Source organism: Acinetobacter sp. IK40 (assembly GCF_035615075.1).
GTDB classification, from domain to species: domain Bacteria; phylum Pseudomonadota; class Gammaproteobacteria; order Pseudomonadales; family Moraxellaceae; genus Acinetobacter; species Acinetobacter courvalinii.
Genome location: NZ_JANBOE010000005.1, coordinates 287,708 through 345,228, shown reverse-complemented (window position 1 = coordinate 345,228; position 57,521 = coordinate 287,708). Strand labels below are relative to the sequence as shown.

The window sequence follows — 57,521 nt, the reverse complement described above, 5'->3', positions numbered from 1 at the left end:
AGTTTGCTGGCGACAATAGCAAGAGTGAACCACCTGATCCCTTCCCGAACTCAGAAGTGAAACCTCTTAGCGCTGATGGTAGTGTGGCACTTGCCATGTGAGAGTAAGTCATCGCCAGCTTTTAAATTAGAAACACCCCCTAACTAACGTTAGGGGGTGTTTTTTATTGGGAAATGAAAATAAATTAAACGAAAATAGATTAATATCAATAAAATTATCTAAAAACTTTAGTTTATGACAAATGTATATATTATTGGCTCTGGTAAATTAGCGAATGAATTGCTCAAAGCGTTAAATTTTGAGAAAAATTATCGGGTTTTACCGTGGGCTGACCGAAATCCAGAGGACACAGTCGCTATTGTAGTGCACGCTGGTTCTGGAAGAGAATTAAATGAGGCAATTTCTTATTGTCGACAGACAAATTCCAGTCTTATTGAATTATCAACAGATGTTGACTATCAGCAAGATTATTTGATTCCAGTTGTTTTATGCCCAAATACCAATATATTAATGCTTAAATTTATGAATATGCTCGAAAAAAGCGGGCAAAATTTTAGCCAATATCAAATAAATATTACTGAATTACATCAAGCAAATAAAACATCTCTACCAGGTACAGCAGTGGCTCTGGCCAACTCCCTGAATATTCCGAGTAATCGTATTGAATCAGTGCGTGAAATACAAAAACAGCAATCTGAATTTGGAATTCCTGAACAAAATTTAGCTCGGCATGCTTATCACCGTATTGAGATTTCTGATAACAATGCCTGTTCAATTACGTTAGAAACTAGAGTGTTAGGTGACTCTCCATATGTCGGAGGAGTTAAAGATATTATTATGGCTGTTGGTGAGCGTTCTTTAGAAAAACGGATATATCATGTGATGGAATTTATTGATAATCACTGGATTTAAGCTATTAAAAATAAACATTTTAAAAACGCGACAAGATATGCCGTCAAGAGTTGAAAAAAGGGTGTTATTACACTCGGATATCCAGCATGCTACAGAAAATAGATTTTTAATAGCCTCATGCAAGAAAGACCTTATATCAGAGCCGTAAAGCTGAAAGCTCCAGAAAGTTTAGACTGGGCCAGTTACCCCTATGTCATTCCAGCAGTCAATGATTTGGAAAATATTGAGTTTCATCCCGACGTTACATTTTTTGTTGGGGAAAATGGTTCGGGAAAGTCTACGATTCTCGAAGCATTGGCACTGGCATTAGGTTTTTCGGAAGAGGGAGGGACACGCAATGTGCAACTGAATACGGCGACCAGCAGCTCTGTTTTATATCAATCTCTGCGCACAATAAAAAGTTTTAAGAAGCCTCAGGATTATTACTTCTTAAGGGCTGAAAGTTTTTATAACGTGGCGACTTATATGAAAGAACTGGATTATCTGGCAGGTTACGGTGGAGACATACACGCACGCTCTCATGGAGAGGGGTTTTTAAAGTTATTAACCATGAAGTTAAAAGGGCGAGGCTTATATCTTTTGGATGAGCCGGAAGCCGCTTTATCACCGACCATGCTAATGACCACATTATCGGTGTTAGATCGTTTATGTCAGGCACAATCCCAATTTATTATTGCAACCCATTCACCTATTCTTCTGGCGTATCCAAATGCAAAAATTTACCAGTTTTCGGAATCGGGTATCAAACAAATAAGCTATGAAGAAACGGAACATTTTCGGGTAACAAAGGATTTTTTGAATAATTATCAAAAGAGAATAACGCAAATTTTGGAGCAGTAGTTGAGAGTTATCTTATTTAACTTTTTGAAAAATATTTATTTTCTATAATTTATATGTTTTCTACTTTCCTCCTCGCGCCACAAGCCTATAATGATTGAGAATCATTCCAAATCTAATAAGGAAATAACATGTCAACTGATCAGCAATTTCCAGCACCAGCCAACCTAGGGATCGCAGTGTATTCAAACAATGCCGAAGCCATTGGCAACACACCTTTAGTGCGTATTAACCGTCTGATTAAAACGGGTGCAACGGTTTTAGCAAAAGTTGAAAGCCGTAACCCTGCATTTTCAGTGAAGTGTCGTATTGGTGCCGCTTTGATTGCAGATGCAGAAAAACGTGGTGTACTGAAAGCTGGCATGCATATTGTTGAACCGACCAGTGGTAATACAGGGATTGCTTTAGCCTTTGTTGCAGCGGCAAAAGGTTATCCAATTACCTTAACCATGCCTGCAAGTATGAGCCTGGAACGCCGAAAGGTTTTAAAAGCTTTAGGTGCAAATCTGGTTTTAACTGAGCCTGCTAAAGGAATGAAAGGTGCAGTAGATGAAGCTGTGCGTTTAGCTACGGAAAATCCAGAACTATATTTCTTGCCGCAACAATTTGAAAATCCAGCCAATCCTCAAATTCATGTCGATACCACCGGTCCTGAAATCTGGCAGGCAACCAATGGACAAGTTGATATTCTCGTGGCGGGTGTCGGCACAGGCGGAACCATTACCGGAATTTCTCGTTATTTTGAGCACGTTCAGAATAAGCCGTTGTATTCAGTTGCAGTTGAACCGGCTGAATCTCCAATCATCACTCAAACCAAAAATGGCGAAAGCATTACCCCGGCACCGCATAAAATTCAAGGAATTGGAGCCAACTTCATTCCGAAGAACTTAGATCTGGATTTGGTAGATGAAGTTGTAGCTGTAAATAGTGCGGATGCCATTGAGTGGGCAAGAAAGTGTGCAACTCAAGAAGGGATTCTGGTCGGTATCTCCAGTGGTGCAGCATTGGCGGCGGCAGCCCAAATTGCCGAACGTCCTGAAAATGCAGGCAAAACTATAGTGGTGATCTTACCGGATAGCGGTGAACGTTACCTATCTTCAGTCTTGTTTGAAGGTCTGTTTGACGAAGCCTAAATCTATTGTTCAAGGTATAAAAAACCATGCCTAAGCGCATGGTTTTTTCATTTTTGCTGTATTTTTTATAAGGCTTTTTTCAAGGTTTTTTCATGGCGTTTCACTGAGCGGGCGTACTTTTTACCTTTATGCCGTGTCCAGAAGCTACGTTGATAGCCTGTTGGGCCAACATTGTAATAGGCCACGGCTTTGGACCAGCTACCAGCAGATCGATAGTAGGTCGAGAGAACATGCGCGCCACAGTTAATGTTGACATTTTCATCATAAAGATTGCCTGGGCAAGCCTGATTCCAATGACTGGAAATGATTTGGGTTAAACCAATGGCCCCCGTTGGTGAGCGGGCAGCGCTATTATAATTGGATTCCTGGCGAATCAGCGCGGCCAGTAAAGTCGGCGATACATCATAACGCTCAGCACTTTGAATGATCATCGGTGATAAACGATTTGCCGTGCTGGGTGAAACAGAATAAGCGTTTTGTAAGCCTGAGGAGAGTTGATTTGAGCGATTTGCAAATGATCCGCTTAAGCTACTACACGCGGAAAGACTCACTGCCATAATGACAAGGCTGAGCTTTAAAAAAAGTGAACCGAGCGCGTGAGAAGCCATACCTTGATCAGTTGATGTAGAGACGATTTGCAAAACCAAGACCCGAGACAGAATAAAATTATTAGGATGGTATGCACTCGGTTTAGGGGAGTCAATAGCAGTTGTTTTACCGTATTCATTCTTTTAAACGGGACATAAAAAAGCCCCGACATCCTGTCGAGGCTTTTCATATTGGGTTTCTTGCCATCAACTCCTGTCAATGACCACATCCTGTGCTGTTATTGTTCTGAATGAGACGTCCTGTCCCTGTATGAGTCCTATATTAATGAATGCAAGATGATGACGACATTCGCCAATAACGCCAACCGGTGTAGGTTTTTACCGACAAGGTTTATAAAGCTTCTTTCAAGGACTGTTCATGTCGTTTGACTGAGCTGGCATAACGTTCAGCTTGTTGGCGCATATACGGGCTTCTGCGATAGCCTGTTGGACCCACATTGTAATAACCCAAGGCTTTTGCCCAGTCTCCAGTGGACTGATAGTAGTTCGCTAGAATATAGGCACCACAATTAATATTGACATGTTCATCATACAGATCACCTGGACAAAACTGTTGCCAGAATTTTGGCCGGACCTGTGTTAAGCCCACTGCATCCGCAGAAGAGCGGGCAAACGTGCGATAACTGGATTCCTGACGAATTAGTGCAGCGAGTAAATGCGGGGAAATGTTATGTCGTTCAGCAGTTTTGAGAATGATTGGAGCAACGCGATTAGCTGTGCTCGGCGCAACGGAGTAGGCGTTCTGGATTCCTGTTGCAAATTGTTGAGATTGACGTACAGAGGGACCTTGAGTACTGGTACAGGCAGCGGTTAAATAGCTAATGAAAAGGACGACACTCAATTTGGCAAAAGTGATTGGGAACCGAGAAAAGCAAAATTTGTTGTAAATTATCATCGTAAAACAAGACTGACCATCATATATAAAACATGCGGATAGTAGGTAGCAAGCCACAGGGAGTCAATGCAGAATCGTAAGTTAAATCGTTTACTTTTTTGTATTCAAACAAACTCAAGGATCATAAAAAAGCCCCGACATCCTATCGAGGCTTTTCATATTTGGTTTCTTGCCGCCAACTCCTGTCAACGACCACATCCTGTGTTCTTGTTATTCTGAATGAGACATCCTGTCTCTCTATGCTTCATATCTTAGTGAATCTATCTCTCTAGGGATATTCGCCCATGACCACAGTTACTGTAGGCTTTTGCTTACAAAGTCCTAATTAGCGTTTCTTTAGAATCCAACCAACCAACCTTTGTGCAATCGGTGCACAGACCAATACGCTAGGAAAGGCAAACATCCACGCCACGATCCATGCTGACATCCACATAGCAAAGAAATGATCGATAAAACCGACTGCCTTTAATGTGGTGATGCCAGAAATTAAAAAAGACATCATGCAGGACAGAACCAATGGAAATAAAAGACTTGCTGCTTTCACGTGATCATCACTCCTTGATATGCACTTAAGCTGAATGCAAAATTTTGTCCAAATAGCTGAGCAGTTTTGATATCACCAAAATCAAAGGCATCTGCTGTACTGGCATGTTCAGCTTGTGCCATAAGCCCAGTCCATGAGCCGAGACGATTGGCTGCTTGCGTATACGGAACCCCTTGATGTTGCTCAGGTAAAATAGGGTTACCGACCCATATCATACCGTGTTGCATCGAAAAGGTGAAAAGTGAAATCAGTGTAGATTGCTTATCCCCTGCGGGCAGTGAGGAAACGGTAAATCCTGCGGCTAATTTTCCTTTAAATGCTTGTTTTTTCCATAACGGCCCTGTGGCATCCATCAATTGTTTGAATGTGCCGGATATACCACCCAAATAGGTGGGAGAGCCCCAAATCAGTCCGTCATAATGACAGAGTAATTCGGGTTGAGACATTAACTGCTCAGCGCTGAATAAAACAGTTTTAATCTGTCCAACTTGCGCTATACCGCGTTGAATCTGTTGGGCAATAAACTGGGTATGGCCCTGACGGCTATGATAAATAATGGCAATCGACTTCATGGTTGATCCCTCAGTGAAATAATGCAAGCAATAGCGCGCTGAGATATAAACCGCAGCCGAAAATAGCGTGGTTGATCAGGCTGCGTAGACAGTTGCGCAGAGGCTGTGCTGTTTTAGTTGAAGCAACGCCTGCCCCCATAGCCGGTTGCATAATCAAGAAGGGAATGAGCACTGTAATCACGCCGAAAATAAAAGCAGAGCTAAATTGTGGTTGCAATAACCATGCTTCTCCAACAATCAGCACAAAGCTGAAGGCAAACAGCATGCCGACACTGTAATGTGCCAGCCAACCCAAGGCATATTCCTGTCGGATGGCAGGACTTTGTGCAATCGATGCATGGATGAACTTGCCTCGAAATATCCAGCCCAACCAACGGCCCAACAAAGCAAAATTTAAGCTTGGGCGGTTGAGTGTTTTTAACAGCAATAGCCACATATCCATCATGATTGTGGCACCGACACCTAAACACAGGATTTGAAATAACAGTTCTGCAGTTTCCATTTTTCACCTTGATCTTTGTTGCGTAAAAAGCGATAAAGATAGTGTGCAAGTTCAAGTCAACTTGAAGTCAAGGGGTATTTATGGATATTGGAGAAGTTGCGAAGCGGGCCCATGTGAGCACCTCAACCTTACGCTTTTATGAAGAAAAAGGTTTAATCAAATCAATAGGCCGTCATGGATTACGCCGACAATATGGTAAGCAGGTTCTGGATCAATTGGCATTGATTGCTTTGGGGCGGGCGGCAGGTTTTTCCCTCAATGAAATTGCACAGATGTTTGGCGAAAATGGTCAGCCTGAACTGGATCGAGCCATGCTCAATGAAAAAGCTGAACAATTGCAACAAATGATCCAGCGTCTGGATTTTATCAGCCAGGGACTGAGACATGCTGCGGTATGTCCCGCAGAAAATCATATGCAATGTCCAACCTTTCAAAACTTTTTAAAAGCCGCGATTGCGGGTGCATATCGACCGATCAAACTTGAGTAAGACTGGATAGGCGATCATTAGCGTAATTTATAAAACAAAATGTCGGGTTACATTGTCATCTTTTCGCCATAAAGAGTTCATGCGATTGCAGTAAAAATGTCATCAAAGCTTGCTTAAATTGGCGTAATTTTTGACCAAGCGTATAAAACCATGAATAAGAAAACTTTATTGGCCGTATTGTGCAGTACAGCTTTAGGACTCAGTGCCTGTAACGATGATAATAAACAAGATCAGACCACACCCACAGAGAAAGTTACCGAGCCTACTTTAGTCTCTTTTGCCAAACTTGATGTTGCAACTTATGCGGCTGGCCCCGACTCGGGTAAAGCCGTGAGTGGTGCCAATGGAATTTATCCGCCATTTAAAGGGCAGCCAGTACAAGGCTTTTCTGCCGCTTTGAAAAATGCGGATGGTAGTTATATGGCCATGGCCGATAACGGTTTTGGCACACAGGACAATTCAGCCGATTTCTTGTTACGTATTTATAAAATCAAAGCAGACTTTAAAAGCAAAGCTAAAGGCACAGGGCAAGTGGCTGTGCAAAGTTTTGTCCAGCTACGTGATCCCAATAAACTGATTCCTTTTGAGATTGTGAATGGCAATACCGCAGAGCGTTTGTTGACTGGGGCGGATTTTGATCCTGAATCGATGCAACGTGCTGCGGATGGAAGCTACTGGATTGGCGACGAGTTTGGTCCTTATCTGTTGCACTTCTCGGCAGAAGGTGTGTTGCTCGATGCGCCGATTGGATTGCCAAATCCATTGAATCCGACACAAGAATTACGTTCGCCACAAAATCAACTGAATAAAGCCAATATCAATTATGTTGAGCCTCTGGTGGGGCGCAGTAGTGGCTTCGAGGGCATGGCAATTTCACCAGATGGCAAGTATTTATATCCATTACTGGAAAAACCTTTACTGAATGATGCAACTGGCCGACTACTGATTTCCCAGTTTGACCTTCAGAAAAAAGCCTATACCGGTATTTATTATTGGTTTGAGCTGAACAGCAAAGCCACCAATATTGGCGATTTCCAATTGTTTAATGACAAAGAAGGCATCATTATCGAGCGGGATGTGAGCCAGAATAATCTAGGTGGATATAAAAAACTGATCCGGATTAAGTTCAATGAGCCTAAACAAGCAGTAGTGCGTGAGGATCTGGTTGACTTGATGAAGATTGCCAATCCAGATGCTCTATACGGCACTGTGCGGGCCGGAGATATTGGAACAGGTAAGGTTTTTGCATTTCCATTTGAGACCATTGAAGATGTCATCATTGAAAATGGCACGACTTTGACGGTATTGAATGACAATAATTTCCCGGGTTCATCGGGACGCAATGCCAAACTTGCCGACGACAATGAAATTATTCAGATTCGTCTGCCTAAAGCATTATTTTAAACATTCGGTCAAAATCGCCGAAATGATCATTCCGCATTTCGGCTGAAGGCGTATACTGATTGGGCATAAGGAGTCCTCATGTCTGAATCAGTGTTGCGCCCAACCCATATCGAGTATGGTTCAAAATCGTTTACTGCGATTTTATGGTCCTTGTTCTTTGCCGGTTTTGCATCATTTTCATCGTTGTACTGTGTTCAACCGATGATGCCGATTTTTGCAGAATTCTTTCATGTGACGCCTACCCACAGCAGTTTCCCGCTGTCTTTTTCAACCATTGCGCTTGCGATTGGCCTGCTATTCACCGGTTTTATTTCTGATCGTTTTGGGCGTAAGCCGATCATGGTATTTGCCTTATTTTTGGTCTCGATTTTATTGCTGCTGAGTGCGTCGTTTCCCGTTTGGGAAATTTTCCTGACCACCCGTGTTTTTATTGGTCTAGCGGTTAGTGGCGTAGCTGCAGTAGCGATGACGTATATTGGTGAAGAAATTGCGCAAAAAGATATTGGCTTTGCGATGGGGCTATATATTTCAGGTACGGCCATTGGCGGCATGGGGGGACGGTTGATTGCAGGAGTACTGGTTGACTTTATCTCATGGCAAGCAGCAACTTATGCAATTGGTTTTATCAATTTCATTATCGCCTGTCTATTTTATCTGTTACTTCCCAAATCACAGCATTTCAAGCCCTTTCCATTCCGTTTTTCCCGTTTTAAGGCGGCGTTTGAGCAGAATTTAAAAGATCCGAAATTACGGATTCTGTTTGCCCAAGGATTTATCTTGATGGGCTGTCTGGTCACTGTATTTAACTATATTAGTTATCACTTGCTGGAAGCTCCCTTTCATTTATCACAAACCTGGATTGGCCTGATTTCGATCGCTTATCTGGCCGGGATTTATAGCTCACCTAAAGCTGCCAAATGGGGCTTTAAATATGGGCGCGATAAGGTGTTGCCCGTGCTATTACTTACCATGATGCTGGGTCTGTTAATTACTTTAATTCCATCTTTATGGACGATTCTGCTCGGGCTGATTATTTTTACTTTTTCATTTTTTGCCGCGCATTCGACTGCCAGTAGCTGGGTTTCTGTGCAGGCCGTGCAATACCGTGCAGTCGCATCTTCACTGTATTTGCTCTGCTATTACATCGGTTCAAGTTTATTGGGCAGTAGCGGTGGTCTGGTCTGGGAAAACTTTGGCTGGATGGGCATCACTTTGATGGTTGTGGTGTTTTTAATCTTTGGTCTTTTTCTGGCATTAAGATTGAAGTCTAGGGCTGTTTCAGAATAGAAAGAGAGGTCCTAAATTTTATCATTGATCCAGATTTTTTAAATCTGATTGTGATGTGTGAACAAAAGTTGATACCTCCTTTATTGAAAGTATTGATAAGGTAAAGTAGAAAATAATGCATAAAATATGAACATAACCGTTGTTTAATTGTAAAATATAAAGATAATGATTCTCATTTTAGGTGGAGAATCTTATGTATCGTTCTATCTCTCAATATCGAATTTTTCCAAAAAGTGCAATTTATCTGGCACTTTATACGTGTTGGGTTGGAACAGCCTATGCTGCCATGGAGGCAACAGCACCCACAAATATTTTGCCTACAATTGTAGTTACAGCAGATGATTCATTGGAGAATAATTACACCAAGAAAAATGCCAGTACTTCGACCAAACTCAATTTAAGCGTTAAGGAAACCCCTCAGTCGGTTTCGGTGATTACACAAAAACAAATGGAAGATATGGGGGCAACGAATCTAGGGGAAGCTTTATTAAATACTACAGGGATTATTCTAACGGGGGACAATACTGAACGAACCAACTTCTCGATACGTGGGTTCAACATGGGGGATGGCTGGAACTCTAATTTGATGCAGTATGATGGTGTTGCCGTCAATGCAACCAATGTCGCTTCGTCAAAACCCGATATGGCTATGTTGGAAAGTGTTGAGGTTTTACGGGGGGCGGCTGGTTTGTTGCAAGGTTCAGGAGAACCAGCAGGTACGGTGAATCTGATTCGTAAAAAGCCAACGGCTGATTTACATGCTAGCGGTGCAGTGAGTTATGGGTCATGGAATACAGTCCGTGGGGAAGTCGATGTTTCCAACCGTTTAAATGAATCAGGAACAATTAGAGGGCGACTGGTTTTAGCTTATCAAGATGGTGATTCATGGATGAAAGCCGTTACGCGCGATAGTAATTTACTTTACGGGATTATCAGTGCAGATCTGACAAAAAATACTTTACTTAATTTTGGCTATTCCCAACAGAAAGAACATGCGGTGCCAGTGAACAGTTTGCCTCGTTATTCAGATGGATCTGATATTGGACTGGATCGAGATAACTGTGGTTGTGATTATCGAGACTTTTGGGATAAGAAAAATAGCCAAGCCTTTATTGATTTGACCCACCAGTTCGAAAATGGATGGATGGTGAAGGGGAGTTATTTAAGAGCTGATATTGATATGGACATGGCCTTTACCAGCCTTGCCTTTGCTAGTACAGGTGCGATTGATAAGAGTAATCCGAAGGCGACGATCAACAAATATGGCTATCGTTATAATCAGCAACTTGATGTATTTGATTTCTTTACTAAAGGTGCATTTAACTTGTTAGGCCGTGAACATGAGTTAGTTGCGGGGATTAATCATCAGAAAAGTGATATACCTGGACAATGGACTAGCTGGGATACCCTGATGGCAGATGGTTCATTGTGGGATCGCCAAGCCAGTACCAAACCTGTTGGTGTTGAGCAAATGCAAGTGAATGTGTTTGACTTTGATCCTTATGGTCTACCTTATGCCGCGCCACGTTACGATCAAGATGGCGGCCGTTCGTACGTACATACTGAGCAAACAGGCCTTTATCTGACGACACGTTGGAACTTGGCTGATTCACTCAAGTTGATTACGGGTGTCCGAGAAAGTAATTTTAAATATGATTCAGAATACCAAAGTAATGTAACGGGTAAATTTGTCGACAGTCGTGCCGTTCATTATAAAAAAGATAATATTTGGACACCTTATGTGGGTCTAACTTATGATTTTAATGATACGTATACGGGTTATGCGAGTTTCACAGATACCTTTGTCGTGCAAAATGTCAAAGATCGTAATGAAAAATTGCTTGATCCAGTTCAGGGTAATGTCTACGAAATCGGGGTGAAAGGAAGCTTTAATGACGATAAACTGATCGCATCAATTGCAGCTTTTAGAACAAATCAAATTAATCGAGCTATTCAGGATCAGAGTAGTAAAGGGCAGTGTGCCTTTAATGGTGGAGAAGGATATTGTAATGTTTCTGCTGGAGAGGTAGTCAGTGAAGGGATTGAAACCGAATTACGTGGAGAAGTATTACCAAATTTAAATCTTTCAGCAGGTTATACCTACAATACAACAGAATATAAAAAAGATATCGCCAAGCAGGGCCAAACTTTCAATGAAACTACACCTGAACATATTGCTCGGTTATTTGCGACGTATAAGTTACCCAACAACTTAACTGTGGGTGGTGGGGTAAATTATCAAAGTGAATGGTTAGTCGGACGTTATGGCTCTAAACCTGCAAAACAGGAAGGCTATGCACTGGTTAATTTGATGGCAAGCTATCCATTGAGTGAAAATATTACGATTGCTGTTAATGCCAATAATGTCTTGGATAAAAAATATTATTCATATTTAACAACAGACTCGAATCGTTATGGTGAGCCACGGAACATGAAATTAACCCTCCGCGCTAAGTTTTAAAATACAATCGCATGGATGATTGTGATTTTGCAGTCATTCATGCAAAGATAATATAAATAAAAGAATGAACAAGGGTGCCTATGCGATTAAGGACACTGCTCTATACAATTATTTTACTGACTGCATTGTTGATCAGTTTTTTTATAGGTACTTTAACCGCAGGCATAAACCATTGGTTTCAACCTTTAGTTAACATGGAAATTTCTAATTACAGTGGGCAAACCATCAGCACGCTCAAGCTCTCTGTAAAAACAGCCGCTGTTCAGCATGAAATCTTTTTTCAGCCACTTGAAAATAACAAAACAATTGAAACGCAGTTTTTCATACAGGGTGAAGGTGGATATCAATTGGAAGTAACACTTGAAAATGGTCAAACTGTTACTGGAGGCAGTGGCTATATTGAGCCAGGTTATAAGGTCAAAGAGATGATTCGATCTAATGAAATAAGCAGTAAGGTCTCTTATTAAACAAAAGTTCTAGTTTCGTCTCTAATATTGTTGTTTTGATTAAACTTTATACAAATAATTTGTTATCCCCTTGTTCCTGAATGTTTTATAAACAGGGAAAATGAATGAAATTCATGTTAAAATGATCGGCTTTCATCTTTAGATGTCTCTCCTCCATCTGCTAGCCGAGATTCGCAAGCCATGTCTACTGCCTATACCACGCAGACCGCGCCAAAAGCGCTGTTTGATTACGACAAATATTGGGCGTCGTGTTTTGAACCCGCACCATTTTTGCCGATGTCACGAGAAGAAATGGATCTGCTCGGCTGGGATGCATGTGACTTTATCTTGGTGTGTGGGGATGCCTATATTGACCATCCTTCATTTGTATCGGGTGTGATCGGGCGTGTGCTAGAAGCACAGGGCTTCCGTGTCGGCATCATTGCCCAGCCAGACTGGACCAATGTCGAAAGTTTTCGTGTTTTAGGCAAACCGACCATTGCATGGGGCGTAACCGCAGGGAACATGGATTCGATGATCAACCGTTATACGGCAGATCGAAAAATCCGTTCGGATGATGCCTATTCACCAAATAATGAAGCAAATAAACGTCCAGACCGTGCAGCAACTGTCTATTGCCAGCGTTGTCGTGAAGCCTTCCCGGATGTACCTGTTCTACTCGGCGGGATTGAAGGTAGTCTACGCCGTATTGCGCATTATGATTACTGGTCAGATAAAGTCCGTCGTTCAATCTTGATGGATTCGAAGGCTGATTTATTGATGTACGGCAATGGCGAGCGCGCCATTATCGACGTGATGCATCGCTTGGCCAAAGGTGAAAAAGTTCACGAGATTACCGATGTTCGCGGTACCGCATTTATTATCAATAAACATAATAAAAAATCGAAAGCACAATTTGTCGAAATTGCCAGTAACGATGTCGATACTGTTGGCCGTGTCGATCCGATTATCAATCCTTATGTGATGACTGAAGATATTGATGGTTGTGAAGTTGAAAAAGAGAAAGGCAATTCACTGGCACAATATCAAAACTTCCAGAAAGAAATTGTGGCTAACCCGATTGTCCGTGAAGGCGACAATCTGGATCCGGATACCCAGATCGTACAGCTGAAAGCTGCACCTTCAAAAGCAATTAAACATAAATTACCGCCACGTGAGCTGGCCGTGATCCGTTTGCCTTCTTTTGAAGAAGTGGCCAATGATCAGGTACTCTATGCCCATGCCAACCGTATTTTGCATCTGGAAACCAATCCGGGTAATGCGCGTGCTTTGGTACAGCGTCATGGTGAGCGTGATGTCTGGATCAATCCACCACCAATTCCGTTGACCACTGAGGAAATGGATTACGTGTTTGATTTGCCTTATGCACGGTTACCGCACCCAGCCTATGGCAATGCGCGTTTTCCTGCATTTGACATGATCAAATTCTCCGTGAATATCATGCGTGGCTGTTTTGGTGGCTGTACTTTCTGTTCGATTACTGAACATGAAGGCCGGATTATTCAGAACCGTTCGGAAGATTCAATTCTGCGTGAAATTGAAAAAATCCGTGATACCGCACCTAATTTTACGGGCATTATTTCGGACCTCGGCGGTCCAACCGCAAATATGTACCGTTTGCACTGTAATGATCCTGAGATTGAAAAGAATTGCCGTAAACCATCATGTGTTTATCCAGGTGTGTGTCAAAACCTGCATACCGATCATGCGCCTCTGGTTCAGTTATACCGTAAGGCCCGTGAAATCAAGGGTGTGAAGAAGATCCTGATTGGTTCAGGTTTACGTTATGACCTGGCTGTATTGAATCCTGAATATGTGAAAGAGCTGGTTCAGCACCATGTCGGCGGTTATCTGAAAATTGCGCCTGAGCATACCGAAAATGGTCCATTATCGAAGATGATGAAACCGGGCATCGGGACTTATGACCGCTTTAAGCAGATGTTTGAGCGTTTCAGTAAGGAAGCAGGTAAGGAACAATATTTAATTCCGTACTTTATTGCTGCGCATCCGGGTACCACCGATTATGACATGATGAATCTGGCGATCTGGTTAAAGAAAAACGGTTTCCGTGCCGATCAGGTCCAGACTTTCTATCCATCACCAATGGCAACTGCGACCACGATGTATTATTCAGGCAAGAACCCGTTGTCTAAAGTGGCGCGTTATACGGAGAGTGTGGACATTGTCAAAGGCGAAAAACGTCGTCGCTTGCATAAAGCTTTCTTGCGTTACCATGATCCAAACAACTGGCCGTTATTACGTGAAGCCTTGAAGGACATGGGCCGTTCTGACCTGATTGGTAATTCAAAACAGCATTTGATTCCGACCTATCAGCCACAAGGAACCGCTGAAGGAGAATATAAGTCTGCACGTAAGAAGAATTCGAGTGTTGCGGGAGATTCGGCAAAACGTGGTCAAACTTCAAACCGTTCTTCATCTGGACAAAAACGGCCGCAGAAAGGCCAGGTATTAACCCAGCACAATGGTTTACCTCCACGTGAAACAGGTGAAAAGAGACCATTCTCTGGCAAGCCAAAATCCAAAGCAAAAGCCCATCGTTAATTTGATGGAAAAAAGGCATGATATTTCATGCCTTTTTTATTTTCATCGCAGGCAAAGATTTATGTTTTGATCACAAAACCATCAGAATTGGAAACATAAACTGACAATAACGACTTGAATAATGCCAGCGTAATGATTATAAATAAAGAGTAGAGGGCAGTTACGACTTTGGTCGTCTGGAAAAACACGATTAAAAAACTTAAGTTTGCACTGCAAAATGAATTTGCTATCGCTGTTATTGATTAAAAAAATTGGCTTAAAGCCAAAAATGATTATAAAAAATCTAAAGGGATTGATGGGTAATGTATTATTTCATAACAATAGTTGGATTGCTGTTGATTACAGCGTTAGCACTTCGCCGCCTTCAACAAAACAGGCGTCAAGACAGTCCATTAAAACGCCGCGGTATTTTGAATATTGCCGAGCAGATCACCTTAATGCGTTTGCAAGCCGTTTTGCCACGTCATACCGTATTGGCACATGTATCTTTTGACGCCTTACTCACCACTAAATTTGCACATACGCGCCGTAAATATCAAGGTTTGGTGGCTGACTTTGTGGTGCTCGACCAGCAACATCAGGTACTGGCGATTATTGAGATTGCAGATGAATCCTATGTTAATCGCCTGCATCAGAAACATTATCAGGACAGTTTGCTCGAGTTGGCCGGCTATCGTGTATTGCGCTATAGCAGCATTCCGACCGAACAGGAGTTAAGAGAAGATCTGATGCCTGATCTGTTTGAACCGATGACCATTCCAACCACGGTCGTCACATCAGCTCCGCTGCCAAAAATGGAGCGGATGATGAAATATAATGAATTCGCCGTAAAATCGTATTAATCATGGCGAACTGCAGTCACTGTCATTTCAACCAGAACATCAGGTGCATAGAGTTTAGATTCGACACAGGTACGTGCTGGGGGATGTCCCTCAGCAATCCATGCATCCCATACCGCATTCATGGCGGCATAATCTCGTTCGATATCTTTTAGAAAAATGGTAATTGATAAGATATGGGTCTTGTCTGTACCTGCATCTGCCAGAAAACGATCAATATTGTCTAAAGTTTGCTGTGTTTGTGCACTTACATCAACACTGGTGTCATCTGCCAGTTGGCCTGCGAGATGAACAAGATTTCCTGAAATTGCGACCTCGCAAAAACGTGAAGTGACATGAAGTCGTTGCACAGACATAGTGATTCCTTAATGAATGGGATACTGTCTGGATTGTACTTGATGCAATTGAATCGCAGTGTAATTTTGTATAAATCAGGCGGAAAAAGTTTCTATTTCCATTAAATCATCAGGGAATGAAGGAGGAAATGAAAAGCGAAAGATGAAGTATTTTGATTGGAAAAAGAAGCAACTCAACAACATCGGAAGTGCCCTGTAATCTTCGGATTTGATCGTCACACCAATCACAGGAGCAGATGCTAAAAGCGAGGTTTTCTTTAGCAAAGCGCATAACATGGATAATGTTACGGCGTTGTTTAGAGTACTGAATATTGCATAAAAAGCAAACATAAATTTGAACAATAATCATGCTTCTGTTTAAAAAAACAGCACTACCATAAAGAAAGCTGGGATTCGTCCTGTGCCGTCTGTAGCTGGTAAACCCCGACCCCGACCAGACGGAACTGAAACGCTGGATCGATATGCATTTCATTAAGCAACTGGAAAACCACTTGTGCTAAGTCCTGTTGGGATTGCAGGGCCTGCTTAAAACTTTTACTGTGCTGCAACACCTGAAAATTCTTGAGTTTAAGTTTTACACTGACCCCGCGTGCGCTCAGTTGTTTTTTATTCAGACTGCGCCATACCTGCTCGGCGAGCGGCTGCCAGGCATGCTGACATTGTTCGAGGGTATAGTCGTCGTCAAAGGTAATCTCTTTGGAAATCTGCTGGCGTTCGCGTTCTGCTTTTACAGGGCGGTGGTCAACTCCCTGAGCATATAAATACAGCTGTTTGCCGTATTTACCAAAATGATGAATCAGGACATTCTCTTCGATTTTTTGCAGATCACCCAGGGTATGCAAATTCAGCTGGCTTAATCGTTCCTGAGTGACCTTACCGACTCCCGGGATTTTGCTTAGCGCTAAATCCTGAATAAATTTCAATACTTGATGCGGTTTAATCACAAATAAGCCATTGGGTTTGTTCCAGTCCGAGGCGATTTTTGCCAGAAACTTGTTTGGTGCCACACCGGCAGAAGCTGTCAGTCCCGTAGTTGCAAAAATATCGGCACGGATTTGCGCCGCCACTTCAGTCGCACTCGGAATATTCTTCAAATTTTCAGTCACATCCAGATAGGCCTCATCTAAGGATAGAGGTTCAATCAAAGCTGTATATTGCTGAAAAATATGATGAATCTGCACTGAAACTTCACGGTATTTTTCAAAGTTGGGTTCAATCACCACCACCTGTGGGCAGAGTTTTTTGGCTTGTCCCATCGACATGGCTGAACGCAGTCCAAAGACACGGGCTGGATAGGAGGCAGCAGCAATGACTGCACGCGGATGGTGTGAAGACACCACGACGGGTAAATCTTTGAGATCTGGACGTTCTCTCAGTTCGACTGAGGCATAAAAGGCATCCATGTCGATATGAATGATTTTTCGTATTTCATTTGGCATCTTGAATGCCTTGCTGTTTCAGGAAAATCCGCCATTGTTTAGGTGATTCGGCATAGACATTTAAATCCACTGCTTTGGGAATACCTGCAATTTTTCCCTGACTGCTATGTTGCCAAAAAGTCCATTGGCGACCATCTTTCAGTTCAGGTTTGCCTTCATAATCTCTGACCCAAAGCGGTGTTTCGGTGAAACTTCCCATCAACACAATATGATAAAAGCTTTTCGAGATATAAAAGATCGGCTGTTTGCCATAATGTTTGTGCAGTTGGTCATGCATGACCTGAATTTCTTTCAGTAACTGCTCTTTGGTATAGGTATTGATACAGTTACTGTCATATTCCAGATCAATGGCAGGTGGCAGGGCATCCGCTTTCTTCGGTACGGTCGCAATAAAGTTTTCAGCCTGGACCTTACCGTCACGACATAAGCGATAAAAATGATAGGCGCCGACATGTAAGCCCTGTTCGCGAGCCTTGAGCCAGTTTTGTTGGAAATTACGGTCACGGAAATCGCCGCCTTCGGTGGCTTTGAGATAGACGAATTGATACTGCATCGGAGAGATTTTTTTCCAGTTGATCTCCCCTTGATGATGGGAAACATCAAAACCACGAATGGCATAGTCTTGCGCAGCAGCTTTCTGTTGATAGAACAGACCGAAATAACTCACCACACCCAGCATGGCTGCTAATCCGATACTGGCATAGGTCGGATAATGTTGAGAGAAGGACGATGCTGCGGGTTTCTTTGCCATAGTATCAGTGATTATGCGAGGTCGAGATGAGTGCCAGATTTGCAGTATTGATCATGTAGCAATTGTACCCGTTTCGCCTTGGCATTGACCATCTGACTACCAAATTGTTCCACAAATCTACAGGAAGCATAAGGTTCGGCACGCTGTTGATAATCGTGAATCCAGTTATTTCTACTGGCGACATATTGCTGATCCACGGGCCAAACACCGAAGCCTAAGCGCTGCATGCCAATGCGCCATGGTTTTGGACTGATGCGAGCCCGAAAGCAGTGCTGGTTTTTACACATCCGGACATAGTGAGGATCTGCTTGAATTGACTCAAACAGTAACTCGGCTTCTTTTCCATTGGCGTCAAAGGTTCGATGCATTGCCAAGATCCGGTGACCTTTTGGCGTACGGTAGACACGCAAATGCCAGTCTGGATGCTGCTGAGAAAAGTTGCGGATCGAGGCAAGTGAGCGCTGTTCAGGTGTCGTGGTAAAACATTGTTGTAGTCTAGATAAACTCTCGGCAAAAACACGGATCAATAGAAATGACATCATCAGGCCAATAATCAGAATCAGCCAGGACATGAAATAAGCAGCGACTGCGATTGAAAGTAACAGCAGCAAGAAAAAAGTAGCAATATGCACGGTCAATTGAGCGGATTCTGTAAAGTCGATATCGGCAAATAGCACATCAGGCGTGTTGAGGCACAAGGCGCCGTAGGCATTGCGCGTGATCACCACATCATCATGCTGGGCAATAATTTCTTCGCGGATGGGCAGACCTTCGGCACCGTTATATGAGGATTTATGATCCATTCGATGAATGTTTTCACCGGCTTTAATCTTCTCAATCGCTTGTGCAATACGGTGCTCTGCATGCACTTGGGCCGCCTCTGGGCTCTGATCTGACCAGCCAAAACGTTTAAGCGTGTAATGACGACCTGCAATGCGGGTTTTTACTTTGGCTTCAGCCCAGTACCGGGGAATAAGCATTGAATATTTTCCTTATTATTTTGATATGGTTGCCACAGCAATATCTTTAATCGGTGGTTTCTTTGGGGATCTGCCAGAAGACCATCGCCGTAATGATGTTGATACAACCGAGGGTAATAAGGGTGGCATGGAATGCGGTGCTAATCGAAGCAGATGAGAAATATTGACCAAATACATTGATCAAGGTACCTGCCAGTGCCACGCCCATACTCATGGACAGCATCATAATCATCGATAAGAAACTATTGCCGCTGCTGGCATCCTGCTGAGGTAAGTCTTTCAAGGTCAGGGTATTCATACCGACAAACTGCAATGAATTGAGGGTACCAAAGATAAACAAATGCAGGATTTTCAGCCACAGCGGTGTCGCTGCCGTCATCAGGGAAAAACTGGCAATACACAGCCCGACCAACACGGTATTGGTTAGTAAGAAACGGCGATAACCGACCCGTTGAATCAGTGGGCGTACAATTGGCTTGGAAAATAATGAGCCGAGTACCATCGGGATCATCATCAAACCGGTAATGAACGGTTCGAAACCAAATGCCACCTGTAGCATGAGCGGTAAAATAAATGGAATCGCATTACTGCCCAAACGGGCAAAGAAATTGCCTAAAACCCCGACCGAGAAAATTTTGTAGCCAAATAAGCGCCCATGAAACAGGGCATTCTGATGAGTATGGGCATGGTAAGCATAGCCTGCCGCAGCGACCAGTCCAGCCGCCAATAGCGCTAAACTGACCAGCCGAGAATATTGCGGTGTCGCGATATTTTCGATGCCCAAAGATAAGCCGACCATCGCTACAATTAATAAGATAAAGCCACTTAAATCAAAGGATTTGACCGTAGGTTCTTTGCGATTTGGCATGATTTTGCAGGTCATGATCATCCCGAGAATACCCATTGGAATATTGATCAGGAAAATCCAGTGCCAGGTGGTGACTTCCACCAGCCAGCCGCCTAAGGTAGGGCCCATTAATGGACCCACCAGTCCGGCCAGACTCATCAGGCTCATGGCGGAAAGAAATTGTGAACGTGGAATAATTTTGAGTAGGGCCAGACGACCTACCGGCATCAGCAATGCGCCACCAACACCCTGAATCACCCGGAAAAACAACAGTTGTTCCAGATTCTGGGATAAGCCGCAGCCGAGCGAAGCCAGACTAAAAATGATCATGGAGCTCAGATAAATATTGCGGATACCAAAGCGATCTGCCAGCCAGCCACTTAAAGGAATACATGCCGCAACCGACAATACATAGGCCACAATCACGCCGTGCATTTGCAAGGGGTTTTCATTGAGTTGTACAGCCATGGCTGGAATCGCGGTATTGACGATGGTGGTGTCCAGTGCCTGCATAAAAAAGCCAATGGAAACCAGAAGGACCAATAATCGGAATTCGGGTTGTACTGCCTGATGGGTTGTGCTGGTCATGAGCCTTGATGAGTAAAAATTCAGCTTTAGTTTAATGCAAATAGGCGTGAAATAAAGACAAAAATTGTCAAATAGCGGTCATGGAACTGACATTAAAATGTCATCGAATTTGCACTACTGGCGGCTAGATTAGCCATACAAAATAAATTGTATGGAACTTGGTCATGAAATTTAAAATTTCAGTGTTATTGACAGCGTTACTGTCGGTGGGGTTAGTGGCGTGTAATGATGATAACGACAACTTGGCGTCAACACCAGAAATCGTTGAACCGACACCAGAAACAATTAAGCTGAGCTTGTTGGGGCGCTACGAAACCAATATTTTTGCCCAAAGTGCGGCTGAAATTCCAGCCTATGATGCTGCAACCAAACGTCTATTTGTTGTCAACGCACAAAAAGGTCTGGTTGATGTACTAGATGCATCTAAACCTGAAAAACCAATACATATTGCCGAGCTATCTGCACGCACTTATCTGGCCAATTCGGAAGTGAATAGTGTTGCGGTGAAAAATGGCATTGTTGCACTTGCGGTTCAGGCTGAGCAGAAAACGGATACGGGAATCGTGGTATTTTTTAATGCCAAAGATTTAAGCTTTATCAGCAAAGTCAGTGTGGGGGCTTTACCCGATATGCTGACCTTTAGCCCTGATGGTAAAACCGTTTTGGTGGCTAACGAAGGTGAGCCGAATGATGATTATTCAGTTGATCCAGAGGGTTCTGTCAGCATTATCGATATTAGTAATATCAAGCAACCCAAAGCCAGTGTAGCAGACTTCAAAGCATGGAACACACAAAAGGCTGATCTATTGGCGAAAGGAGTACGGATCTTTGGGCCAAATGCGAGTGTCGCTCAAGACTTGGAGCCTGAATATATTACGGTTTCGGCGGACAGCAAAACTGCATGGGTCACCTTACAAGAAAATAATGCCATTGCACGTATTGATATTGCCCAGCAGAAAGTCACCGATATTTATCCATTGGGCTACAAAGACCACAGTGTTGTAGGCAATGAGCTGGATGTCAGTGATAAGGACAAGAAAATTGATATCAAAACATGGGCGGGCTTAGTGGGGATGTATCAGCCTGACTCGATTGCCAACTATCAAGCCAATGGTCAAACCTATTTAGTGACAGCCAATGAAGGCGATAGCCGTGAATGGTTAAAAGATTCCAAAGCCTACTATGCCGGCGATACCGGTCAAGGTTTTGTTGAAAATATTCGGATGAAGCATTTATTTAACAGTAAGGGCTTTAATACAGGAGGAGACTATCCTGCACACCTGCAAAAGCTGGCAGTCGGCGTGAAAGGCGCCAAGCTCAATCCAGTTACTTTTGCCTATTGCGGTGCAACAGAAACAGGTGCAGGCGGATGCCGTGAGGATGCGCAATTAGGTCGCCTTAATATTGCCTGGAATATGGGGTACCAGACCAATGCGGATGGTTCTCCGAAACTGGATGCCAATGGTTTGCTGACTTATGACAAGCTGTATGCCTATGGCGCACGTTCATTCAGTATCTGGAATACCCAAGGGCAACTGGTCTGGGATTCGGGTAGCGAGTTTGAAAAGAAAACGGCTGAGTTATTCCCTGATTATTTTAATAGTGACCATGAAGCAATTGCTTTTGATGATCGTAGTGATAATAAAGGGCCTGAACCAGAAGGGATTACTGTCGGTAGCATTGGTCAAAAAACCTTTGCCTTTATTGGTTTAGAGCGAATGAGTGGCATTATGGTCTATGACATTAGTACCCCGAATAAACCGAAATTTATTGAATATTTTACCACACGTAACTTTACTGAAACTGAGACTGCAAAACAGGGCGATTTAGGGCCAGAAGGTCTGATCTTTATTGCGGCAAAAGATTCACCTAATGGCAAGCCATTGCTGGTAGTGGGCAATGAAGTGAGTGGTTCCACCGCAGTCTATCAAGTCAATATGAACTAAACTCTAACCATAAAAAAGCGGATCCAATCGATCCGCTTTTTTATATTGCAATCTTATACTTCAATATGGCTAGGCGCATTCAGGTTCTTGATCGCGCTTGAGATTTGTTCAAGCGTTTCACAAATAACAACTTTGGCGCGATGTTGGGGCGGTAAAAAACCTTCTTCAACGGCATGATCCAGTTGCGCAATCAGTGCATCATAAAAATGGTTAACGTTATAGATAATCATGGGTTTCTGGTGCTGGTTGAGTTGCCCCCAGGTTGCAATTTCCAGAATTTCTTCAAAGGTACCTAAACCACCCGGCAAGGCAATAAAGGCACTGGCCCGTTCAGCCATCAGTGCCTTACGTTCATGCATGGACTGGACAATATGCAGCTCGGTCAGACGGTGATGGGCAATTTCATAATCCAGCATGAATTCTGGGATCACGCCGACCACTTCACCGCTATGATCAAGTACGGTATCGGCGACTTGGCCCATCAAGCCAATGCTGGCACCGCCATAGACAATACCAAGACCCTGAGCGGCAATATGCTGGGCCAGTTCGATGGCTTTATCACGGTAAATCGGTTTATTGCCGGTACGTGAACCGCAATAAAGGGCAATGAGAGATTGGGTGGTTTTTATGGGAGTAGGGGTAATGCTTTTCTTTTCAGTCATTATTAGAACACTATTCATTCGTTTATTTTCACCTTATCATTTTCGTTGTGCTTGTCTAGGCTAATCGAGCTTTATGACAGTTTTATGCACATTTTACATACAAAGCGGTTTTGTAACGCTTAGAAAGAATTTGCAAACAACATCAACATAAAAAAGATGAATTTCAGTGAAATCTTGCCTATACTGAAAATCCTTTTATTAATTTATGTCCCTCTATGAGTAGTGGTTGTTGTCGCTCCGCATTGTTCCTATTTCCTACAAAAAATGTTTTGGCTCATCGTGCCGGCCTTTTAAAAATTCAACTTCATAACAATATTGCTGATTTTGCAGAGGAGTCACGTCAATGATTCTGGAATGGATGTCTGACCCCGCTGCATGGGTTGGTTTAGCAACATTGGTGGTGCTGGAAATTGTACTAGGTATTGATAACCTTGTTTTTATTGCAATTTTGGCAGAAAAATTACCGCCTGAACAACGTAATGCTGCTCGTAGAATCGGTTTGATTCTCGCCCTGTTAATGCGTCTGGTGTTGTTGGCCTCGATCGCCTGGGTGGTGACCTTAACCGAACCGCTATTCCATATTTTCGATCATCCGTTCTCCGGTCGTGACCTGATTTTACTGTTTGGTGGTGTGTTCTTATTATTTAAAGGCACCATGGAACTACATGAACGGATTGAAGGTAAGCAAGCGCTGAAAGAAGAAAATCCTGTACATGCGGCCTTCTGGATGGTCGTAGTTCAGATCGTGGTGCTTGATGCGGTATTCTCGCTGGATAGTGTGATCACGGCTGTGGGTATGGTGAAAGAACTGTCGATCATGATGATTGCCGTGACCATTGCGATCGGTATCATGTTGCTGGCTTCACGTCCATTGATGGACTTTGTCAACAAGCATCCAACCGTAGTAATCCTGTGCCTTGGCTTCCTGATGATGATTGGTTTCTCGCTGGTGGTTGAAGGCTTTGGCTTCCATATTCCAAAAGGTTACTTATACGCAGCGATTGGCTTCTCGGTATTGGTCGAAATGGTCAATCAAACCATGCGCCGTAATCAGGAAAAACTGGTTACCACCACCGATTTACGCTATCGCACTGCTTCTGCCGTCTTGCGTATGCTCGGCAATAAAGGCAATGGTAATGAAAGCCAGAACAACGAAGCTGAAGATGTATTGGCGACACAAGCTTATGCCAAAGAAGTCTTTGATGAAGACAATGGCGTGTATCACAGCGTCTTGGTACAAGGTGTGCTTGGTTTATCTGAGCGTCCAGTCAAGTCGGTGATGACACCACGTCCAGAGCTGGAATGGTTAGATCTGGATGATGATCCTGCCGAGTTGAAACAACGTTTGATGGCCATGACCCATTCACGTTTGATCGTGGCACGCGGAGAGCTGGACAATATCGAAGGTATTGTTTTAACGCACAAAGTGTTGAACGAATATATCGAAACCGGTGCGATTGATTTCAGTAAACATTTACGTGAACCGGTGATTGTGCATGAAAATGCGCAGGTATTGATGGTCATGGAACAGTTACGTCAGGCACCGTTACAAATGGCGATTGTCCTGAACGAATATGGTTCCATCGAAGGAATTGCAACGCCGATTGATGTATTAGAGGCGATTGCAGGTGAATTCCCTGATGAAGATGAGCTGGAAGCAGCGGCAGAAAGTCTTGATGATGGTTCGATGTTGCTGGAAGGTTCAACCGATATTCGTCATGTGTCTTTGTTATTGGGCAAAGATTTAGTCGATGAGAGCGAAGAATATTCAACTTTATCAGGCTATATCCTGTTCCATCTCGGTCGTTTACCTGAAAATGGGGATACGGTTGAGGTTGATGGCTATCGCTTTGAAGTGGTCACCATGGATGGCCACAAAATTGAAAAAGTACGTATTATTGCCAAAGAGAAGCCAGAGCAAGATTAAGCACAGCTTATGAGCCTTCCGCAAGGTTCATCGGTTGAGCAAACAAATAATTAAGTTTTAGCAAATAGCCTTGAGTTTAACTGTTGTGCTGCAATAGTTGTACTCAGGGCTTTTTATTGATGCAATTGAAAATTCTTTAAGTCATTTTTTATTAACATTTAATGCCAATTTATATTGGTTTTTTGTGCAGATATTGAGCTCATTTTTGTTGGGATAAAGACTGTAACCTGCGCAGCCAAACATTCTTCAATAGAAATCACAAAAAACTATGATTAGATGCGTTGCGGAGGAAGTGAAGGAGTCTACTAGACGTAGTTTCTGAAGTTGGGCAATACTCTAATACCTGACTTATTCTATAAGATTACCTAAATAGTCAATGAGTTATGTAAAGCGCTCAGTTTGACGGAGGGAAGATGTGCTCACGTCCTTAGCTCACGACTGAGAAGATTTTAAATGAGACTTTTGTAGTCCCATAGCCTGATGAGGTCGTGATATGAACACATTAAATCCCCAAATGAGCTTGCTCACTGTAGATGTCCTAATCATTGGTTCTGGAACGGGTATGGCCGCGGCATTGGCAGCGCATGAGCAAGGCCTGTCTGTGCTGGTGGTAGAGAAGACAGATCTTGTCGGTGGATCTACAGCCCGATCTGGCGGAGCCTTCTGGATTCCCGGTAACCCGGTCTTGACACGTGCGGGTGCGAATTTAACCCGAGCTCAGACAGAGACTTATCTGGAATCTGTCGTTGGAGACAGTGCTCCACGCGATCGTTATTTGTCTTTTCTTGATCATGGGCCTGCGGCAGTCGCGATGCTGGAACGGACGACAGCCCTACAATTTTTCTGGAATAAGGGCTATGCCGATTATTTCTCGGATTTGCCTGGAGGCAGTGATGAGGGAAGTACCTGTGAAGCCAAACCGTTTAATATTAAGCGTCTCGGCAGCGACCAGGCCCGATTTCGTCGTGCTGATATTGAAGCACCTCTCCCTATGCCAGTTACCAGTCTGGATTATAAATGGATGAATCTTATGATGAAAACTCCATTTAAAAGCTGGCCGATCATTCTTAAACGCCTGCTTCAGGGTATCGGTGGACTATTACTGGGTAAACGTTATGTAGCTGGCGGGCAAGCAATCACTGCAGGGATGTTCGATGGACTGATTCGGGCTGGTGTTCCCGTTTGGACCAACAGTGAGGTCATTGAATTATATGCTACGGGAGAGCGGGTCACGAGTGCGGTTGTGCAGCAACTAGACCAACAGATTAAAGTCACGGCGCGTTGCGGCATTATTCTGGCAGCAGGCGGATTTGATCATAATATGCCAATGCGTGCTGAATACCAGTCGCCTTCATTGGTTGAGGATCTGAGTTTAGGTTCAGCGGGTAATGTGGGTGATGGTCTGAAGCTGGGACAAAGCATGGGAGCAGATTTGCGTTGCATGCATGAAGCGTGGTGGTTTCCTGCGGTAAGACCGATTCAGGGCTATCCTCCGATTTTGCTGGCAGAACGTTTCCTCCCTGGTTCCTTGATTGTTAATCAGCACGGGCAACGTTTTGTTAACGAGGCTCTGAGTTATATGGCTTTTGGTCAGACGGTATTAAGGCTGGAACGCGAGGGCAAAGCAGTAGGACAGATGTGGTTGGTCTTTGATCAGGAATATCGGAATAGCTATTTATTGGCAGGTTCGATTTTTCCACGCCAGCCAATTCCTCAACAATGGTATGATGCTGGTATCGCAGTCAAGGCCGAGTCTCCTGAACAACTTGCCAAAGCTGCTGGCTTATCACCCGCAGTATTTATGGAACAACTGGAACGTTATAATTCAATTGGCCGTACGGGAATTGATACAGAGTTTAAACGTGGGGGAAATGCCAATGACCGTTATTATGGCGATCCAACAGTTAAACCAAATCCAAATCTGCGACCATTGTCAGGTACTTTATATGCGATCCAGCTGGTACTGTCCGACTTGGGAACATGTGGCGGTCTGGCTGCAGATGAGAAAGCGCGAGTGTTACGTAATGATGGTACGCCTGTACCAGGCCTTTATGCGATTGGTAATAATGCTGGCAATGCCTTCGGGCAAGCTTATCCTGGGGCTGGAGGAACAATTGGTCAAGGGATTACTTTTGGTTATATTGCTGTGCAAGAGATCATAGCTGAAAGTGCTGATCTGGAAGAAGGAGTCTAGCTGTAAGAAAACCGTATTAGTTGAATACTGTTACCAGTTGAAAGCCACCGCTGAGCAGAAGAGGAAGGAGGTTGCCATTCAATTTCACCACTCCCTTTCCTCTTTTAGGGTCAAGCACCAAGCAGTCTAAAAACAAGATATACTATGGCCGATTTTGAGTAGACACAGGCCTGAGTGTAAGAAGAATGATCTCATCACAAGACTGCCCTTGCGGACATGGACCTTATGCTGAATGCTGTCAGCCTTTACATTTGAAACAGCAGTCTGCACTCAATGCCGAACAGTTAATGCGCTCGCGCTATAGCGCTTTTGCTTTGCAACAGATTGATTATATTCTGGAAACTACGGCTTTAGGGCAACAATCCGCTTTGGACCGTGCCGCAATTGCTGACTGGAGTAAGTCCAATCAGTGGTTAAAACTGGAACTGATCGAGTACCAGCCCAAGCTGGATAAAACCCATGCGCTGGTTGAGTTTAAGGCACATTATCATGATGGTAAACAAGCCCATGTTCATCATGAAGTTTCACATTTTGTCTTGCATCAACAGCATTGGTATTTCCTAGATCCGACGCTGGATATGCAAATCACCATGAAACAGCCCTGCATTTGTGGCTCGGGGAAAAAATTTAAGCAATGTTGTGCACAATTCATCTAAGTTTGTCTTAGAATAGCGCACACTTTTACGCCTGATTTAGGGATGTAGGCAGATGTTACTCACCGTAATTTATATTATTGCCATTACTGCGGAAGCGATGACTGGGGCATTGTCAGCAGGTCGACGTAGTATGGACTGGTTTGGTGTGGTGCTGATTGCCTGTGTCACGGCCTTAGGTGGCGGTTCGGTGCGTGATGTACTGCTCGGACATTATCCTTTAACCTGGGTCAAGCATCCTGAATATTTAGTGCTGACCTGTGCTGCGGCCTTTGTCACCATCATTATTGCCAAATGGATGCGTCATCTGCGCAATATCTTCCTGGTGCTGGATGCGCTTGGTCTTATTGGCTTTACCATCATTGGCTGCCAGATTGCCTTATCGATGGGACACGGTTTTGTGGTGTCTGCGGTGGCAGGGGTATTAACCGGAGTGTCGGGTGGTATTCTGCGCGATATTCTATGTAATGACGTGCCTTTAGTATTCCGTCGTGAGCTCTATGCCAGTATTTCCTTTGTCGCGGTGATTTGTTATTGGGTCTGTCTGGAAGTCGGTTTACCGCATGATCTGACGGTAATTTTCACTTTGGTATTTGGCTTTACCTTACGTTTGATCGCAATTTATTTTGGTCTGGAAATGCCGAAATTTATTTATCAGGAAGATGATGCCGACTCGGCTTCGTCAACGGATGAGCATTGAGATTAAAATGGATAGAGAGAAAATTGAGCAGATCAGAAAAGAACTCTCTATCCCACTTACACACGCGATCAAACTTTTAAAAGAAAACCAAAATGATGTGTCTGCCGCAATAATTAATTTCCATCAAGATAATATTGAAAAAGTGATTCAAGCCACTGAATGTCAAATCTCGGTCGCTCAAGATACCTATCAATGTTGTAATTTCGATGTTGAAAAGGCGATTAAAAAAATCCAGTCACAAGTCATACTTCTTACAACACGTGAAAATCAACAAAAAATTAAGAATGAAATAGGCTTTATTCTTTGGGCTGAATCTAAAGGTCATAAAACGAGTTCAAATGATATTTTCATTCCAATGTATGATTTTGATTATGTTTTAGATGCTTTTAAAATTACTTGCTCTGTAGACCAACTAGACAATTCTCTTTCAAAAACCAGTTTTGATGTAGGTGGATACAACTACTTAGATCATCATACTTGTACGGCTATCTTAAATGCGATGCTAAAAATACCAACAAATAATTTAGTCGTAGAAAATTTTATAAAAGCTTTAATCAGTTGGTGGCGTGACCAATTAAGCATTGCTGAATATATCGTCGTTTATGGCAATTTATGATACATACTAGCTAATTGATATTTATTATTCGCTCTTTTTTTATGAGAGTTTAGATGTTAAAAAAAATTGCTATCAGTGCCTATAGCCAGCATTCGGTCGAAATTGATGGTTATGTACCCTTTGATATTCATTTCAATGAAAAATCTCCAGATTTGTATTGGAGAGGTGGCAATGGTCGCACGTCTTTAGTGGAAATAGGTCTATTAAAGACAGGTGAATTATCAACAATTACATTAGTTAGCTTTAGCTGCCATAAGCTGATTCAAACAGAGAATAATTTCTCTTCTAGTGATTCAACACAAGTATATTTACCAATTTTTGATGTGTCATCTTGGTCAAATGATTCGAATGATTTTGCTAGCAGATTTAAGGATGCATTTGATACAGAGTTCCAATTATTCATGGGCAAAAATTATATTGAACTCGTATTTTTACCTTTAGAAAATACAATTGAATTTGTGCGTGATTGTAATTTCAATTTTGGTTTTAACGTTAATAACGAATTGACCTCTTTGCACATCTTGAATATTGATGAAGTTAAAATGAAATTATTCAGAGAAAGTCTCTGATTTGATAGTAAAAAAGTTGATTCAGTACCTTATTCAATTACAAATTCTCCGAACAAGACACCATTTGACGTTTAAACAACAACAAGGGCTTGTCACAACGCCTGCATCCACATAGCATACAAAACATTGACGATAACAATGATTTTGGATGACTTGCTGAAATGACCAGCCTTGCACATCATGCAACAGAAAACCGTTCCGTAGCCGAATTTACTGAGCAGGCTTACCTGAACTATGCCATGTACGTGATTATGGATCGTGCATTGCCGCATATCAGTGATGGTTTAAAACCTGTACAACGCCGTATTGTCTATGCGATGAGTGAGCTTGGCCTGAAATCGACAGGCAAGCCGAAAAAATCGGCTCGTACCGTTGGTGACGTACTGGGTAAATACCATCCACATGGTGACTCAGCCTGTTATGAAGCGATGGTGTTAATGGCACAGCCATTTAGCTATCGCTATCCACTGGTTGAAGGTCAGGGTAACTGGGGTTCGCCGGACGATCCAAAATCATTTGCTGCGATGCGTTATACCGAAGCCAAACTTTCTGCCTATAGCGAGCTATTACTCAGCGAATTGGGGCAGGGTACCAGTGAATGGCAGGACAACTTTGATGGTTCGATGAAAGAGCCGATCACGTTGCCAGCACGAGTCCCGAACATCCTGTTAAATGGTACCACGGGTATTGCGGTGGGGATGGCAACGGATATTCCGCCACACAACTTGCGTGAAGTGGTCAAGGGCACCATCGCACTGATTCGTAATCCTGAAACTTCAGATAGCAAACTGGCAGAATATATTCCGGCCCCAGATTTACCGACCAAGGCTGAAATCATTACCCCGCCAGAAGAATTACTCAAAATTCAGACCACAGGTCGTGGTAGTTATCGTATGCGTGCCGTGTATACGGTCGACAAAAATGAGATTGTGATTACTGAACTGCCTTATCAGGTTTCGGGTTCCAAAGTGATTACCCAGATCGCAGACCAGATGATTGCCAAGAAGTTGCCATTGGTCAGTGATGTACGTGATGAGTCGGATCATGCCAATCCCACCCGCTTGGTGATTGTATTGCGCTCGAACCGTGTCGATGCCGAAACGGTGATGAGTCACTTATTTGCCACCACAGATCTGGAATCCAGCTATCGTGTCAACCTGAACATGATTGGTGCGGATGGTCGTCCACAGGTGAAATCGATTCGTCGTATTTTATTGGAATGGATCGAGATTCGTAAGCAAACCGTGACTCGCCGTTTGCAATACCATTTAACCAAAATTGAAAAGCGTTTACATATCTTGGCTGGTCTTTTAATTGCCTACTTGGATATTGATACCGTGATTCGGATTATTCGTGAAGAAGATCAGCCAAAACCGGTACTAATGCAGCATTTTGGTATTGACGAGATTCAGGCGGAAGCAATCCTCGAACTCAAACTTCGTCATTTGGCCAAGCTTGAAGAAATGGAAATTCGCCGTGAACAGGAAGAACTGGAAGCGAAAGCTGCGATTATTCGTGAGCAACTTGCCAATCCGGAATCATTAAAAAACCTGATTATTAACGAATTAAAAGAAGACGCGAAAAAGTTTGGTGATGATCGTCGTTCACCGATTGTGGCGCGTGCGGATGCAGTACAAATTAAAGAACAGGATTTAATGCCTGCTGAGCCTGTGACTGTCGTATTGTCGGAAGCCGGTTGGGTACGTGCTGCCAAAGGGGCAGAAGTAGACGCAGCAAATCTGAATTATCGTGCGGGTGACCAGTATCTCAGTCATGCAGTGGGTAAAACCAACCAGCGTGTGTATTTCCTGGATGAGACCGGGCGTAGTTATGCCTTGCCAATCAGCAGTCTGCCTTCGGCGCGTGGTTTGGGTGAACCGCTCAGTTCAAAACTTTCACCCGCCAGCGGTGTTTCCTTTATTCAGGTATTTATTGATGAGGAGAGCAGCGAACTGCTTGCAACCAGTTCCAATGGTTACGGCTTTAAGAGTCAGGCGGCCCAGCTAGACACCAATGCCAAAGCTGGTAAGGCTTTCCTGACGGTTGCAGACAAAGCCACCGCTTTACCACTCTTGCCTATTCAGCAAGCCACCCACGTTGCCATCCTGAGTTCATCGGGTCGTTTACTGATTATTGATTTAACTGAACTGCCAGTTCTCAACAAAGGTAAGGGTAACAAGTTGATACAACTTGATGAAAAAGAGCAAATTTTATCCATGACAACCCTGACGTTAGATGAAATAATCCAAGTCGATGCAGGACAACAGCATCTGAAGTTGAAAGGGGATGATCTACAAAAATATCTAGGAAAAAGAGCAACAAAGGGGCAACTTTTACCACGTGGATATCAAAAAGCAAATAGACTCCTCATTCAGAGATAAGGCTAGTATTCTGTGATACAAATACGTTATATATGACAATGTATTCATATTGTTTGGATAGATTGACAGGGCAATTCAAAAAGTTAAAAAAAATGTTTTGCCATGGAAAGTAACGTTGTTACATTTTTAAGGATTACCACTCGGAGATAAGGGCATTATGGAAAAGATTTGGTTTGCTGAATACCAAAAGACAGGAATTCCAGAAACAGTTGAACTGCCTGCTGAAAACACCTCACTTGTTGATATTTTTGAACGCAATTTCCAAAAATTTGGTTCACGTGATGCCTTTATCTTCATGGATAAAGTTTTAACGTTTAATGAATTAGAAGTCGCTAGCCGTAAATTTGCAGCTTATTTACAAACTTTGGGTTTAGCCAAAGGCTCGCGCGTTGCGGTAATGATGCCGAACGTTTTTCAATATCCAGTGGTGGCATTAGGGGTTTTCCGTGCAGGTCTGGTACTGGTCAACGTCAATCCACTTTATACCGCACGTGAGCTTGAGCATCAGTTGAATGACTCTGGTGCTGAAGTTTTAGTGATTATTGAAAACTTTGCCAATGTTTATCAAAACATTATTGGCAAAACACCTGTGAAGCATGTTGTGGTGGCTTCGGTGGGTGATATGCTCGGCACCCTGAAAGGGACCATCGTGAATTTTGTTTTACGTAAAGTACGTAAGCAAATTCCAGCGTGGAATATTCCTGGTCACACTAAATTCAATGCGGCATTAAACAAAGCCAGCCCAAGCAATTATAAGCGTCCAAGCTTAACCTTGAGCGATACTGCTGTACTGCAATATACCGGTGGTACAACAGGTGTTTCTAAAGGGGCTGAATTAACGCATCGTAATCTTGTGGCCAACTTGCTCCAGTGTGAAGCGATTTTCTCAAGTAAATTTGGCGGTTCTGATAGTGCCAAAGGTGATCGCATCGTGTGCGCATTACCGCTGTATCACATCTTTGCCTTCATGGTATGTGCGCTTTACGGTATGTATAAAGGCCAGGCCAATATCCTGATTCCAAATCCACGTGACTTGCCTGCGGTGGTGGGTGAATTACGTAAATATCAACCTTCATTCTTCCCGGCGGTAAACACTTTGTTTAATGCCTTGGTAAATAACGAAGAATTCAAACAGCTTGACCATAGCAATCTGAAGATGGCAATGGGCGGTGGTATGGCAGTATTGCCATCGACTGCAGCGGCATGGAAAAAGATCACAGGTACCACCATTATCGAAGGTTATGGCTTATCTGAAACTTCTCCGGTTGCAACTGCAAACCCACCTGCTACAACTGAATTCAGTGGCACAATTGGTATTCCATTGCCATTAACTGAAGTTGCGATTTTGGATGATGATGGTAAAGAAGTTGCACTGGGTGAACAGGGTGAAATTTCGATCCGTGGTCCACAAGTCATGAAGGGCTACTGGAACCGTCCAGACGAAACTGCGAAAGTGATGACTACTGACAACTTCTTCCGTACTGGTGATATCGGTGTAATGGATTCACGTGGTTATGTGAAGATCGTTGACCGTAAGAAGGACATGATCCTGGTATCTGGCTTTAACGTTTACCCAAGTGAAATCGAAGAAGTCATTGCGAAACATCCGAAAGTATTGGAAGTGGCTGCAATTGGCGTTCCAGATGAAAAATCAGGTGAAGTGCCAAAATTGTTCATCGTGAAAAAAGACCCTTCTTTAACCACAGAAGAAGTGATTGCTTATGCAAAACAAAACTTAACAGGCTATAAGTGCCCACGTTATGTTGAGTTTATGGAAGAATTACCGAAATCAAATGTAGGTAAGATCTTACGTAAAGACTTACGTAAACCCGCTTAAGAATTCTATCCTCCCTTTAAAAAGGAAGGTACTGGAAAGACGCCGCAATTGCGGCGTTTTTTTATTGGATTTATTTTGAGGCTTTTGATTTCATCAACCAGCGATCAATATAAGGTCGACCAATCCCTACAATCCCCACAAAAACCACCATTGTGGCCAGCTGAAAACGTAAACGGGTCGGATCAATGCCATTAAAGCTAAAATAATTATCGGCAACCGCATACAGCACAATCACGGTCAGCCAGTGCCAGAGGGTCAGGCGATAAATACCGACTGCATAGAAGGCAACGGTCAGAATCACAAAAGTACCCAGCGTAGACTGCCAGTTCAGATTGGCACAAATCACACTGAGTAGAAATGCCATGATCGGTAATACGATTTTGAGTACACGATCAACTAAAAGCTGGTGCTGGCGTTGTTGAGCAAGGACCTCAAACATTTCTTTCTGGTCGGGTTGTGGCATAGATTGACCTTAAAACAGTATGAAAAAACACAACTTTTACACAAACAAGGTGTGTAAAAGAAACGCTTGTTGAACAAGCACACATGAATGTTCAATAAATTATAAGTTATGATAGCATGATCAGAAGAACTTCAAATGATGGATGTCAGCATGCAAGGTATTAGCGGCATTATATTGATTATTATCGTCGCATGTTTATTGCCGTATGTTTTTACCTTGATTGCAAAATCGAAAGGTGGTTTTCAAGCAAAGGATAATCAGAATCCTCGTGATTTTTTAGCGAAAACAACAGGGCTGTCAGCACGGGCAAATGCGGTACAACAAAATAGCTTTGAAAGTCTGCCTTTGTTTATTGCTGCGATTTTGATGGCAGAATATATGGTGGTTCCTGAACGCTTTATTTTGACTTTCGGCTGGGCATATATTGTCTTTCGTATTATTTACGGTATTTGCTATTTAGCCAATCTGGCCACATTACGTTCAATCATCTGGTTTTTCTCGCTACTTTGTCCGATTTTACTGTTCGTGATTACCGTCAAAATGACCTGATGATAGCTGGCTATAAAATTCGCCAGCTCGCTACATATATAGCATCATTTTCGCTGTATTCACGTTATAATCTGTCCGATTTACATCTACTTCACAATATAAACGAGTGTTGATATGAGTTATAGCAATATTCCTGCGGGTAAAGACGCACCAAATGACATTTATGTCATTATCGAAATTCCTGCAAATGCAGCCCCAATCAAATACGAAATCGATAAAGATTCAGATGCGTTATTTGTAGACCGTTTCATGGGTACAGCAATGTTCTACCCAGCAAACTACGGTTATGTACCAAATACTTTGTCTGAAGATGGTGATCCATTAGACGTACTTGTTGTAACTCCACATCCTGTTGCTGCTGGTTCTGTGATTCGTTGCCGTCCAGTGGGCAAATTAAAAATGGAAGATGACGGTGGTATCGATGCGAAACTGATCGCTGTTCCACACGAAAAATTATCTCCACTTTATAAAGATGTTAAAGAATATACGGATCTTCCGCCATTGTTGATCAGCCAAGTTGAGCACTTCTTTGCCCACTATAAAGATTTAGAACCTGGTAAGTGGGTAAAAATCAGTGGTTGGGAAGGTGCTGACGTTGCTAAAGCTGAAGTACTTAAAGCAATCGAAGCTGCTAAAAAGTAACTTTGAAATGCTGGGCCAGGTTTTAAATTTTTAAAATCTGGTCATAAAAAAACTCCATTCATTTGAATGGAGTTTTTTATTGCTTGATCAGCTGTGAATTAGAATAATTTCACAGGAATATCAAGCCAGATACGCCATTCGTTGGTATCGCCAATGTAGGCATTTGTTTGATATTCATCACTTGCACGGTAATACGAGTGACGTAAACGTAAGCTCGCATCTTTAGCAAAACCAGATTGAACTGTGTATTTCACTTGGTTAAAGAATTCACGTTCATGTGCATTATCAGTCAAATTCTTGACTTTGATATCCCAACCATAGACGTAGGCAGTGGTCCAGCTTAAGCCTGGTACGCCATAGCCACCAAAGTCGACGTTATATTGCAACTGTGCAGATTTTTCGCTGTTACCAATAAAGTCAGACAAGTAAGAGTTTGGTAAATAGATACTTTGTGCGCCGTCAGCGTTTTCACCATAGTCATAGCCGGTATTACCATTGTTCTGCTGGTAAGCCAGCATCACGCTGTGTGGACCCGTATTATAGGTCGTAGAAAGCGCCCAAATGGTATTTTTACGATTAGACAAGTCATCAGTGGTACTTGAATAGGTACTTGCCTTTTCATCCCATTTGGTATGGTAAGCACTTAAGTCATAAGTCAGCGCACTACCTTCTTGATTCAAGGGTTGTTTGTAGTTGGCATTGACATAATGACGATCGAGTTTATCCTTGCTGTCCAAGCCAAAGTAAGATGCACTCAAGTTATCATCAAATTTGTATTTTGCACCCCAAACCACGGCACGATCAAGTTTGCGGCCATCAGTATTGATTTGATCGGAATACTGATCTTTAGTGAATTTACCCGCAGTTAACTCTAAACCGTTAATTTCACGGCTAGTAGCCAAGACACCTTCAAAATATTCCGGTACTAAACGTGCAGTATTACTTGCTAAAACAGGAATATCGAGTACTTGTGTACCATAAGTCACAGTCGTATTCGAGATTCGTGCTTTTACAAAACCGCCGCCACGTGCCCAGTGATCATATGTGTCACCTTTACCATCTACACCATTTAGGCGTTCGCGTGGGATCATGCCGTTACCAGCATTATTGTTTGAGCCTAATTTAAAAGAGCCATCGCCGATCACACCAGCGCCAAAGCCAACTAAACCTTGAGTAAAACCAGTTTCTAGTTTCACCATTGCCGTCTGAGCATATGAGCTAGTGTCTTCGACACCATTCTTTTTGTCACGATTTAAATAACCAGTACGGAATAAAATATCCCCTTTGGCATCTTCAACAAGTCCTTTTGCTTCGCTTTGTTCGCTTGCATATGTTGAGGTAATTAACGCGGCATTAATCAAAACCGCTAAAGTAAGTTTCTTTGCCTTTGGCATAGCTCGCCTCATTAGAAATAATAAATTTGGGATAAGACCGAAATTTTGATCAATTGTATAAGTTATGCATAAAAAAGATAGATTTTTATTAAAAAATTTTAATTATTTTTAAATAAAATACTTATAAAATTTTATGATTTATTTCTTGTTTAAAAAATACACATTATAAACTTAAGTTGATGATTTAAAATAATAATATTATTTATTTTGGATATAAAATAATCTGGTTATTTTTTGTTTGGTTTGAATCAAAATGTGTGATTTATTGAGGTAATTTTTCTTTTATTTTAAATATTTATTTTTTCTTTGTTTAAAAATTATTCAGCTTGATTTGCAAAAAATGACATCCCGACGAATGGCAATGACTGTCCGTTCTAAAACTTACAAAAGTTCAGGCGGATTTAAGTTTTTAACTATGCACTTTTATGGGACAACGCCTATTTTTATAACGAAATGCCTATATTTTAAGCAAGCTAGATGTTTTTGCAGTTCAGGATATGCCACTTTTTTGTGCGGAAAATAATCTTGAATGGATGAATGCGTCTTAATAGTTCAAAAACTCAGAGGATTACTGTAAGGGACTCACTTGGAGAGGGTAAAAATCTAAGTCAAGAGAGATTATTTGATAAAACCAAGCTGAATACGGGCTTAAATGGAGTTGGCACAGCAATTGCTACTGACTATGCGATGCAATTTAAAACTTAAATCAGTCGAATATCCATCATGGGGGAGATCAAGATGATGAAATTTGCATGTAAAGCGATCGCGTTGAGTATTTGTGCTGTCACTTCAACTTTTGCGATGGCAGAAGAGGCCAATACCTTATCTCAATACGGTCTGAGTTTTTCAGGAACGGCTGCGTTAACGACAGATTATCGTTATCGTGGTATTACTCAAACCCAATCTGATCCGGCGGTACAGGGCGGTTTTGCATTAACACATTCATCTGGTCTTTATGCGGGGGTATGGGGCTCAAATGTTAATTTCGGTGGTGCTGATCCGCATCTCGAGTTAGACCCTTATGTCGGCTATGCGACTGAGCTACCATTTGCCGGTAAGCCGACTTTAGATGTTGGTTTATGGTATTACGGTTATCCAAGTGCATCTGACCTGAACTGGTTAGAACTCTACGCAAAACTGGGCTTTAAAAATGTATTGGCCTCTGGAGATAGTCTATTGGGGAGTTTGAACTATACCAATGATTTTGCAGGTACAGATGAGAACGGCTGGTATGTGAATGCTACCTATAACATACCGTTTGCCGATACTGGCTTTGGTGGAGTGGCAAGTGTCGGCTATACCAAAGTAGATAACTATGACTTCAGTGATACCGGTGGTGAAGACGATAATTATGTCGACTGGAAAGTGGGTGTGACCTATAGCGTCAAATCCGTGTCTGGCCTGACTGCTGAACTGGCTGCAGTAGGCACCAATATTGATGCAGATTTCCAACCGTATAAACGTGGCACAGAAACAGGTGCAGTATTTACCTTGACCAAAGCTTTCTAAGCTTGCTTGGATAAACAAAAAGCCAGCTCTATTGCTGGCTTTCTATATGGAAAGATAGTCGCTTGAGAGAGCGTTCAAATCAAATAATGACTTGCGATAGATTCAGAATATAGATAGTCCCATTCTGATAATCAGAAAGACTAACAGGAACAGAAAAAATATCCGGATAAACTGACTACCATAGCGCAGCGCCAGAAATACACCGACGAAGGCGCCCAAGACATTACAGGCTGCAATCATTAAGCCGATTTCCCACAGCACATGACCTGTAGGAATAAAGAATAAAAGTGCTGAACTAAAGGTACCAATATTCACAATTTTGGCTGATGCAGAGGCGTTGAGAAAATCAAAGCCAAAGCCTTTGACAAACAAGAATAACAGGAAGCTGCCACTGCCTGGCCCAAATACACCGTCATAGAATCCAATGAGTCCACCAAAAAAGATTCCTAGAGCAATTTCTTTAGCTCCACAGTTCACATAGCGGTTATGGGTGCCTAAGTCCTTCTTGAGAAAGGTATAAATCGCCATAAAGATGAGTAAAAACAACACAAGATAGCTCATCAATTGCTTGGGAATATGTGCAATCGTCATTGCACCCACAAAGGCAAAGATAAAGGCTGATAGCATGGTCGGGATGAGCAACTTCCAGACCAATTGAATTTTATTCACATATCTAAAAATAGAGGAAACAGTACCTGCCCATACCGCCAGTTTATTGGTGCCCAAAACGGTGGTCATGCTGTGCTGGGGCAAAGCATGTAATAGCGCAGGGATTTGAACTAAACCGCCGCCTCCTACTGCGGCGTCAATCAGGCCGCCACAGAAGGCAAAGAATCCTAAGCTAATTAGCACCGTGTCGTAGGTCATAATCGCCAGCCCGCGAGAAAGTTGTTTAAGGAGGAATGATCAGGTTGCTTGTCTGGAATATTGATCTCGCTTGGTGGTGATGATTCCATCTTCTGTTGTTTATTTTTAAAAGTATGCTTAACAAAAGTATCCGCACTTTGATGGATACTTTTGTTGGGGTGTCCAAAGAAAAACTTAGCTCTGATTGCCCCGATAGGACAGTGCTTCGGTTAAATGACTGCTTGAGATCAGATCACTTTCGGCTAAATCGGCAATCGTGCGTGCAACGCGCAATACCCGATGATAGGCACGTGCAGACAGGTTGAGACGCTGCTGTGCCATTGCGATGATTTTTGTTGAACTGTCATCTAACAGGGCATGTTGTTCCAGTAACTTCGGTGACAACGCCTGATTTAAGCATTGCTGTCTCTGGATCTGTTTTTGGTAGGCAGTAATCACACGCTGCCGCACACTGGCAGAATTCTCGGTGGGGGTACGGTCTTGTAGTTCCTGAGCTTGTAACGGCGGTACATCAATATGTAAATCAATACGATCCAGCAATGGGCCAGAGATTCGGTTTTGATAGCGTTGAATACTTTCCGGGGAACATTGGCAACGGCTGTCCTGATTGAAGGCATAACCACATGGGCAAGGATTCATGGCTGCAATAAACTGGAAATTCGCAGGAAAGGTCATTTGCCGTGCCGCACGAGAGATCACAATCTCCTTGGACTCTAATGGTTGTCGTAATACTTCCAGCACCTTGCGGTCAAATTCAGGTAATTCATCTAAAAATAAAACACCCAGATGCGCTAAGGTGATTTCACCTGGCTTGGGTTGGGAACCGCTGTTATTTACAAAGAACTATGCGACAATATAAGCTAGGGTCAAAGACTTAGACCACCTTTTATAAAGAACTATGCGACAAATTTTATAAAGAACTATGCAACGGAACCTAGAATGAACAATCAATCATGCGACACCGTTAACATCGTACCAGCTCGAAGAAAAATTGGTAATACACGTATCAGTGTATCTGGTTTATATCCTTTTAAAAAAGATTCCGCAGTTGCCTTTGAATCAACTCTTGAACGGGATTTCCTTATTCGATTAGAGGTTGATCCCAATGTTCTTGCTGTTGAGTCTCAACCATTTACCATTGAGTATTTTGATAATGGACAGAAACGAGTTTACACCCCTGACTACCTAGTAACTTATAAGCATAATGATTTTATTCCATTTATTGCACCTAAACTGGTTGAAGTAAAACCTACAGATGAATTGCAACTTAATTTGCATCTATGGAAAGCTAGATATCGTGCTGCCATGAGGGTATGCAAAGAAGAGGGTTGGAAATTTCATATTGCACATGAGGGGCGTATTCGGGACCAGTTATGGTCGAATGCCATGTTTTTACAAAAGTACCGAAAGATGGAATTTCCCCCTGCTGATTCAAAGCACTTATTGGATTATGTGAGAGATCGAGGAGCAGTAACTTTTGAGACTCTATTAGCCAGACATTTTCTTGGAAAATGGGACAGAGCCAATGGAATTAGTCAAATCTGGTATTTAGTTGCTCATGGTTATCTGGTTTGCGATTTAAGTATGCCTTTACAGCCATCTACTGAACTTTGGGTAAATGGGAGTTGTCATGAATGATAGACGTGTGAATATCAAAATAGCTGCTGGGGAGCCGGTTCAGATAAAAGGGATTCCCCATACGATTATTGAAGTCATTGACCTAAAATCGGTTTTTGTTGAAAACAATAATACTGGCAGGAAAAGTATCGCGGCTATCAGTGAATTAAGGCCATCAATAGCTGTGGAACAGTATGAAGATCTAGAGCTCATCGCTGATAAAGACTGGATTGAGGCTGAAAGACGTTTCAACATCATCCGACCTTTCATTGAGGGAGGCGTGAGTGGTCGTAAGGAAGTAGAGTTACGAGCCCAAGAACATGATATTAATCCAGCCACTATCTATAGATGGTTAAAAATCTATAAGGCATATGGAACTATTGATGGATTGCGGCCCAGAAAAGAGGGATTGCCACAAGGCAAGAAGATAATTAATAAACATGCTGAAGCAATCATTGAAAAAGCCATCAAGGATTTATACCTAACTAATCAAAGAATAAGTGTTCAAAAAGTTGTACTTGAAGTGAAACGCTTATGTCATGAATACCATATCCTAGAGGTGCCTCATGCCAATACAGTAAGAAATCGTATTGCAGCGATTAGCCAGAGAGACTCTCTTCGTAAGAGGGGACATAAGGAAAAGGCCGATAACAAATTTACACCTGCCGCAGGGAAATTCCCTCATGCTGATTATCCACTTGCCGTCGTACAGATTGACCATACGCCTGTTGATCTTATTCTGGTTGATGATTTTAGCAGGTGTCCTATAGGACGACCTTTTCTTACGTTGGCAATTGATGTGCGTTCAAGGGTAGTTGTGGGATATTACTTATCATTAGATGCCCCCTCTGTTATGTCTATTGCAATGAGCGTTTCTCAAGCTGTACTGCCCAAAGAGAAATGGCTAGCTTCGCGCAAGATTCAAGCTGAATGGCCTGTCTGGGGAATTATGAACACCATTCATGTCGATAATGGACCTGAGTTTCACTCAGAAACTTTCAGAAATGCTTGTATGGCACATGATATTCGTCTGGAATACCGACCAGTTAAAAAACCACGTTTTGGCGGGCACATTGAACGTTTGATGGGAACATTTGCAACCGATATTCACGCAGTTCCAGGAACAACTTTTTCAAATATTTTTGAAAGAAAAGGCTATAACTCAGATGCGGAAGCAGTTTTCACATTCTCCGAATTTGAGGACTGGCTGATTGATTTTATCTGTAATGTTTACCACAAAAGGAAACACTCTGCTTTAGGTACTTCTCCACTACATGCTTTTGAGTTAGGTATCTTTGGTGATAAAAACACGTTAGGTTCTGGGGCTGCTAGATTGCCTGCAAATGATCATAATTTCTTTCTTGATTTTCTACCAAGTTTTGAAAGGACGATTCAAACAACAGGTGTAACAATTGATGGTCTTGCTTATTATGCTGATGTACTAAGAGGTTGGATTAATGCTGTAGACCCTGATAATCAAAAGGAAAAACGTAAATTTATCTTTAGGCGTGATCCAAGAAATATTAGTGAGATATGGTTCTTTGATCCCGAAATCAAAAATTATTTTAAGGTTCCTTTAGCGGATCAAAGTATTCCACCATTTAGTATTTGGGAACACAAAAAGATTCAGGAACTGAAAAAGGAAACTGGCGAATATCTAAAAGATCATGAACTTGGACAGGCTCTAGCTAAACTTCGGGAGCGTGTTCAGGAGGCAAGTACTAAAACTCGACGGGCTCGCAGATCACATCAGCGCAGTACCCAACATCAACAGAGTGTTAACCCTGCTTCAATTCAGGGCAAAAAACCTCAACAAGAGAGTACGATTTTGGAGCAACAGCTTGAAAACGTATATGGTTTATTGCCTCTCGATGAGCTGGAAAATGATGAGGATATTTCATGAGTAACTATTCACATGTTTTTCAAGAGTTTCGCCCTATTGTGGAACAGTCTAATGAGGACAGACTCTACTTCCTGGAAGAGGACCGATGGATTGGGTATCCAGCAGCCAATGACTTGTTAGACCAATTGAAAGGATTCCTGACACTTCCTAAGCGGAGCCGTATGCCCAACTTACTGGTATTGAGTAAGCCAAATAATGGTAAAACCTCAATTATTAACCAGTTCTTTAAGCTGTATGGGGAGGGTTATGTCAATGCAGAAAATAATGCAGTAAAACCTGTAATCATTGTACAGGCACCTGTTTCCCCTGATGAAAAAGCTCTGTATATGGCTATTCTTGATAAGTTCTGGGTTCCTTTTCGAGAAAGAGATCCCGTTGCGAAGCTACGTTACCAAGTGGTCCATTGCCTTAAACTTTATGAGGTAAAGCTCCTCATTATCGACGAAATGAATTCTCTATTATGTGGCAGTCCGATTAAGCAAAGAACAGTAATGAATGCGATTAAGTATTTGTGTAATGAAACACAGATACCCATTGTTGGGTTTGGTACAGAAGAAGCAATTAGTGTTCTGCGTACTGATCCACAGCATGTCAGCCGTTTTCGTGTGGTTAATTTGCCCTTATGGAAACTAGATAAAGACTTTCAAGCTATGGTAAATAAATTTGAGAAAGTTCTTCCCCTCAAACAGGCTTCAAAACTGGCTGAACCAGCAACAGTAAAATATCTGCATGATATTACAGATGGAAACTTAGGTAATCTGCGAACGATTTTACGGGACGCCGCAAAGAAAGCTGTTGTTTCTGGTCAGGAGTTTATCGACCGTAGCTTGCTAGAAAGTGTGAAATAAGCAATGTGGAGGACTAGGTATGATAAGTGCAACAGAAATCCATTCATGGTTTATTCCCACGGACTTAAAGCAAGATGAGGCATTATCTTCTTGGTTGATACGTGCCGCACTTGACAGTGGTTGTGACCCATTAAGTTTAACTGGAGTACTTTGGCCCAAATGGCGAATCTGGTCTGTAGATGTAGATCGTGGTTTAAGTGCAGAGCAAGTACAGGTATTGATCAATACGACAAAAATTGATGAAAGCCAATTTAATTCTGCTACGCTTCGCAATTTTTTAATTAAATATAATCTGGATAATCAAACTCTTGATGCATGGTACTTGGTATTAGGTACAAGAAACCGTAAGCATCGAGGTGGCTGGCAATATTGTCCTGAGTGTCTATCTGAGGATAATGTTGCCTATTTCCGTCTGCCTTGGCGTTTTGCCTGGCATACAGGTTGTATAAAACATAATCAGCATTTACATGATCAATGTCCTCATTGCCATAATGCTATTCAACCTAGACGTCTTGAAGCCCCTGATCAGGTTATGACTTGCTGTTCAATATGTAAAAAAAGTCTATTGGAGGTTAATAAAAGCCTTGTGGATTGTCATGCCTTGGCATTCCAAAAAATCTTTGATCAATTCCTGGAACAAGGCTGTGCAACCTATCAAGACAAGTTGATTTCAGTAACTGATTGGTTAACGGTGATTAAGTTATTTTCACAATTTATTAGAAAAGCTTTAGCTGGCTCAGTAAATGGAAAAGGATGGGCTTTTCTTGAACAACTCAGAATTCAGGTGCCCCATCCTGAGCTTATATCGAATGGATTGGCTGTTAACCAACTTCCAGTTACCGAGAGAGAACGGCTATTTTCCTGTATTTATCAATTACTCATTATTCCCCAGGAAAAGTTTATTGAAACAGCAAAATCTTTAAATATGAACAGGTCTTCATTTTGGGATAAGAGAAACCAGTTGCCAGCCATATTAAGGCCTGTTGAAGAACAATTAGGCTCGATTTATCGGAACTACCCTCCAAAGAGAGCATTGGTAGCTACCTTTAAACCTAAAAGTAAGGAGACTGTAATACGCAAGTTTTTAAGATTAAAAAGAAAACTAGGGTAACTTTTGGGGGGACAACACCATGCCTCAGTGTGATGAATGTGGTGATGCGGTTGAAAAGATACACCGACTTTATAAACAGCGTAACTATTGCCATAAGTGCTATGTACGAGTTTTTAAAAAACAGGATTGTCCGTCGTGTGGTAAAAGTTCCAGATTATATAAAGCTGATAACTTGGCCGTTTGCCAACAATGTGAAACCAATAGACCTTGCATTAGATGTCAGCGTATTGATTACCCTATAGGAAAAATAACGGAGCAAGGCCCTGTTTGTAATAGTTGTTCAGTTTATTTTAGAGAGTTTCAAGCTTGTGAACGGTGTGGTGTGACATCACAACGCTTATCTCGTATCAGCCGTTTTGGAGATAATTTAAGAGTTTGCCCAAAGTGTGCAACCCGTGATTACCAGACATGCCAAAGTTGTAGAAGATATAGGTTGATTGAACAGGATGTTGTGTCAGGCAAAATGCTTTGTAAGAAATGTTTGACCTGTCCACCACTTCAATGTCTAACTTGCCAGCAACAGATTCCTGCTGGATATGGGAAATACTGTGAATTATGTACATGGCGAAGAATATTGGGGAATAGGATTAAGGAACTGGTTAATACATTAGTAAATCCAAGCCTCAAAGGTTACTTTAAAGATTATATGAATTGGCTTGATCATGAGGTTGGACCGCATAAGGCTGCATTACTAATTCGTAAACATATTCATTTTTTTGAAAAGACCAGTGATCTTTGGGGAGATCAGATCCCAGACAATGACTCTTTATTACATAGACTAAGAACAAGTGGTTTACGCAAATATGAGCTGCCCATCCGGTGGTTGGTTGCAGTACATCACCTGCATATAGATACCCAATCTAAAGGCCACTGTTCTGAATTTGACCAACTGAGAAAACTGGCGAACTCATGTCCTGGTTCATCGCTTTCAGCCCAAATTCTTCAGAACTATTATCAGGTTTTAATAAATAAAATGGATTTAGGGAAAACGAGTATACGTTCTGCCCGTTTAGCCATGAAACCAGCATCTGCTTTAATGCTGTTGGTAAGTCAATCACGATTAGATTTACCAACAATGTGGCATGTAAAATATTACTTATTTAAGTCCCCTGGACAAGCTTGCGCTATTGTTGGCTTTCTTAATTTTTTAAACAAGAATTATGATACGAACCTTGATACGTCATGGGTACTAGATGAAAAAATAACAGAAAAAAGTAATATGAAGAAACTGGAAAAACAATTGTTGGCCATCATGAAAGCCCCAGAGGAAAATTTTAATGAACTAGAGTGGATAAAGTTAGGATTGATGTATTTTCATAATTTGGATAAATCCTTTTTTAATCAAATGGATAGTATTAATTATAGGGGGCTGAATGATGGCTTTGAAGTGAGGTTTGGTGATCAGCAATATTGGATACCTAAATTGCTTGTATAACTGGACCATATAACGCTAATGTAGCTACATAAAGTTAAAACTGAATTTTGGGCTTCCAGAGGGTATGTATGGGGCAATTAGGTCATGAATATTGTGTTCATAATGGATTCAATAGGTCTCATGCAGGGAAATATGTTTATTCACTTGCTACGTTTATATCTTGGATATTGATTTACTTTTTACTGAAGTTCTTGGGTGGATTGTCTCCTTATTGGAATGTCATCATTTCTAGTGCTATCACTGCTTTATTATTTCTTACTTTTTATTTTCTATTTGATAAATGGATATGGAAAACAGGTTTATTTTTCAAGATTCTGAAATATCCTGATATTTCGGGAGAATGGTCATGTAAAGGTATCTCTGATTACCAAGAAGAAAATTCTGAAATGATTAAGCACAATAGAGAGTGGATTGGAAAAGTAACAATTTTACAAAGTTGGGATAAAGTAAGAATCAGATTAGAAACAGAATTTTCCACATCTGACAGTATTTCTGCTGCAATTATTTATGACGAAATTGAAGAATACAAAGTTCTTTATAGTTATGAAAACAAACCAAAAGATTTAGATCATGAAGAGTTACGTATCCATCGAGGATTTGTAGAGCTGACACTTCATAAAGACAATAAAAGTGCCAGTGCTAAATATTATAATGTTACTGGTCGAAGAACCATGGGAACAATGTTATGGGAAAAATTAGATAACTAATGGATAAGAGCCAATGGTTTCGTCATATAGGTAACCCAAATCTTTACGTATTTCCGTAACGAGTTTATCTAAGGCAATGCTCATTGTTGTGAGAGAGGTTTCTTTCTGATAACTATCAAATATTTTTCTGGTCATATCAGGTGTATATAAGCTATTTCTATAGTTTGGGTTATGATACAGATAATCAAAAAATCTTTTTGTTTCAAGAACTATTGCTAAAGCATTTGTTCTACCTTTCTTTAAATTTTCTAGATTGGAATGATACATAATAGAGGCTAGATCAAAACTACTTAAGTAAATTACTTTGCCCTCTTCAACTAAATCGGCTTTTATTGTTTTACAAAGGCGGATAGATTTTTTCAATCCTCCATCAGCATAGTATTTACATTTGTAATCTATATAAAAAATATGCTTGAAAGGTAAGTTCATCAATGTAGTAGGAGTTTTATTATCTAGAATATTGACTCCTCTTAAATAAAGGTGCTTTTGTTGTTGGTACTCATATGTTTCTACCCAATGAGAGGGTACAACATCTACATCCCGAGGAAGTGATCCACCTGTTAAAGTTATAGATTTAGCACCAGTAGTATCAATTGTTACGGCAGGATATGCTTGTCTTAATTCATAAGTGCACGCGTTCCTGAGTTCTCTTAATATTTTTATATCATCATGACGTAAAGTACCTAAATAACCCTCTGTACGATAATGTGATTTGTTAAGTACAAGTAAATCAACATCACTTACACCTTTGATATGAATATTTAGGGGAACTGACCCTTGTAATCTGTATTCTGTGACAATGTTATGATTATTTAGTAGCCTAGGCTCTAATTGTTTTTCAATTCTTTTAGCAGTTTCAATACTGATTTCTGTGTAACGTTTACTAACTTCTTGCATTGCTCCTACTGCATAACGGATAGATGGTTTGTCTGATACAATCTGCCATTTTTCTATTGTACGTTTTAATTCATCAAACTCATTAAATGAAGTTACGCCTGCTGTTACACTATCAAAAGCATTGTATGTAAGGTCAGTACCTTTTCGTCTTTTCTCTAATCTGTTCAATCTTTTATAAAAATCAATTTCAGACATTGTGAAACTCAAAAAATAGTAGTTATGGTTAAAATAATTATACCTTAATAATTATTTTAAGGTTTTAATAAATAAGGTTTTATTGTCATAAATGCTCAAATTTAAGATGGGAAGTAAGATAATTTTTAAGTATAAAGTTTGAGAATGTTTGTAGTCTTTTGTAGTGCATCCAATAGTCAAATAAATAATTGTGAAACCATGAAGACACATATCACATTGATATTTATATAAAAATATTATTTGTGATTGGAGGTGATTTTTTTAATTCTATTGATTATTGTGACTCACTACGGAGTTAATTGTCTTTAAGTATTTGTTTTTAATTGTTTTATTCTTTTAATTATTTTTATTTGATTAGGTGTTGACCTTACCATAATTGGAAAGAATAGAGTTGCTACATCAAGGGTAATGATGTACCTGATATGAAAGAATAACTTCCGAGCTTATTACCCATTATTTTTTCATAATTGTAGTAAGAGGATAACTCCATGAAACACTTTGTTCCAATGTTAATGATCGGTGCGATTGTATTTAGTGCGGGGTGTTCCTCTTCTGACGCTCCAAAGGAAAATTCAATGAGTGAGAATAAACATGAAAGCCATTCAATGCACCATGATATGAATGGTTCAGCTAAAACAGATAATCCATCTACAAATGCCTATATGGAAGTAAATACTCGTATGCACAGCGGAATGGGTATTGATTTCACGGGAAATGCAGATACTGACTTTATGTTGGGTATGATTCCTCACCATCAGGGTGCGGTTGATATGGCAAAAGTAGTTCTTCAATACGGTTCTGATCCAGAAGTGCGTCAGCTTGCCGAGAACGTTATCTCTGCCCAAGAGTCAGAAATCAAGATGATGAATGAATGGTTGGCAAAAAACAAAAATCATTCTGGCAGCAAAAATGAAGATAGCCCATCAACTCAAGCATATATTAAGATCAATGATGAAATGCACGCAGATATGATGGTTCCATTTACAGGAAATGCTGATGTTGATTTCATGAGAGGCATGATCCCCCATCATCAAGGTGCAATTGATATGGCAAAAGTAGTTCTTCAATATGGTTCTGATCCAGAAGTACGCCAGCTTGCTGAAGATGTTATCTCTGCCCAGGAATCAGAAATCAAGATGATGAATGAATGGTTAAGTAAACATAAGTAGATACTTCTCTATTCGATATTCTTTTAAATGAGGGGCTTTTTAAAGCCCCTTGTTTTATCTATAAATTTGATGAATTGAGGATTATGTTATATGCCAAAAATTATAGTTATTCCGCATGAAAAGATTTGTCCAGAGGGTGCGGAACTTGAAATTGAAAGCGGAAGTAATTTATGTCGAAGTTTATTGGATCATGGCATTCCCATAGAACATGCCTGCGATTTATCAGGTGCATGTACAACATGCCATGTTGTTCTGAAAAAAGGGTTCGACAGTTTAGAAGAAATGGATGATGTAGAGGCGGACTTACTGGATCGTGCCTGGGGGCTTACGGCCCAATCAAGACTATCTTGCCAGGTTAAGGTCCAAGATGAAAACTTGGAGGTAGAAATACCTAAGTACACAGTCAATTATATATCTGAGGGACATTAATTTTACTTTTAATGCTTGACCTTACAATTATGGCAAGGTTTATATTAAACACATCCTGAATAGTAATAGTGGAGTTAAATATGGAATTTCATGTTGAAGATATGACTTGTGGTGGCTGTGCCCGTGGTGTAACCAGAGCAATTCAAGCAATAGATGCCAATGCAAAGGTCATCACCGAACCACCCAATCGTAGTGTAAAAGTTGAAACAACTGCAACACAGCAGCAAATCGTTGAGGCTTTAACCGAGGCTGGTTTTCCTCCTCGTTAAAAACGGACGAAATGATAAAGCGACTCTCTATTGAGTCGCTTTTTTGTGGGCAATGAATTATAAGCTCAATATTTAGGAATGTTTGTGATGTTAAATTAGCAGTTATTTGACAATGTAAGTATCTAAAAGAAATGACATATTTTAGTTCATAGTTATAAATATAAAAAATAGGGAGAAGTAAAATTAATTTTACTTCTCCCTATATCCTATTGCTATTTCTTTCGGGTTAAAGGTGAAACGGAAAGCAGGTCGTTATGATGGTGAACGTCCTTTATTTCATTGTGAGGTTCTTGCAAGCCTTCAAGAATCGGACAGTCGGGTCTATTATCACCAGCACAACAGTCGATTAAGTCCTTGAGGGTATTCGCCATTTGCTGTAGGTCATTGATACGTTCTTCCAGCTTTTCACTATGACCCTGAGCAAGGCGTTTGACATCAGCACTCTGTCTACCGCGGTTATTCCATAAATCAAGTAAGTCTGATATTTCTGCTACTGAAAAACCGAGTTCACGACTTCGCTTGATAAACTTTAAACGTTCAACATCATTTGCTGAGTAAGAGCGATAACCTGCATTATTACGTCCCGCAGCAGGAATTAGGCCAATCTGCTCATAATAACGAATCATCTTGGCGGTAACTCCCGAAGCTTTAGAGACTTTACCAATGTTCATCATATCCTCCTTAGCCTTGACTGACGGATGGTGGCTGGAATCGACGTAAACGTAATGCATTGCCAAGTACAAATACACTGGACAAAGCCATTGCTCCTGCTGCAAAGATTGGGGACATCAGTATTCCATAGGCTGGGTACAATATACCAGCAGCAACAGGAATCAACATGGTGTTATAGGCAAATGCCCAGAATAAGTTCTGGTGAATATTACCAATCGTTGCTTTGGACAAGGCAATCGCATTGGCAACACCTTGCAAGTTTCCTGACATTAACACGACATCGGCAGATTCAATTGCAACATCTGTACCTGTACCAATCGCAAGTCCGACATCAGCTTCAGCCAAAGCGGGTGCATCGTTAATCCCATCACCCACAAAAGCGATATTGCCGTATTTTGCTTTCAGCTCTTTAACCGCACTGACTTTACCCTCTGGTAGAACTTCAGCAATCACTTCATCAATACCCAATTGTTTGGCAATTGCCCGAGCAGTACGAGCATTGTCACCCGTCACCATTGCTACCTTGAGACCTAATTGGTGTAGAGCCTTAATCGCTGCTGGCGTTGTGGTTTTGATTGGGTCAGCAACTGCAATAATTCCTGCCAGTTCACCATCGACAGCAACATAAAGTGGTGATTTACCCTCATCACCCAGACGCTGAGCTGTGGCAACAAATGGAGCAACATCAATACCAAGTTGAACCATATAACGGTCTGCACCAATATTGATTTCTTCATTACCATTGATGGTTGCACAGACACCCATGCCTGTGACTGAATCAAACGTATCAACTTTAGGTAAAGTCAGGTTTTCACTTTTTGCCGCATCAACAATTGCTTTAGCAATCGGATGTTCAGAACGGGATTCAACAGCCGCAACCATGCCTAGGACATAATCACGCTCAAAGAATTGAGTCACTTCAAAGTCAGTCAGTACGGGATGACCCTCTGTTAATGTCCCTGTTTTATCGACTGCAACAACTTTGGCATCCTTTAACAGTTGTAAGGCTTCGCCTTTGCGGAACAGTACTCCCAACTCTGCACCACGACCTGTACCGACCATAATTGAGGTTGGTGTCGCCAATCCCATTGCACAAGGACAGGCAATGATCAACACTGCCACCGCATTAACCAATGCAAAAGTTAAGGCTGGTGATGGACCAAAAATCAGCCAGACCAGGAATGTAAGCACTGCGGCAATCATCACCGCAGGTACAAACCATAAGGTCACTTTATCCACCACAGCCTGAATCGGCATTTTAGAACCCTGTGCCTGCTCAACCAAACGAATGATTTGAGCCAGCATAGTTTCGCCACCCACCGCCACAGCGGTAAAAGTCAACGTGCCATTCTGGTTAATGGTACTGCCCACTACATCACTGCCGATGCCTTTTTCCACAGGGATTGGTTCACCTGTAATCATGGATTCATCGACAAAGCTTTTTCCATCCGTGACTTGACCATCAACAGGGATTCTTTCCCCTGGTTTTACAATGATAATGTCACCTGCAACCACTTGGTCTATTGCAATATCCACCATTTGACCATTGCGTAAAACATGGGCAGTTTTGGCTTGTAAGCTGACTAAACGCTGGATTGCTTCAGAGGTTCGCCCTTTGGCTTTTGCTTCAAGGAAACGACCCAGTAAGATTAATGCGACAATCACCGCAGCCGCTTCGTAATACACATTCACCGTTCCTGATGGGAGGATGTTTGGTATGAATGTGGCAACAATAGAAAACAAATATGCTGCTGATGTTCCCACAGCGACCAAAGAATTCATATCAGGAGCTAGACGGAATAATGCAGGAAAACCTTTCTGATAGAATCTTCGTCCTGGAATAACCAAAACCAGTGTGGTCAGTATGAATTGTAAATACCAGCTATTCTGCATCCCAATAGTTTGATCAATCAGTTGATGTACACCAGGGATAAGGTGAGATCCCATTTCCAGAATAAATACAGGTAAAGCCAACAGGGAGGCGAGAATCAAATCACGTTTAAGTTCAGCACGTTCCTGATCTTTTTTCTCAAGCTGCTCTGTCTGGTCAGGAATAGAAGCCTGAATTTCTGTGGCATCGTAACCAGCTTTATCAATTGCGGCAATCAAGGCATCGACATTTGCTGTACCACTGACCGTTGCACGCTCAGTTGCAAGATTGACATTGGCTTCTTTTACACCTGCAACGGCTTTAAGGGCTTTTTCGACACGACCTACACAACTGGCACAGGTCATGCCTTTAATTGATAATTCAATATTATTTGCAGGCACGTCATAGCCTGACTGTTCAATGGCATGAACCAGTACCTGACGATCCACAGGCTGATCAAGTACAATATCTGCACGTTCTGTCGCCAGATTGACCGAGGCTGACTGTACACCATCAACTTTTTTGAGGGCTTTTTCAACACGTCCAACACAACTGGCACATGTCATACCTTCAATTTTTAATGTAACTTTCATATTATTAGAAAGCTTATTTGTTGCTGTTCCCATAAGATATACCTATAGAGCTTATCCAGTTGCTAAGAGCATAAACCTTGCCATTATGGAAAGGTCAAGGGTAGAATATGTAAACATCTATATTTTCGCTAATGACTGGAATTTAAGTATAAATATGAGTTTTAAAGATCACCCTACAGAATTATCTCAAGAGGAGATTATGTCTTTAGCTGAAACATTTCGGCTATTGGGTGATGCTTCACGACTTAAAATTCTACTTTTTTGTATGCGTGGACCTAGTTCAGTAGGTGAAATCAGTGATGCCCTTGATTTATCCCAGTCCTTGGTCAGTCACAATCTACGTTTATTGCGTTCAGCCCGTTTAGTCAAAGGTGAACGTCAAGCTAAACAAGTCTTTTATGAAATAGATGATATTCATGTAAGTCAGGTTCTATCGGATATGGCTAAGCATATTTCAGAGTAATGTAGCAAACACTCATTTTCTTCACTCCTTTTTCTTCTTAAAAATATATACATATGATCATTTATTCATATTTGCTATTCAAGTAGCAATATTTAAGTTATTTTAGCACTAAACATATGAATGATTAAACATATGTTAATTTGTTATGTATTTTTAAGGCTGATCTATTGATCTTCCAATTATTGGAAACTCTAGCATACAGGCAACTGCTACAGAAACCTTATTGAGAGCGTGTTGTAGCATTGCATGAAAGGTAAGCACCATGAAAAAACAAATTACAGTAATTGCTGTTGCAGTGGGGGTGGCTATATCTGGTGGTTTGCTCTACACAGCAACGAATAAACCAGATGCACCCAATCCACAAGCTGCCGCAGCTCAAATGCCAGTCCCTCAAGTTCCTGTTGCGGAAGTGATTACACGGGAACTTAACCCAACCGCAGAATATACAGGCTACTTATCAGCACCACAAAGCGTTGAAATCAAGTCCCGTGTTGGTGGTGTCATTAATAGTGTTAGTGTTCCCGAGGGCAGTTATGTTCGTAAGGGACAGGTATTATTTAAAATTGATCCTGAACCTTTTCAGGTTGCTCTGAATACAGCCCAGGCACGACTGAAAGCAGCAGAGGTTCAGTACAGCCAGGCTGTTCTGGATTTTAATCGAGCAAATAAACTGGTCGAAAGTGGTGCCGTCTCCAATAAGGTTTATGACGATGCACTGGCAACCAAAAATAACCGCCAGGCTCAGGTACAGGAAGCTCAGGCAGCCGTCAGTGCAGCGAAGCTCGATTTATCTTATACCAATATTACAGCACCGATTTCAGGACGTATTGACCGTGTTCTTGTCACCAGTGGCAACTTGATTGCAGGTGGAAATACAGGCAATGCCACAGCCTTAACCACCATCGTTTCCGTCAATCCACTGTATGTTTATTTTGACCTTGATGAAAAAACCTTTCTCAATCTAAAGGGACAAAATAAATCTGGACAATTCAACTTGCCAATCGAAATGGGATTGGCAAATACAGAAACTTATCCTTATACAGGGAAATTAAACTTTGTAAGTACTCAAATTGACCAGCGTACAGGGACGCTACGGGTTAGGGCATCTATTGCCAATGATTCAGGTGAATTAGCACCAGGTATGTTTGCCAGAGTTAAGCTGACCACTGGAAATAAACAGTCCACCATTCTGATAGATGATCAGGCGGTGGGTACAGATCAGGGCAATAATTTTGTTCTGGTTCTTGGTTCGAATAATACGGTTGAATTTAGACCTGTAACACTTGGCTCGGTCTTTGATGGATTGCGGATTATTAGCAGTGGTCTGCAAACTGGCGATAAAGTCATTATTAAGGGACTGGTTCGTCCAGGAATGCAGGTCAAGCCAAATATCATTCCAATGCAAGCCCCTGTTCCGTCTGAAAATGCTGCTCAGGGGAAATAAGCCATGAAGAACTTCCCCCATTTCTTTGTCAATCGGCCAATATTTGCGGTCGTGATCTCTGTGCTGATCGTCATTCTAGGTGCTTTATCACTGTTTAAATTACCATTGAGTGAATACCCGGCAATTACACCCCCAACTGTACAGGTCATCGCAAGTTATCCTGGTGCCAATCCCAAAATCATTGCCGAAACGGTTTCTTCCCCCTTGGAACAAGTCGTGAATGGTGTTGAGAACATGTTGTATATGAGTTCTCAAACCGCAGCCGATGGCAAGATGGTACTGACCGTTACCTTTAAACAGGGTACTGACCCTGATAAGGCACAGATACAGGTGCAAAACAGGGTTTCTCGCGCATTGCCACGCTTACCTGAAGAAGTTCAACGAATTGGTGTTGTAACTGAAAAAACTTCCCCCGATGTTCTCATGGTCATCAATTTGGTGTCATCCAACAAGAACCATGATCCCCTGTATTTATCCAACTATGCACTCTTGAATGTTCGTGATGAGCTTGCACGTTTACCAGGCGTTGGAAATATAGAAATTTTCGGTGCTGGTGAGTATTCGATGCGTGTCTGGATTGATCCTGAAAAAGTAGCTGCCCGTGGTTTAACGGCCAATGACGTGGTTGCCGCCATTCGTGAACAAAACATGCAGGTTGCTGCAGGTTCTGTTGGTCAACAGCCAAATACAACATCCGCCTATCAGGTGACGGTTAATACGCTGGGACGTTTAACCACTGAAGAACAGTTCAGTGAGATCGTAGTCAAGGCTGGGGATGCTGGACAAATCACCCGTCTAAAAGATGTTGCACGAGTTGCACTGGGTTCTGATGCCTATAATATGAGAGCTTTATTGAATGGTAAACCGGCTTCTGCCTTACAAATCTTTATGACCCCAGGTGCTAATGCGCTGGATGTTTCAAATGAGGTCCGTAAAACGATTGCAAAATTGAAGAAGGGTTTCCCTGAGGGTATGGATTATAAAATTCCCTATGATCCGAATATTTTCGTAAAAGCTTCTTTAAAATCAGTCATTACTACCCTGTTGGAAGCCATTGCACTTGTTGTCATTGTTGTCATCCTCTTCCTGCAAACATGGCGCGCATCCATTATTCCTTTAATTGCCGTTCCAGTTTCCCTAATTGGTACGTTTGCAATTATGTATTATTTTGGCTTCTCCCTAAATACCCTGACATTATTCGGGCTGGTTCTCTCGATTGGTATTGTAGTTGATGATGCAATTGTAGTAGTGGAAAACGTTGAACAGCATATTAAATTAGGCGAATCGCCAAAAGAGGCGGCTCGTAAAGCAATGTCTGAAGTCACAGGACCAATTATTGCGATTACTGCGGTTTTATCTGCTGTATTCATTCCCTCGGCATTTCTTACAGGATTACAGGGTGAGTTTTATCGCCAATTTGCTTTGACTATCGCTATTTCAACTATCTTATCTGCAATCACCTCTTTGACACTTTCACCAGCTTTAGCAGGCATATTACTTAAACCTCATCAGGCTGGAGATAGAAAACGTGATTTGACTGAGCGCTTATTCGGCTGGTTCTTTAGAAGATTCAATCGATTCTTTGATAAGGCATCAGACAAATATGTGGACGCAGTACGCAAGAGTATACGTTTAAGTGCCATCATGCTCATCTTGTATGTAGGTTTCCTTGGCCTAACCTGGTTAGGTTTCAATAAAGTGCCGCAAGGGTTTGTTCCTGCCCAAGACAAATATTATTTGGTTGGTATTGCCCAATTACCTACAGGTGCATCTTTAGACCGAACAGAAGCTGTGGTTAAACAGATGACGCAGATTGCTTTGAAAGAGCCTGGCGTCGAAAACGTTGTGGCTTTCTCAGGACTTACGCCAAGTGGTCCAGTCAATGTACCCAACTCTGCCTTAATGTTTGCCATGCTTGATCCTTTTGAAGCCCGCCAAGACCCATCATTGTCAGCACAAGCAATTGCTGGAAAATTAATGGGCAAATTCAGTCAGATTCCTGACGGATTTGCGGGCATCTTTCCACCACCACCAGTACCTGGCTTAGGTTCTATGGGCGGATTCAAGCTACAAATTGAAGATCGGGCTGGTTTAGGCTTTGAAACACTGGCACGTGTACAGGGCGAGATTATGGCGAAAGCCTCTCAGACGCCTGAACTTGTCGGTATGCTTGCGAGTTTCCAGGCAAATGCTCCACAGATTGAAGTTGATATTGACCGTGTAAAAGCGAAGTCACAAGGTGTACCACTGACCGATATTTTTGAAACACTACAAATCAATCTGGGGTCAATCTATATCAATGACTTTAATCGGTTTGGTCGTACTTATCGTGTAATTGCTCAGGCAGATTCCCCATTCCGTATGCAACCAGAGAATATTAATCTGTTAAAGGTGAGAAATGCAGCGGGAGACATGATTCCACTTTCGACCTTTGTCACGATTAAGCGTAGTTCTGGCCCCGACCGTGTTATGCACTATAACAGTTTCCCATCAGCCGATATTAGTGGTAACGCTGCAC

General features: G+C 41.9%; 52 protein-coding genes, 1 rRNA gene and 1 pseudogene (1 of these 54 cut by a window edge). 36 read left to right on the top strand and 18 right to left on the bottom strand.

All coding sequences use genetic code 11. The features are described from left to right. Positions 1–5 precede the first annotated feature (5 nt). From rrf to cysK, 4 genes are all read left to right on the top strand, one after another. Positions 6–120, top strand: a 5S ribosomal RNA gene (rrf, locus tag MSG93_RS11540). Between the two features lie 114 nt (positions 121–234). Beyond that, positions 235–912: a dihydrodipicolinate reductase C-terminal domain-containing protein gene (locus tag MSG93_RS11535; protein WP_324621939.1), complete on the top strand. Its 678-nt coding sequence runs from the start codon at positions 235–237 to the stop codon at positions 910–912. Positions 913–1,029: 117 nt separating this feature from the next. Further along, on the top strand, positions 1,030–1,752 hold the full coding sequence (locus MSG93_RS11530; RefSeq protein ID WP_005281157.1) for an AAA family ATPase: 723 nt from the start codon (positions 1,030–1,032) through the stop codon (positions 1,750–1,752). A 128-nt stretch (positions 1,753–1,880) separates the two neighbouring features. After that, positions 1,881–2,882 (top strand): cysteine synthase A, encoded by a 1,002-nt coding sequence (gene cysK, locus MSG93_RS11525; RefSeq protein WP_324621936.1) that lies wholly within the window; start codon positions 1,881–1,883, stop codon positions 2,880–2,882. Between the two features lie 65 nt (positions 2,883–2,947). Here the strand turns inward: cysK and MSG93_RS11520 are convergent, their stop codons facing one another. From MSG93_RS11520 to MSG93_RS11500, 5 genes are all read right to left on the bottom strand, one after another. After that, positions 2,948–3,490 carry a lytic transglycosylase domain-containing protein gene (locus MSG93_RS11520; RefSeq protein ID WP_262476353.1) on the bottom strand — a complete coding sequence of 181 codons (543 nt, stop codon included), beginning with the start codon at positions 3,488–3,490 and terminating at the stop codon, positions 2,948–2,950. A gap of 331 nt (positions 3,491–3,821) precedes the next feature. Next, positions 3,822–4,385, bottom strand: coding sequence for a lytic transglycosylase domain-containing protein (locus tag MSG93_RS11515; RefSeq protein ID WP_032871288.1), 564 nt, complete (start codon positions 4,383–4,385; stop codon positions 3,822–3,824). 325 nt (positions 4,386–4,710) lie between these two features. Next, the gene (locus MSG93_RS11510) at positions 4,711–4,929 is read right to left on the bottom strand and encodes a DUF2798 domain-containing protein (RefSeq protein ID WP_005226294.1); all 219 of its coding nucleotides are present in this window, start codon (positions 4,927–4,929) and stop codon (positions 4,711–4,713) included. Then, positions 4,926–5,501, bottom strand: coding sequence for a flavodoxin family protein (locus tag MSG93_RS11505; protein ID WP_324621933.1), 576 nt, complete (start codon positions 5,499–5,501; stop codon positions 4,926–4,928). The genes MSG93_RS11510 and MSG93_RS11505 overlap by 4 nt, the downstream gene beginning before the upstream one ends. 10 nt (positions 5,502–5,511) lie before the next feature. After that, complete coding sequence (locus MSG93_RS11500; RefSeq protein WP_324621932.1) at positions 5,512–6,003, bottom strand: DUF2938 domain-containing protein; 492 nt, start codon at positions 6,001–6,003, stop codon at positions 5,512–5,514. A gap of 80 nt (positions 6,004–6,083) precedes the next feature. Between MSG93_RS11500 and MSG93_RS11495 the strand changes: the two genes are divergently transcribed. From MSG93_RS11495 to MSG93_RS11465, 7 genes are all read left to right on the top strand, one after another. After that, positions 6,084–6,491, top strand: coding sequence for a helix-turn-helix domain-containing protein (locus MSG93_RS11495; RefSeq protein WP_199950264.1), 408 nt, complete (start codon positions 6,084–6,086; stop codon positions 6,489–6,491). 150 nt (positions 6,492–6,641) lie between these two features. Beyond that, positions 6,642–7,895, top strand: a complete 1,254-nt coding sequence (locus MSG93_RS11490) for an esterase-like activity of phytase family protein (RefSeq protein WP_324621929.1) — start codon at positions 6,642–6,644, stop codon at positions 7,893–7,895. Between the two features lie 78 nt (positions 7,896–7,973). Further along, positions 7,974–9,182, top strand: a complete 1,209-nt coding sequence (locus MSG93_RS11485; protein WP_005281134.1) for an MFS transporter — start codon at positions 7,974–7,976, stop codon at positions 9,180–9,182. A gap of 193 nt (positions 9,183–9,375) precedes the next feature. After that, positions 9,376–11,643, top strand: coding sequence for a TonB-dependent siderophore receptor (locus MSG93_RS11480; RefSeq protein WP_005281131.1), 2,268 nt, complete (start codon positions 9,376–9,378; stop codon positions 11,641–11,643). 80 nt (positions 11,644–11,723) lie between these two features. Next, positions 11,724–12,110 (top strand): hypothetical protein, encoded by a 387-nt coding sequence (locus tag MSG93_RS11475; protein WP_324621927.1) that lies wholly within the window; start codon positions 11,724–11,726, stop codon positions 12,108–12,110. A gap of 180 nt (positions 12,111–12,290) precedes the next feature. Then, the gene (locus tag MSG93_RS11470; RefSeq protein WP_009508435.1) at positions 12,291–14,672 is read left to right on the top strand and encodes a YgiQ family radical SAM protein; all 2,382 of its coding nucleotides are present in this window, start codon (positions 12,291–12,293) and stop codon (positions 14,670–14,672) included. A 302-nt stretch (positions 14,673–14,974) separates the two neighbouring features. After that, positions 14,975–15,514, top strand: a complete 540-nt coding sequence (locus tag MSG93_RS11465; RefSeq protein ID WP_005226302.1) for a DUF2726 domain-containing protein — start codon at positions 14,975–14,977, stop codon at positions 15,512–15,514. Here the strand turns inward: MSG93_RS11465 and MSG93_RS11460 are convergent. The 5 genes from MSG93_RS11460 to mdtD form a co-directional block, all read right to left on the bottom strand. Then, positions 15,511–15,867 carry a RidA family protein gene (locus MSG93_RS11460; RefSeq protein WP_324621925.1) on the bottom strand — a complete coding sequence of 119 codons (357 nt, stop codon included), beginning with the start codon at positions 15,865–15,867 and terminating at the stop codon, positions 15,511–15,513. The genes MSG93_RS11465 and MSG93_RS11460 overlap by 4 nt on opposite strands. Before the next feature lie 371 nt (positions 15,868–16,238). Next, positions 16,239–17,294: a DNA polymerase IV gene (dinB, locus tag MSG93_RS11455; protein ID WP_324621944.1), complete on the bottom strand. Its 1,056-nt coding sequence runs from the start codon at positions 17,292–17,294 to the stop codon at positions 16,239–16,241. A gap of 1 nt (position 17,295) precedes the next feature. Then, a complete protein-coding gene (locus MSG93_RS11450; protein WP_324621923.1) occupies positions 17,296–18,057 on the bottom strand; it encodes a GH25 family lysozyme in 762 nt (253 codons plus the stop codon). Positions 18,058–18,068: 11 nt separating this feature from the next. Then, positions 18,069–19,037 (bottom strand): hypothetical protein, encoded by a 969-nt coding sequence (locus MSG93_RS11445; RefSeq protein WP_324621921.1) that lies wholly within the window; start codon positions 19,035–19,037, stop codon positions 18,069–18,071. Positions 19,038–19,083: 46 nt separating this feature from the next. Next, entirely contained in the window at positions 19,084–20,472 is a 1,389-nt protein-coding gene (mdtD, locus tag MSG93_RS11440) for a multidrug transporter subunit MdtD (RefSeq protein WP_262766879.1), read from the bottom strand. A 164-nt stretch (positions 20,473–20,636) separates the two neighbouring features. Here mdtD and MSG93_RS11435 point away from each other — a divergent pair, with 164 nt between their 5' ends. Continuing rightward, entirely contained in the window at positions 20,637–22,418 is a 1,782-nt protein-coding gene (locus MSG93_RS11435) for a choice-of-anchor I family protein (protein ID WP_324621918.1), read from the top strand. A gap of 53 nt (positions 22,419–22,471) precedes the next feature. On the opposite strand, the gene MSG93_RS11430 is transcribed toward MSG93_RS11435, so the two are convergent. Beyond that, entirely contained in the window at positions 22,472–23,098 is a 627-nt protein-coding gene (locus MSG93_RS11430) for a TIGR00730 family Rossman fold protein (protein ID WP_009508038.1), read from the bottom strand. 325 nt (positions 23,099–23,423) lie between these two features. Between MSG93_RS11430 and MSG93_RS11425 the strand changes: the two genes are divergently transcribed. The 8 genes from MSG93_RS11425 (at position 23,424) to MSG93_RS11390 (ending at position 33,957) form a co-directional block, all read left to right on the top strand. Then, positions 23,424–25,007, top strand: coding sequence for a TerC family protein (locus MSG93_RS11425; protein ID WP_324621916.1), 1,584 nt, complete (start codon positions 23,424–23,426; stop codon positions 25,005–25,007). 493 nt (positions 25,008–25,500) lie between these two features. Continuing rightward, a complete protein-coding gene (locus tag MSG93_RS11420) occupies positions 25,501–27,201 on the top strand; it encodes a 3-ketosteroid-delta-1-dehydrogenase (RefSeq protein WP_324621914.1) in 1,701 nt (566 codons plus the stop codon). Positions 27,202–27,386: 185 nt separating this feature from the next. Beyond that, positions 27,387–27,857, top strand: a complete 471-nt coding sequence (locus MSG93_RS11415) for a YchJ family protein (RefSeq protein WP_005281104.1) — start codon at positions 27,387–27,389, stop codon at positions 27,855–27,857. Between the two features lie 52 nt (positions 27,858–27,909). Further along, positions 27,910–28,554, top strand: a complete 645-nt coding sequence (locus MSG93_RS11410) for a trimeric intracellular cation channel family protein (protein WP_005226310.1) — start codon at positions 27,910–27,912, stop codon at positions 28,552–28,554. 7 nt (positions 28,555–28,561) lie between these two features. After that, complete coding sequence (locus MSG93_RS11405) at positions 28,562–29,170, top strand: hypothetical protein (protein ID WP_324621913.1); 609 nt, start codon at positions 28,562–28,564, stop codon at positions 29,168–29,170. A gap of 53 nt (positions 29,171–29,223) precedes the next feature. Further along, positions 29,224–29,739 (top strand): hypothetical protein, encoded by a 516-nt coding sequence (locus MSG93_RS11400; RefSeq protein WP_324621912.1) that lies wholly within the window; start codon positions 29,224–29,226, stop codon positions 29,737–29,739. Between the two features lie 161 nt (positions 29,740–29,900). Further along, positions 29,901–32,120: a DNA topoisomerase IV subunit A gene (gene parC / locus MSG93_RS11395; protein ID WP_262476366.1), complete on the top strand. Its 2,220-nt coding sequence runs from the start codon at positions 29,901–29,903 to the stop codon at positions 32,118–32,120. A 157-nt stretch (positions 32,121–32,277) separates the two neighbouring features. Further along, complete coding sequence (locus tag MSG93_RS11390) at positions 32,278–33,957, top strand: AMP-binding protein (RefSeq protein ID WP_324621909.1); 1,680 nt, start codon at positions 32,278–32,280, stop codon at positions 33,955–33,957. A gap of 70 nt (positions 33,958–34,027) precedes the next feature. Here MSG93_RS11390 and MSG93_RS11385 read toward each other — a convergent pair whose 3' ends face one another. Then, entirely contained in the window at positions 34,028–34,420 is a 393-nt protein-coding gene (locus tag MSG93_RS11385) for a hypothetical protein (protein ID WP_005281096.1), read from the bottom strand. A gap of 150 nt (positions 34,421–34,570) precedes the next feature. On the opposite strand from MSG93_RS11385, the gene MSG93_RS11380 reads away from it, so the two are divergent. Next, the gene (locus MSG93_RS11380; RefSeq protein ID WP_324621907.1) at positions 34,571–34,969 is read left to right on the top strand and encodes an MAPEG family protein; all 399 of its coding nucleotides are present in this window, start codon (positions 34,571–34,573) and stop codon (positions 34,967–34,969) included. 114 nt (positions 34,970–35,083) lie between these two features. Further along, positions 35,084–35,611 carry an inorganic diphosphatase gene (gene ppa, locus MSG93_RS11375; protein ID WP_046737873.1) on the top strand — a complete coding sequence of 176 codons (528 nt, stop codon included), beginning with the start codon at positions 35,084–35,086 and terminating at the stop codon, positions 35,609–35,611. A 98-nt stretch (positions 35,612–35,709) separates the two neighbouring features. On the opposite strand, the gene MSG93_RS11370 is transcribed toward ppa, so the two are convergent. Beyond that, positions 35,710–37,005 (bottom strand): OprD family outer membrane porin, encoded by a 1,296-nt coding sequence (locus tag MSG93_RS11370; protein ID WP_005281093.1) that lies wholly within the window; start codon positions 37,003–37,005, stop codon positions 35,710–35,712. A gap of 537 nt (positions 37,006–37,542) precedes the next feature. On the opposite strand from MSG93_RS11370, the gene MSG93_RS11365 reads away from it, so the two are divergent. Then, the gene (locus tag MSG93_RS11365; RefSeq protein WP_324621906.1) at positions 37,543–37,710 is read left to right on the top strand and encodes a hypothetical protein; all 168 of its coding nucleotides are present in this window, start codon (positions 37,543–37,545) and stop codon (positions 37,708–37,710) included. A gap of 33 nt (positions 37,711–37,743) precedes the next feature. Then, positions 37,744–38,514 (top strand): TorF family putative porin, encoded by a 771-nt coding sequence (locus MSG93_RS11360; RefSeq protein WP_126687698.1) that lies wholly within the window; start codon positions 37,744–37,746, stop codon positions 38,512–38,514. Between the two features lie 102 nt (positions 38,515–38,616). Here the strand turns inward: MSG93_RS11360 and MSG93_RS11355 are convergent, their stop codons facing one another. Beyond that, positions 38,617–39,381 carry a sulfite exporter TauE/SafE family protein gene (locus MSG93_RS11355; RefSeq protein ID WP_324621903.1) on the bottom strand — a complete coding sequence of 255 codons (765 nt, stop codon included), beginning with the start codon at positions 39,379–39,381 and terminating at the stop codon, positions 38,617–38,619. Between the two features lie 174 nt (positions 39,382–39,555). Beyond that, a pseudogene (locus tag MSG93_RS11350) lies at positions 39,556–40,206 on the bottom strand (ATP-binding protein); the annotation flags it as partial. Between the two features lie 114 nt (positions 40,207–40,320). On the opposite strand from MSG93_RS11350, the gene MSG93_RS11345 reads away from it, so the two are divergent. The 6 genes from MSG93_RS11345 (at position 40,321) to MSG93_RS11320 (ending at position 47,002) form a co-directional block, all read left to right on the top strand. Further along, positions 40,321–41,019: a heteromeric transposase endonuclease subunit TnsA gene (locus MSG93_RS11345; RefSeq protein ID WP_001064759.1), complete on the top strand. Its 699-nt coding sequence runs from the start codon at positions 40,321–40,323 to the stop codon at positions 41,017–41,019. Then, positions 41,012–42,901 (top strand): Mu transposase C-terminal domain-containing protein, encoded by a 1,890-nt coding sequence (locus MSG93_RS11340; protein WP_000999878.1) that lies wholly within the window; start codon positions 41,012–41,014, stop codon positions 42,899–42,901. Before MSG93_RS11345 ends, MSG93_RS11340 begins: the two co-directional genes overlap by 8 nt. Continuing rightward, on the top strand, positions 42,898–43,749 hold the full coding sequence (locus tag MSG93_RS11335; RefSeq protein WP_000073961.1) for a TniB family NTP-binding protein: 852 nt from the start codon (positions 42,898–42,900) through the stop codon (positions 43,747–43,749). Before MSG93_RS11340 ends, MSG93_RS11335 begins: the two co-directional genes overlap by 4 nt. Positions 43,750–43,768: 19 nt before the next feature. After that, positions 43,769–44,860 carry a TniQ family protein gene (locus MSG93_RS11330; protein ID WP_000622362.1) on the top strand — a complete coding sequence of 364 codons (1,092 nt, stop codon included), beginning with the start codon at positions 43,769–43,771 and terminating at the stop codon, positions 44,858–44,860. 19 nt (positions 44,861–44,879) lie between these two features. Further along, on the top strand, positions 44,880–46,295 hold the full coding sequence (locus MSG93_RS11325) for a hypothetical protein (RefSeq protein ID WP_004777765.1): 1,416 nt from the start codon (positions 44,880–44,882) through the stop codon (positions 46,293–46,295). Between the two features lie 68 nt (positions 46,296–46,363). After that, positions 46,364–47,002, top strand: a complete 639-nt coding sequence (locus MSG93_RS11320; protein WP_000530048.1) for a hypothetical protein — start codon at positions 46,364–46,366, stop codon at positions 47,000–47,002. Here the strand turns inward: MSG93_RS11320 and MSG93_RS11315 are convergent. Then, on the bottom strand, positions 46,991–48,094 hold the full coding sequence (locus MSG93_RS11315; RefSeq protein ID WP_001289337.1) for a hypothetical protein: 1,104 nt from the start codon (positions 48,092–48,094) through the stop codon (positions 46,991–46,993). The genes MSG93_RS11320 and MSG93_RS11315 overlap by 12 nt on opposite strands. Positions 48,095–48,582: 488 nt before the next feature. Here MSG93_RS11315 and MSG93_RS11310 point away from each other — a divergent pair, with 488 nt between their 5' ends. The 3 genes from MSG93_RS11310 (at position 48,583) to MSG93_RS11300 (ending at position 49,961) form a co-directional block, all read left to right on the top strand. Continuing rightward, the gene (locus tag MSG93_RS11310; RefSeq protein WP_000680279.1) at positions 48,583–49,263 is read left to right on the top strand and encodes a CopM family metallochaperone; all 681 of its coding nucleotides are present in this window, start codon (positions 48,583–48,585) and stop codon (positions 49,261–49,263) included. Between the two features lie 90 nt (positions 49,264–49,353). After that, positions 49,354–49,692: an ISC system 2Fe-2S type ferredoxin gene (gene fdx, locus MSG93_RS11305; RefSeq protein WP_001124186.1), complete on the top strand. Its 339-nt coding sequence runs from the start codon at positions 49,354–49,356 to the stop codon at positions 49,690–49,692. A gap of 80 nt (positions 49,693–49,772) precedes the next feature. After that, positions 49,773–49,961, top strand: a complete 189-nt coding sequence (locus MSG93_RS11300; RefSeq protein ID WP_000394310.1) for a heavy-metal-associated domain-containing protein — start codon at positions 49,773–49,775, stop codon at positions 49,959–49,961. 212 nt (positions 49,962–50,173) lie between these two features. On the opposite strand, the gene cueR is transcribed toward MSG93_RS11300, so the two are convergent. Together cueR and MSG93_RS11290 are read right to left on the bottom strand one after the other, a co-directional pair. Next, positions 50,174–50,632, bottom strand: a complete 459-nt coding sequence (cueR, locus tag MSG93_RS11295; RefSeq protein WP_001020605.1) for a Cu(I)-responsive transcriptional regulator — start codon at positions 50,630–50,632, stop codon at positions 50,174–50,176. 10 nt (positions 50,633–50,642) lie between these two features. After that, complete coding sequence (locus tag MSG93_RS11290) at positions 50,643–53,129, bottom strand: heavy metal translocating P-type ATPase (RefSeq protein ID WP_324621895.1); 2,487 nt, start codon at positions 53,127–53,129, stop codon at positions 50,643–50,645. A gap of 121 nt (positions 53,130–53,250) precedes the next feature. Between MSG93_RS11290 and MSG93_RS11285 the strand changes: the two genes are divergently transcribed. The 3 genes from MSG93_RS11285 to MSG93_RS11275 form a co-directional block, all read left to right on the top strand. Continuing rightward, complete coding sequence (locus MSG93_RS11285) at positions 53,251–53,559, top strand: ArsR/SmtB family transcription factor (RefSeq protein ID WP_000008556.1); 309 nt, start codon at positions 53,251–53,253, stop codon at positions 53,557–53,559. 262 nt (positions 53,560–53,821) lie between these two features. Beyond that, on the top strand, positions 53,822–55,003 hold the full coding sequence (locus tag MSG93_RS11280) for an efflux RND transporter periplasmic adaptor subunit (protein WP_004777767.1): 1,182 nt from the start codon (positions 53,822–53,824) through the stop codon (positions 55,001–55,003). A gap of 3 nt (positions 55,004–55,006) precedes the next feature. Beyond that, positions 55,007–57,521, top strand: partial view of an efflux RND transporter permease subunit gene (locus tag MSG93_RS11275; protein ID WP_004777768.1) — the 5' portion only. The gene runs 650 nt beyond the window's last position; the window shows 2,515 of its 3,165 coding nt (coding positions 1–2,515); it begins with the start codon at positions 55,007–55,009; its stop codon lies beyond the right edge, outside the window.

What these genes read in the sequence shown, in the direction of transcription:
- MSG93_RS11535 (WP_324621939.1), top strand. Translation starts at nt 235, where the DNA reads ATGACAAATGTATATATTATTGGCTCTGGTAAATTAGCGAATGAATTG.
- MSG93_RS11530 (WP_005281157.1), top strand. Translation starts at nt 1,030, where the DNA reads ATGCAAGAAAGACCTTATATCAGAGCCGTAAAGCTGAAAGCTCCAGAA.
- cysK (WP_324621936.1), top strand. Translation starts at nt 1,881, where the DNA reads ATGTCAACTGATCAGCAATTTCCAGCACCAGCCAACCTAGGGATCGCA.
- MSG93_RS11520 (WP_262476353.1), bottom strand. Translation starts at nt 3,490, where the DNA reads ATGGCTTCTCACGCGCTCGGTTCACTTTTTTTAAAGCTCAGCCTTGTC.
- MSG93_RS11515 (WP_032871288.1), bottom strand. Translation starts at nt 4,385, where the DNA reads ATGATAATTTACAACAAATTTTGCTTTTCTCGGTTCCCAATCACTTTT.
- MSG93_RS11505 (WP_324621933.1), bottom strand. Translation starts at nt 5,501, where the DNA reads ATGAAGTCGATTGCCATTATTTATCATAGCCGTCAGGGCCATACCCAG.
- MSG93_RS11500 (WP_324621932.1), bottom strand. Translation starts at nt 6,003, where the DNA reads ATGGAAACTGCAGAACTGTTATTTCAAATCCTGTGTTTAGGTGTCGGT.
- MSG93_RS11495 (WP_199950264.1), top strand. Translation starts at nt 6,084, where the DNA reads ATGGATATTGGAGAAGTTGCGAAGCGGGCCCATGTGAGCACCTCAACC.
- MSG93_RS11490 (WP_324621929.1), top strand. Translation starts at nt 6,642, where the DNA reads ATGAATAAGAAAACTTTATTGGCCGTATTGTGCAGTACAGCTTTAGGA.
- MSG93_RS11485 (WP_005281134.1), top strand. Translation starts at nt 7,974, where the DNA reads ATGTCTGAATCAGTGTTGCGCCCAACCCATATCGAGTATGGTTCAAAA.
- MSG93_RS11480 (WP_005281131.1), top strand. Translation starts at nt 9,376, where the DNA reads ATGTATCGTTCTATCTCTCAATATCGAATTTTTCCAAAAAGTGCAATT.
- MSG93_RS11475 (WP_324621927.1), top strand. Translation starts at nt 11,724, where the DNA reads ATGCGATTAAGGACACTGCTCTATACAATTATTTTACTGACTGCATTG.
- MSG93_RS11470 (WP_009508435.1), top strand. Translation starts at nt 12,291, where the DNA reads ATGTCTACTGCCTATACCACGCAGACCGCGCCAAAAGCGCTGTTTGAT.
- MSG93_RS11465 (WP_005226302.1), top strand. Translation starts at nt 14,975, where the DNA reads ATGTATTATTTCATAACAATAGTTGGATTGCTGTTGATTACAGCGTTA.
- MSG93_RS11460 (WP_324621925.1), bottom strand. Translation starts at nt 15,867, where the DNA reads ATGTCTGTGCAACGACTTCATGTCACTTCACGTTTTTGCGAGGTCGCA.
- MSG93_RS11450 (WP_324621923.1), bottom strand. Translation starts at nt 18,057, where the DNA reads ATGGCAAAGAAACCCGCAGCATCGTCCTTCTCTCAACATTATCCGACC.
- MSG93_RS11445 (WP_324621921.1), bottom strand. Translation starts at nt 19,037, where the DNA reads ATGCTTATTCCCCGGTACTGGGCTGAAGCCAAAGTAAAAACCCGCATT.
- mdtD (WP_262766879.1), bottom strand. Translation starts at nt 20,472, where the DNA reads ATGACCAGCACAACCCATCAGGCAGTACAACCCGAATTCCGATTATTG.
- MSG93_RS11435 (WP_324621918.1), top strand. Translation starts at nt 20,637, where the DNA reads ATGAAATTTAAAATTTCAGTGTTATTGACAGCGTTACTGTCGGTGGGG.
- MSG93_RS11430 (WP_009508038.1), bottom strand. Translation starts at nt 23,098, where the DNA reads ATGAATAGTGTTCTAATAATGACTGAAAAGAAAAGCATTACCCCTACT.
- MSG93_RS11425 (WP_324621916.1), top strand. Translation starts at nt 23,424, where the DNA reads ATGATTCTGGAATGGATGTCTGACCCCGCTGCATGGGTTGGTTTAGCA.
- MSG93_RS11420 (WP_324621914.1), top strand. Translation starts at nt 25,501, where the DNA reads ATGAACACATTAAATCCCCAAATGAGCTTGCTCACTGTAGATGTCCTA.
- MSG93_RS11415 (WP_005281104.1), top strand. Translation starts at nt 27,387, where the DNA reads ATGATCTCATCACAAGACTGCCCTTGCGGACATGGACCTTATGCTGAA.
- MSG93_RS11410 (WP_005226310.1), top strand. Translation starts at nt 27,910, where the DNA reads ATGTTACTCACCGTAATTTATATTATTGCCATTACTGCGGAAGCGATG.
- MSG93_RS11405 (WP_324621913.1), top strand. Translation starts at nt 28,562, where the DNA reads ATGGATAGAGAGAAAATTGAGCAGATCAGAAAAGAACTCTCTATCCCA.
- MSG93_RS11400 (WP_324621912.1), top strand. Translation starts at nt 29,224, where the DNA reads ATGTTAAAAAAAATTGCTATCAGTGCCTATAGCCAGCATTCGGTCGAA.
- parC (WP_262476366.1), top strand. Translation starts at nt 29,901, where the DNA reads ATGACCAGCCTTGCACATCATGCAACAGAAAACCGTTCCGTAGCCGAA.
- MSG93_RS11390 (WP_324621909.1), top strand. Translation starts at nt 32,278, where the DNA reads ATGGAAAAGATTTGGTTTGCTGAATACCAAAAGACAGGAATTCCAGAA.
- MSG93_RS11385 (WP_005281096.1), bottom strand. Translation starts at nt 34,420, where the DNA reads ATGCCACAACCCGACCAGAAAGAAATGTTTGAGGTCCTTGCTCAACAA.
- MSG93_RS11380 (WP_324621907.1), top strand. Translation starts at nt 34,571, where the DNA reads ATGCAAGGTATTAGCGGCATTATATTGATTATTATCGTCGCATGTTTA.
- ppa (WP_046737873.1), top strand. Translation starts at nt 35,084, where the DNA reads ATGAGTTATAGCAATATTCCTGCGGGTAAAGACGCACCAAATGACATT.
- MSG93_RS11370 (WP_005281093.1), bottom strand. Translation starts at nt 37,005, where the DNA reads ATGCCAAAGGCAAAGAAACTTACTTTAGCGGTTTTGATTAATGCCGCG.
- MSG93_RS11365 (WP_324621906.1), top strand. Translation starts at nt 37,543, where the DNA reads ATGCGTCTTAATAGTTCAAAAACTCAGAGGATTACTGTAAGGGACTCA.
- MSG93_RS11360 (WP_126687698.1), top strand. Translation starts at nt 37,744, where the DNA reads ATGATGAAATTTGCATGTAAAGCGATCGCGTTGAGTATTTGTGCTGTC.
- MSG93_RS11355 (WP_324621903.1), bottom strand. Translation starts at nt 39,381, where the DNA reads ATGACCTACGACACGGTGCTAATTAGCTTAGGATTCTTTGCCTTCTGT.
- MSG93_RS11345 (WP_001064759.1), top strand. Translation starts at nt 40,321, where the DNA reads ATGAACAATCAATCATGCGACACCGTTAACATCGTACCAGCTCGAAGA.
- MSG93_RS11340 (WP_000999878.1), top strand. Translation starts at nt 41,012, where the DNA reads ATGAATGATAGACGTGTGAATATCAAAATAGCTGCTGGGGAGCCGGTT.
- MSG93_RS11335 (WP_000073961.1), top strand. Translation starts at nt 42,898, where the DNA reads ATGAGTAACTATTCACATGTTTTTCAAGAGTTTCGCCCTATTGTGGAA.
- MSG93_RS11330 (WP_000622362.1), top strand. Translation starts at nt 43,769, where the DNA reads ATGATAAGTGCAACAGAAATCCATTCATGGTTTATTCCCACGGACTTA.
- MSG93_RS11325 (WP_004777765.1), top strand. Translation starts at nt 44,880, where the DNA reads ATGCCTCAGTGTGATGAATGTGGTGATGCGGTTGAAAAGATACACCGA.
- MSG93_RS11320 (WP_000530048.1), top strand. Translation starts at nt 46,364, where the DNA reads ATGGGGCAATTAGGTCATGAATATTGTGTTCATAATGGATTCAATAGG.
- MSG93_RS11315 (WP_001289337.1), bottom strand. Translation starts at nt 48,094, where the DNA reads ATGTCTGAAATTGATTTTTATAAAAGATTGAACAGATTAGAGAAAAGA.
- MSG93_RS11310 (WP_000680279.1), top strand. Translation starts at nt 48,583, where the DNA reads ATGAAACACTTTGTTCCAATGTTAATGATCGGTGCGATTGTATTTAGT.
- fdx (WP_001124186.1), top strand. Translation starts at nt 49,354, where the DNA reads ATGCCAAAAATTATAGTTATTCCGCATGAAAAGATTTGTCCAGAGGGT.
- MSG93_RS11300 (WP_000394310.1), top strand. Translation starts at nt 49,773, where the DNA reads ATGGAATTTCATGTTGAAGATATGACTTGTGGTGGCTGTGCCCGTGGT.
- cueR (WP_001020605.1), bottom strand. Translation starts at nt 50,632, where the DNA reads ATGAACATTGGTAAAGTCTCTAAAGCTTCGGGAGTTACCGCCAAGATG.
- MSG93_RS11290 (WP_324621895.1), bottom strand. Translation starts at nt 53,129, where the DNA reads ATGGGAACAGCAACAAATAAGCTTTCTAATAATATGAAAGTTACATTA.
- MSG93_RS11285 (WP_000008556.1), top strand. Translation starts at nt 53,251, where the DNA reads ATGAGTTTTAAAGATCACCCTACAGAATTATCTCAAGAGGAGATTATG.
- MSG93_RS11280 (WP_004777767.1), top strand. Translation starts at nt 53,822, where the DNA reads ATGAAAAAACAAATTACAGTAATTGCTGTTGCAGTGGGGGTGGCTATA.